This window comes from Aeromonas sp. A35_P, from assembly GCF_002259925.1.
GTDB classification, from domain to species: Bacteria; Pseudomonadota; Gammaproteobacteria; order Enterobacterales; family Aeromonadaceae; genus Aeromonas; species Aeromonas dhakensis.
Genome location: NZ_NEVB01000011.1, coordinates 1 through 56,875 on the forward strand (window position 1 = coordinate 1; position 56,875 = coordinate 56,875).

The window sequence follows — 56,875 nt, forward strand, 5'->3', positions numbered from 1 at the left end:
AAAGCCTTTGCCCACCAGATCCTCCACTACAAGGAGATGACCCTGACCGGCATCCTCTGCATCGTGGACGGTGAATCCCAACAACGTCTGCAAGTCACCCTCGAACCCTACTTAGGAGGCCATGGTGGCAAAAAAGAAAAAGGCTGAGGCGCCGGAGAACCACGAACGCTGGCTGGTCTCCTATGCCGACTTCATGACCCTGCTGTTCGCCCTGTTCGTGGTGCTTTACTCCTTCGCGATGGCCAAGCAGTCTGAAACCCGGGTACTGATCCAGGGCTTCATCGAGTCGCTGGGTAAAATAGGCCTGATCTCTCCGCCTGCGGGCTCACCGGTCATGCAAGGGGGCACCGGCATTCTTGAGCCGGAATCCAAGACCACCCCGAGCAGCCCCGAGAAGGAGACGGTGCTGGAGAAGGATGCCCCCACGGCAGCTTCGGATCCCTTCAACGAGACCATAGGCGCCTCTGAGAAGCCGAGCGCAACGGAGTCCTGGCCCCACAAGACCCAGGAGCAGGAGTGGGTGCAGGTGACCAAGAAGAAACTGGAGCAGCAGCTCAAGGCACAGATCGAATCCAAGGATCTGGAGGTAGAGCAGCTCGGCAGCCAGCTGGTGATCCGCATCGGTGAAAAGGCACTGTTCCCGGCCGATTCCGCCTTCCTCCAGCCCCAGTTCATTCCGCTGGTCAACAAGATCTCCGGCATTCTGGCGGATATCCCGGGCAAGGTGGTGGTGACCGGCCACACCGACAACACCCAGGCGCCGGTGGAACTCTATCGCAGCAACTGGGAGCTGTCGGTGCTGCGCTCGGCCTCCATCGTGCACACCCTGCTCACCAACCCCAAGCTCGATGCCTCTCGGGTCATCGCACAGGGGGTGGCAGATGCCCAGCCCCGCTATCCCAACGACACCCCGGAACACCGGCAAGCCAATCGCCGGGTCGAGATCACCCTCTCCCAGGGCAAGGCCGCCGAAGAGTCCCTCCCCGTCCTCAAACCCTGATCCAGCAGACCCCGCCCAGCGGGGTCTCGTTTTTCTCGATTAGTTTATTTTTCGAACTGCCCCACGATTTTCCCCCTATCACAAAAGCGAGTGAAAATGATTCTCAAATAGGAACATTGACCCCGCTTGCAAAATACGATTTTCCTCCCGCTGATTAATAATTAATCCCCTGAAATGACATGTAAATCAGTATCAAGGTGGCATAATACGTAACATCCTTGTTAAGTCTCGTGATTAATTTGGTTAGAGAAAACTCCTATGTTTGCTGATATTGCTGTCCAGCATTGGGCTTTTGCTGTCTATGTAGTTGGCGCCATCTGTATCTGCCTGATCATGATCGGCCTGGCTGCCCTGCTGGGAGGCCGCGCCTACGGCCGAGCCAAGAACAAACCCTTCGAGTCAGGCGTGGACTCCGTGGGCAATGCCCGTCTGCGCTTCTCCGCCAAGTTCTATCTGGTTGCCATGTTCTTCGTCATCTTCGACGTGGAGGCGCTCTATCTCTTTGCCTGGTCCGTCTCCGTTCGGGAGAGCGGCTGGGTCGGCTTCATCGAGGCCGCCATCTTCATCTCCTTGCTGCTGGTAGGACTCATCTACCTGTGGCGCATCGGCGCCCTCGACTGGGCACCGAAAAAACGCGTCCTGACCGACAAGAAGCCAGACTGAATTACTGATTATCCCTTTGAGGTTGCACCATGAAGTACACCCTGACCCGGATTGACCCCGATGCGCCGGTTGAGCGCTACCCCCAGGAACAGCGCCAGACCGTCGAGGATCCCCTGGCTCAAGAGGCCTCACGCGGCATCATGATCGGGCGCCTAGAAGAGGTGCTGCAGGACACGGTCAACTGGGGCCGCAAGAACTCCCTCTGGCCCTACAATTTCGGCATCTCCTGCTGCTACGTGGAGATGTGTACCGCCTTCACCTCCCCTCATGACGTGGCCCGCTTCGGTGCCGAAGTCATCCGGGCCTCACCGCGCCAGGCCGATTTCATGGTCATCGCCGGCACCCCCTTCATCAAGATGGCCCCGGTCATCCAGCGTCTGTACGAACAGCTGCTCGAACCCAAATGGGTTATCTCCATGGGGGCCTGCGCCAACTCGGGTGGCATGTATGACATCTACTCGGTCGTTCAGGGCGTCGACAAGTTCCTGCCGGTCGACGTCTACATTCCGGGCTGCCCGCCCCGTCCCGAGGCCTTCCTGCAGGCGCTGATGTTGCTGCAGGACTCCATCGGCAAGGAGCGCCGTCCGCTCTCCTGGGTGGTGGGCGATCAGGGCATCTATCGCCCCCAGATGCCTGCCAAGAAGGACCGCAAGCGTGGCGAGCGGATCAACGTCACCAACCTGCGCACGCCGGATGAGATCTGACCATGAAACTGACTCGAGAATTTCCCAGCAACTACGCCATGGCCCAGTGGCAACCGAGTGATCACAAAGACGCTCAGGTAGTCGGCGAGCTGTTTGCCCATTTCGGTGCCGAACGCTTCACCATCCAGAATACCCGCACCGGCGTGCCGGTGGTCTGGCTCTCCCGCGAGCTGCTGCTGGATGTGATGGGGTTCCTTAAAAAGCTCCCCTCCCCGTTCGTGATGCTGTTTGACTTGAGCGCCACCGACGAGCGGATGCGCAGCCATCGTCACGACCTGCCCGACAGCGACTTCACCGTCTTCTATCACCTCATCTCCATCGATCGCAACGCCGACCTGATGTTGAAGGTACCGCTCAAGGAGGGGGATCTGACGCTGCCCACCGTCAGCCGCCACTTCCCCAACGCCAACTGGTATGAACGGGAAGTGTGGGATCTGATGGGGATCACCTTCGACGGTCACCCGCACCTGACCCGCATCATGATGCCCAAGAGCTGGCAGGGTCACCCGTTGCGCAAGGATTATCCGGCGCGCGCCACCGAATTTGATCCCTTCATGCTCGATGCCGCCAAGCAGGACATGGAGCAGGGCAACCTGATGTTCAAACCGGAAGAGTGGGGCATGAGCCGCGGCAACGAGAACGAGGACTACATGTTCTTGAACCTGGGCCCCAACCACCCCTCCGCCCACGGTGCCTTCCGCCTGGTGTTGCAGCTCGATGGCGAGGAGATCCGCGACTGCGTGCCCGATATCGGCTATCACCACCGCGGTGCCGAGAAAATGGGCGAGCGCCAGTCCTGGCACAGCTACATCCCCTACACCGATCGGGTCGAGTACCTGGGCGGGGTGATGAACAACCTGCCCTACGTGCTGGCGGTCGAGAAGCTGGCCGGCATCAAGGTGCCACAGCGGGTCGACATGATCCGGGTGATGCTGGCTGAGCTGTTCCGCATCCAGAGTCACCTGCTGTTCATCGGTACCTATATCCAGGACGTGGGTGCCATGACCCCGGTCTTCTTCACCTTCACCGACCGGCAGCGGATTTACACCATCATCGAAGCCATCACCGGCGCCCGCATGCATCCGGCCTGGTTCCGCATCGGCGGCGTGGCCCACGATCTGCCCGTCGGCTGGCAGCGACTGGTGCAGGACAACCTGCTGAGCTGGCTTCCCAAGCGGCTGATGGACTATGAGAAGGCCGCCATGCGCAACAGCATACTGCGTGGCCGCACCATAGGCGTCGCCGCCTACAACACAGAACAGGCGCTGGCCTGGGGCACCACGGGTGGCGGTCTGCGCGCCACCGGCCTCAACTTCGACGTGCGCAAGTGGCGCCCCTACTCCGGCTACGATCAGTTCGAATTCGAGGTACCGGTCGGTGCCAACGGCGATGCCTACGATCGCGCCCTGGTGCGCATCGAGGAGATGCGCCAGAGCATGCGCATCATAGAGCAGTGCATGAAGAATATGCCGGAGGGGCCGTTCAAGGCGGATCACCCGCTCACCACGCCGCCGCCCAAAGAGCGCACCCTGCAGGACATCGAAACCCTGATCACCCACTTCCTGCAAGTGTCGTGGGGCCCGGTCATGCCGGCCGCCGAGTCCTTCCAGATGATCGAGGCGACCAAGGGGATCAACAGTTATTACCTGACCAGCGATGGCTCCACCATGAGCTACCGAACCCGGATCCGCACCCCGAGCTTTGCTCACCTGCAACAGATCCCCTCGGTGATCCGTGGCCAGATGGTGTCGGACCTCATCGTCTATCTGGGCAGTATCGATTTCGTTATGTCGGATGTGGACCGTTGAGTAACCGCTGTTACCAAGCGCCGTTACACGACAACAAGAACAAGCCACAAAAGGTTATGCCATGAGCCAGCAATGTCAGTGCCAACACAATCCGTCCCCGCAGGGACAGAGTTCATGCCAGGGCAAGGGGAACGATTTCGTCCTGAGCCAGGCAGAACGCGATGCCATCGAGCATGAGAAACACCACTACGAAGATCCCCGTGCCGCCAGTATCGAAGCGCTCAAGATAGTGCAGCAGGCCCGCGGCTGGGTACCTGACGGTGCCATCCACGCCATCGCCGCCGAGCTCGGCATCCCCGCCAGCGACGTGGAGGGGGTCGCCACCTTCTACAGCCAGATCTTCCGCCAGCCGGTCGGTCGCCACATCATCCGCGTCTGCGACAGCATGGTCTGCTACATCAACGGCCATGAGCAACTGCTGGCCGGCCTGAAAGAGGTGATGGACCTGGCCCCCGGCCAGACCTCCGCCGACGGCCGCTTCACCCTGCTGCCGGTCTGCTGCCTCGGCAACTGCGACAAGGGGCCGGCGCTGATGATCGACGATGACACCTACGGTGGGCTCGACGCCGTCAGCCTGCTCAAGACCCTGGAGGCTTACCCATGAGTCTGGCATCCCTTGGTACCGCCAACCGCATCGCCCGCGCCGCCGAGACCCATCCCCTCACCTGGCGACTGCGCGACGACGGCCAGCCGGTCTGGCTGGATGAATACCAGAGCAAGCAGGGTTACGATGCGGCCCGCAAGGCATTGGGCCAGATGAGCCCTGATGAAATCGTCGGCACCGTCAAGGATGCCGGCCTCAAGGGGCGCGGCGGCGCCGGCTTCTCCACCGGCGTGAAGTGGGGCCTGATGCCCAAAGACGAGAGCATGAACATCCGTTACCTGCTCTGCAACGCCGACGAGATGGAGCCGAACACCTACAAGGATCGGCTGTTGATGGAGCAACTGCCCCACCTGCTGATCGAGGGGATGATCATCTCGGCCAAGGCCCTCAAGGCCTACCGTGGTTACATCTTCCTGCGCGGCGAGTACGTCGATGCCGCCACCAACCTGCGCCGGGCGGTAGAAGAGGCCAAGGCCGCCGGTCTGCTCGGCAAGAACATCCTGGGCTCGGGCTTTGACTTCGAGCTGTTCGTCCACACCGGCGCCGGCCGTTACATCTGCGGCGAAGAGACGGCGCTCATCAACTCCCTGGAAGGGCGCCGCGCCAACCCGCGCGCCAAGCCCCCCTTCCCCGCCGTTTCCGGCGTCTGGGGCAAGCCCACCTGCGTCAACAACGTCGAGACCCTGTGCAACGTGCCCGCCATCATCGGCAACGGTGTGGCCTGGTATCAGGGGCTGGCGCTGCCAGGTTCGGAAGATCACGGCACCAAGCTGATGGGCTTCTCCGGCAAGGTCAACAACCCCGGCCTGTGGGAGCTGCCGTTTGGCATCACCGCCCGCGAGCTGTTCGAGCACTACGCCGGCGGCATGAAGCCCGGCTATCGCCTGAAAGCCTGGCAACCGGGCGGCGCCGGTACTGGCTTCCTGCTGCCCGAGCACCTGGATGCCCAGATGTACGCCGGCGGCATCGGCAAGGTCGGCACCCGGATGGGCACGGGCCTTGCCATGGCGGTAGATGACAGCATCAACATGGTCTCCCTGCTGCGCAACATGGAAGAGTTCTTCGCCCGCGAGTCCTGTGGCTGGTGCACCCCCTGCCGTGACGGCCTGCCCTGGAGCGTCAAGCTGCTGCGCGCGCTGGAGCGGGGCGAGGGTCAGCCAGGGGATCTCGCCACCCTGGAGCAGCTGGTCAGCTTCCTCGGCCCGGGCAAGACCTTCTGTGCCCATGCCCCTGGCGCCATCGAGCCGCTGGGCAGTGCGATGAAGTATTTCCGGTCCGAATTCGAGGCCGGCGTCAAGGCGCCGCAGGATAGTCACAAGCAGCTCAAGGGTATCCAGCCCAACCTGCTGGGCGAGCGCTGGTAAGACGCCCAGTGCGCCCGCAGAACCGGCGCGAGCCACAGAATTTATCTCATTGAAGTCAGGGAAGTTGTATGGCCACCATTCATGTAGACGGTAAAGAGTTTGAGGTAGACGGGGCAGATAACCTGCTGCAAGCCTGTCTCTCCCTTGGGCTGGACGTCCCCTATTTTTGCTGGCACCCGGCGCTCGGTAGCGTCGGCGCCTGCCGCCAGTGTGCGGTGAAGCAGTATCAGAATGCCGACGACAAGCGCGGCCGCCTGGTCATGTCCTGCATGACTCCCTCCACCGATGGCACCTATATCTCCATCGAGGACGAAGAGGCGAAGGAGTTCCGCAAGACGGTGGTGGAGTGGCAGATGACCAACCACCCCCACGACTGCCCGGTGTGCGAAGAGGGTGGCGCCTGCCACCTGCAGGACATGACGGTGATGACCGGCCACAACAGCCGCCGCTACCGTTTCACCAAGCGCACCCACCAGAATCAGGATCTGGGTCCCTTCATCAACCACGAGATGAACCGCTGCATCGCCTGCTATCGCTGCGTCCGTTACTACAAGGACTACGCTGGCGGCGAGGATCTCGGGGTCTACGGCGCCCACGACAACGTCTACTTCGGCCGGGTCGAGGATGGCACCCTGGAGAGCGAATTCTCCGGCAACCTGGTGGAGGTCTGCCCCACCGGCGTGTTCACCGACAAGACCCACTCCGAGCGCTACAACCGCAAGTGGGACATGCAGTTCGCCCCCAGTATCTGCCAGGGGTGTTCGGTCGGCTGCAACATCAGCCCGGGTGAGCGTTACGGCGAGCTGCGCCGCATCGAGAACCGCTTCCACGGTGCCCTGAACCACTACTTCCTGTGCGACCGCGGCCGCTTCGGCTACGGCCACGTCAATCTGACCGACCGCCCGCGCCAACCCCTGTTGCAGGATGGCAGTGACAAGCTGGCCATCACGGTGGACGGAGCCCTGAACCGGGCTGCCGACGCCCTGCGCACCGCCAGTAACATCATCGGCATCGGTTCGCCGCGGGCGTCGCTTGAGAGCAACTTCGCCCTGCGCGAACTGGTGGGTGCCGCCAACTTCTACAGCGGCGTCGAGCAAAGCGAATGGGAGTGCCTGCAGAAGATGCTGCAGATCCTGCAGCACGGTGGCGTGCGTACCCCCAGCCTGCGCGACATGGAAGAGGCCGACGCCGTGCTGGTGCTCGGCGAGGATGTCACCCAGACCGCCGCCCGCATTGCCCTGGCCCTGCGTCAGGCAGTCAAGGGCAAGGGCCGCGAGATCGCCCGCAAGCTGAAGGTGGATTTGTGGCAGGTCGCCGCGGTGCAGACCCTGGCCCAGAACGAGCGCTACCCGCTGCTCATCACCAGTCTCGACACCACCCGACTGGACGACGTGGCGAGCGGCACCCTGCACGCCCCCCACGCGGATCAGGCGCGCCTGGGCTTCGCCATCGCCCATCTGCTCGATGGCAGCGCCCCAGCCCTGACCGATCTCGCCCCCGAGCTGCAGTCCCTGGCCGCCAACTGGGCCGCGCTGCTCGGCAACGCCAAGAAGCCGCTCATCATCGCCGGCACCGGTGCCCGCAGCCAGGCGCTGCTCGAGGCAGCCAGCAACATCGCCCACGCCCTCAAGGGCCGTGGCCAGGCTGTGGAGCTCGCCCTGGTCGCTCAGGAGACCAACAGCCTGGGGCTGGCCATGCTGGCCGGCAATGCCGCCCCGCTGGAGGCCGCCCTCAAGCGCATCGAAACAGAAGAGAAGCTCGCGCTGGTGATGCTCGAGAACGATCTCTACCGCCGCGCACCGCGCAGCCGCGTCGATGCCGTCATCGACCGCCTGCAGCACCTGCTGGTGGTCGACCATCAGGACACCGGCACCGCCCAGAAAGCGAACCTAGTGCTGCCTGCCGCCAGCTTCGCCGAAGCCGACGGTACCCTCATCAACATGGAAGGCCGCGCCCAGCGTTTCTTCCAGGTTTATGCCCCCGCCTTCTACGACGCCGACATCCAGGTGCGCGAGAGCTGGCGCTGGCTGGCCGCCCTGCAAGGGGCACTGGATCGCAAACCGCTACGCTGGAACACCTTCGACGAGGTGAGCAGTGCCTGCGCCGCCAGCGCTCCGCTGCTGACCAGCATGCGTGAGGCCGCACCCAACGCCGGTCTGCGCATCCGCGGCATGAAGCTCGCCCGCGAGCCGCACCGCTACAGTGGCCGCACCTCCATGCTGGCGGATCAGAACGTGAGCGAGCCCAGAGTCGCCCAGGACCCCGACTCACCCTTCAACTTCTCCATGGAAGGCTACGCCGGTGCCCGCCAGCCGCTGCAACAGGTGCCATTCGCCTGGGCGCCGGGCTGGAACTCCCCCTCTGCCTGGAACAAGTTCCAGGATGAAGTGGGTGGCAACCTGCGCGCCGGGGATCCCGGTCGCCGTCTGCTGGAAGCGGGTGAGGACAGCCTCGGCTGGTTCGACACCATTCCCGCCCCGTTCAGTGCCAAAGAGGCGCTGCAGGTGGTGAGCTATGACCAGCTGTTTGGCGGCGAAGAGCTCTCTGCCAGAAGCCCGGTCATCCAGGCCCGCATGAGCGAACCCGTGCTGGTGCTGAACCCGGCCGACGCCAACCGTCTCTCCCTCAGTGCCGGCAGCCAGGTCGCCTTCTCCTGGGGTGGCCACCACTGGCGGCTGACCCTGCGACTGAGCGAGCATCTGAGCGCCGGTCTGGTGGGTCTGCCGCTCGGTGTCAACGGTCTGCCGACCGCCCTGCACCAGCAATATCTCGCCAACCTGCAGGAGGCCATCGCATGAGCGACTCTCTGATCGATCTGTTGCTGGAGATCGGCAAGGCATTGATCGTGCTGGTGGGGATCGTGGGGGCCGGTGCCTTCATGAGCTTCATCGAGCGCCGTCTGCTGGCGCTGTGGCAGGATCGTTACGGCCCCAACCGGGTAGGCCCCTTCGGCCTGCTGCAGCTGGCGGCCGACATGATCAAGATGTTCTTCAAGGAGGACTGGATCCCGCCGTTCGCCGATCGGCGGATCTTCGTGCTGGCCCCCATCATCGCCTTTACTGCCTTCATTCTGGCGTTTGCGGTGGTGCCGATCACCCCCACCTGGGGCGTGGCGGATCTCAACGTGGGATTGCTCTACATCCTGGCCATCGCGGGGCTGGCGGTCTATGCCGTGCTGTTCGCCGGCTGGTCGAGCAACAACAAGTACTCCTTGCTCGGCAGCCTGCGCGCCTCGGCCCAGACCCTCTCCTACGAGGTGTTCCTTGGCCTCTCCTTGATGGGCATCGTCATCCAGACCGGCAGCTTCAACCTGCGGGATATCGTGGAAGCCCAGGCAGGACTGTGGAACATCATCCCCCAGTTCCTGGGCTTCATCACCTTCCTGTTTGCTGGCGTCGCCGTCACCCACCGCCATCCGTTTGACCAGCCGGAAGCCGAGCAGGAGCTCGCCGACGGTTATCACATCGAGTATGCGGGCATGAAGTGGGGTCTGTTCTTCGTGGGTGAGTACATCGGCATCGTGCTGATCTCTTCGCTCATCGTGACCCTGTTCTTCGGTGGCTGGCACGGCCCCTGGCTGCCGCCCTTCATCTGGTTTGCCCTGAAGACCGCCTGCTTCATGGTGTTCTTCATTCTGCTGCGGGCCTCTCTGCCCCGCCCGCGCTTTGACCAGGTGATGTCGTTTGGCTGGAAAGTCTGCCTGCCGCTGACCCTGCTCAACATGCTGGTCACCGGCGCCGTGGTGCTGATGAATGCGCAGTGAGGCCGCAATGGACAGAAAATTTGTGATGCCGTTTGGCTGGAACGTCTGCTTGCCCGCCGCCCTGCATCCCGCTCGGGATGCAGCCGCTACGGGCTGTGGTGCTGATGAATGTGCAGTGAGGCACGACTATGAAAATTATTAACATCATCAAGGGTGTCGGCACCCAGTTACGCAGCCTGGGTATGGTGTTCTCCCAGGCCTGGCGCCCCCGCGAGACCCTCAACTACCCGGAGCAGGCCGTCTATGCGGCGCCTCGCTATCGCGGCCGCATCGTGCTGACTCGCGATCCGGATGGCGACGAACGCTGCGTGGCCTGCAACCTGTGTGCGGTGGCCTGCCCGGTCGGCTGCATCTCGCTGCAAAAATCCGAGCGGGAAGATGGTCGCTGGTACCCTGAGTTCTTTCGCATCAACTTCTCCCGCTGCATCTTCTGCGGCCTGTGCGAAGAGGCCTGCCCCACCACCGCCATCCAGCTGACGCCGGATTTCGAGATGGGCGAGTACCGCCGCCAGGATCTGGTGTACGAGAAGGAAGATCTGCTGATCAGCGGCCCCGGCAAGTACCCGGACTACAACTTCTATCGCATGAGCGGGATGGCCATCGACGGCAAGCCGAAAGGGGATGCCGAAAACGAAGCCAAGCCCATCGATGTCAAGAGCCTGCTGCCCTGAGGAGTCAATCATGGAACTGGCATTCTATGCCGCGGCCCTGGTCGCCATTTACAGCACGCTGCGGGTGATCAGCACCAGCAATCCGATGCACGCGCTGCTCAATCTCATCATCTCCCTCATCGCCGTGGCCATGATCTTCTTCTGTCTGGGCGCCGCCTTCGCAGGCGCCCTGCAGGTGATCGTCTACGCGGGCGCCATCATGGTGCTGTTCGTGTTCGTGGTGATGATGCTGAACCTGGGCTCGGCCCAGGATCAGGAGAAGCACTGGCTCACTCCCACCACCTGGGTGGGCCCGGGCCTGCTTTCGCTCATTCTGCTGGGTTTTCTGGCCTACGGCATTCTCGGGGTCACCGGCGGTGAACTCGGTCTGACCGACGTCAGTGCCAAAGCGGTCGGCATCGCCCTGTTCGGTCCTTACGTGCTGGCGGTGGAGCTCGCCTCCATCCTGCTGCTGGCCGGTCTGGTGACCGCCTATCACCTTGGCCGTGAAGACAAGAGCGGCGAGGTACTCTCGGTGCCCCGCACCCAGGCCCGTCCATCACAAGAAGGAGGTCAGCAATGAATGGCATCCCCATGGAGCACGGACTGCTGCTGGCTGCCGTGCTGTTCTGCATCGGCCTGTGCGGCCTGCTGATCCGCCGCAACTTGCTGTTTATCCTCATGAGTATCGAGATCATGATGAACGCCTCGGCACTGGCATTCGTGGTGGCTGGCAGCCGCTGGGCCCAGGCCGATGGCCAGATCATGTACATACTGGTGATTTCTCTGGCGGCAGCGGAGGCCAGTATCGGCCTCGCCCTGTTACTGCTGCTCTATCGTCGTTACCACACCCTCAACGTGGACACTGTGAGCGAGATGCGCGGATGAGCCTCCTATACCTGACTTTTCTGTTTCCGCTGCTGGGATGGCTGGTGCTGGCCTTCTCCCTCGGTCGTTTCGGCGAGCGCACCTCGGCGCTCATCGGCGTCGGCAGCATAGGGTTGTCGGCCCTCACTACCCTGTGGGTCGGCATCGATTTTCTCAACACCATGCCGGCGGGCGGCGTCTATACCCAGACCCTGTGGCAGTGGATCTCGGTGGGCAGCTTCAGCCCCAGCTTCCGCCTGGCACTAGACGGCCTGTCGCTGACCATGCTCGGCGTGGTCACCGGGGTGGGCTTCTTCATCCACCTGTTCGCCTCCTGGTACATGCGTGGGGAAGAGGGTTATTCGCGCTTCTTCACCTACACCAACCTCTTCATCGCCAGCATGCTGTTCCTGGTGCTGGCCGATGACCTGCTGTTCGTGTATCTGGGCTGGGAAGGGGTGGGTCTGTGCAGCTACCTGCTGATCGGCTTCTACTACAAGGATCGCAACAACGGCGCCGCCGCCCTCAAGGCGTTCGTGGTGACCCGGGTCGGCGACGTCTTCCTCGCCATCGGCCTGTTCATCCTCTATCGCGAGCTCGGCACCCTCAACATCCACGAGCTGCTGGTGCGTGCCCCCACCCTGTTTGCCGAAGGCTCCCCCGCCCTGTCGCTGGCCTGCCTGATGCTGCTCGGCGGCGCCGTCGGCAAATCGGCCCAGCTGCCGCTGCAGACCTGGCTGGCGGATGCCATGGCGGGCCCGACCCCGGTCTCGGCGCTGATCCACGCGGCCACCATGGTGACCGCCGGTGTCTATCTCATCGCCCGTACCCACGGTCTGTTCCTGCTGGCCCCCGAGATCCTGCATCTGGTGGCGCTGGTCGGGGCCATTACCCTGGTGCTGGCGGGCTTTGCGGCCCTGGTGCAAACCGACATCAAGCGGATCCTGGCCTACTCCACCATGAGCCAGATCGGCTACATGTTCCTGGCCCTCGGCGTTGGTGCCTGGGAAGGGGCCATCTTCCACCTGATGACCCACGCCTTCTTCAAGGCGCTGTTGTTCCTCTCCGCCGGTGCCGTGATCGTCGCCACCCACCACGAGCAGAACATCTTCAAGATGGGGGGCTTGCGCAAGAGCCTGCCGCTGGTCTATGCCTGCTTCCTGGTAGGGGGCTCAGCCCTGGCCGCGCTGCCGCTGGTGACCGCCGGTTTCTACAGTAAAGACGCCATCCTGTGGCAAGTGCAGGCCAGCGGCCAGAGCGCCCTGCTGTGGGCCGGTCTGGGCGGTGCCTTCCTCACCTCCCTCTACACCTTCCGCCTCATCTTCATCGCCTTCCACGGCAAGGAGCAGACCCAGGCTCACGCCGGTCACGGCTTGGCCCATCAGCTGCCGCTGCTGGTGCTGATGGTGCTCTCCACCGGCATTGGCGCCCTGATCGTGCCGCCGCTGGCGGGGGTACTGCCGGCAGGTCCGGGGGATCACATCGAAGAGGGGCGCCATGGGTTGGAGATCACCTCCGCCGTCATCGCCATCGCCGGCATCGCCCTGGCTGCCTTCCTGTTCCTGGGTGAGCGCCGTCTGGCCAGCAGCGTGGCCAACAGTGCGCCGGGCAAGTTGCTCAGCACTCTCTGGTTCAATGCCTGGGGCTTTGACTGGCTTTACGATCAGCTGTGGGTCAAGCCGTATCTGCTGGCGACCCGGTTGCTCGGCAAGGATCCGCTGGACTGGATGATGAACCTGCCAGCCTGGCTGGCCCAGAGCGGCCACCAGCTGTTGGCCTGGACCGTTTCCGGCAAGTTGCGCTGGTATGCAGCCTCCATGGGAATGGGCGCCGCCCTGATCCTGGCCCTGCTGCTGCTCGGCTGATCCCGTGATGCAGCCCCTGAACTCGCAGCAAGCCCACGGGCCTGCACAGTGACTAGAACATAGACGAGAGCTGATATCGTGACCTTACTCTGGATCTTGTTAATACCCTTCATCGGCGGTCTGCTCTGTTGGCAGACCGAGCGATTCGGCGAGTACTTCGTACGCTGGGTCGCCCTGCTGTCGATGAGCGCCTGCCTGCTGCTCGCCTGCGCCATCTGGTGGAGCGGTGACTTCACCCTGTCAGCCCAGGGCGGCGTACCCGCCTGGGCCGCCGAACTGCAACTGCCCTGGATCCCCCGCTTCGGCATCTCGCTGCACCTGGCGGTGGATGGCTTGTCGCTGCTGATGGTGATCCTCACCTGCTTCATCGGCGTGCTGGCCATCCTCTGTTCTTGGAAGGAAATCGTGCAGCGCATCGGCTTCTTCCACCTCAACCTGTTGTGGATCCTGGGTGGCGTGCTCGGCGTCTTCATGGCGCTGGACCTGTTCCTCTTCTTCTTCTTCTGGGAGATGATGCTGGTGCCGATGTACTTCCTGATTGCGCTGTGGGGCCACTCGGTCACCGACGGCAAATCCCGGATCAACGCCGCCACCAAGTTCTTCATCTACACCCAGGTCAGCGGCCTCATCATGCTGGTCGCCATCCTGGGTCTGGTGCTGACTCACCACGCCGCCACCGGCGTGTTCACCTTCAACTATCAGGAGTTGCTGAACACCCCCATGAGCGAGGGGGTGCAGTGGCTGCTGATGCTGGGCTTCTTCATCGCCTTCGCGGTCAAGATGCCGCTGGTGCCGCTGCACGGCTGGCTGCCGGATGCCCACAGCCAGGCGCCGACTGCGGGTTCCGTGGACTTGGCGGGGATCCTGCTCAAAACCGCCGCCTACGGTCTGCTGCGCTTCGCCTTGCCGCTCTTCCCCGAGGCGTCCGCCGAATTTGCCCCCTACGCCATGGTGCTGGGCCTCATCGGCATCGTCTACGGCGCCATCGTGGCGTTCGCCCAGACCGACATCAAGCGGCTGGTGGCCTACACCAGCATCTCCCACATGGGCTTCGTGATGATCGCCATCTATTCGGGCAGCGAGCTGGCCCTGCAGGGCGCCGTGGTACAGATGATCGCCCACGGTCTCTCCGCCGCCGGCCTCTTCATCCTGTGCGGTCAGCTCTACGAGCGTCTGCACACCCGGGACCTGCGCCTGATGGGCGGTCTGTGGGGCCGTCTGCGCTACCTGCCAGGCGTAATGCTGTTCTTCTCGGTCGCCTCGCTGGGGATGCCGGGCACCGGCAACTTCGTCGGCGAGTTCCTGATCCTCATCGGCAGCTTCCAGGTTGCCCCCGTGCTCACCATCATCGCCACCTTCGGGCTGGTGCTGGCCTCGGTCTACTCCCTCATCATGCTGCAGCGCGCCTGCTTCGGTACTCCCAAGGACGAGAGCGTGCTCAAGGGGCTCGACAGCCGCGAGCTGGTGATGATGATGACCATCGCCGGTCTTTTGGTGCTGCTCGGTGTCTATCCCCAACCTGTGCTCGACACCGCGGGCAACAGCCTGCTGAGCGTGCTGCACTGGTACGCCCTGCCCTTCGCAGGAGCATTGCAATGAGAGTGACCGCTGTTAAACCGCTGGCCCTGTTGCCTTCCTTGTCCCTTACAGGAGCACTGCAATGACCTTCACCGCTTCGCAACTGCTGGCCCTGCTACCCCTGTTGCTGACAACCGGGGCCATGGTGGCCCTGATGCTGGCCATCGCCTGGAAACGCTGCGATGACACCGCCTTCGTGGTCACCATCGCCGGTCTCAACCTGGCGCTCTTCTCCCTGCCCATCGTGATGGCACAAGGCGATCAGGGGGTCACACCGCTGCTGCAGATCGATGGCTACGCCGTCTTCTACATGGGCTTGGTGCTCATCGGCGCCCTGGCCACCTGTACCTTCGGCCGCTCCTGGCTCAAGGGCTATCCGGACAACCGGGAAGAGTTCTACCTGCTGCTGCTGATCGCCACCGCCGGTGGCCTGGTGCTGGCCGGCTCCCGTCACCTCGCCTCCCTGTTTATCGGGATCGAGATGCTGACCCTGCCGATGTTCGGTCTGGTGGGCTACGCCTATCGCGAGCGCCACTCGCTGGAGGCCAGCATCAAGTACATGGTGCTCTCCGCCGCCGCCACTGCCTTCCTGCTGTTCGGCATGGCGCTGCTCTATGCCCAGGCCGGCAGCCTGAGCTTCAGCGATCTTGGGCTGACCCTGGCCACCACCCCGGCCCACCACCCGCTGCTGATGGGCGGTCTGGGTCTGATGCTGGTCGGTTTTGCCTTCAAGCTCTCCCTGGCGCCGTTCCACCTCTGGACCCCGGACGTGTACGAAGGGGCGCCGGCGCCGGTGGCCACCTTCCTCGCCACCGTCAGCAAGATCGCCGTGTTCTGCGTGCTGCTGCGCTTCTACCTGGCGGTGCCCGCCGCCGCGGATCCCATGATCCACTGGCTGCTGGCCGCCATGGCGGTGGTCTCCATCGTCATCGGCAACCTGCTGGCTCTGTTGCAGACCAACATCAAGCGGATGATGGGTTACTCCTCCATCTCCCACTTCGGCTACCTGCTGGCGGTGATCGTGGCGAGCCGTCTCGGCCAGATGCCGGTGGAAGCGGCCGGCGTCTATCTGCTGATGTATCTGTTCACCAGCCTGGGGGCCTTCGGCGTCATCAGCATGATGTCCAGCCCCTATCGCGGCAAGGATGCAGACTCCCTGCACAGCTACCGCGGCCTGTTCTGGCGTCGTCCCTACCTGACTGCCGTGCTGACCGTGATGATGCTCTCGCTGGCCGGTATCCCCATGACGCTGGGTTTCATCGGCAAGTTCTACCTGATCGGGGTGACCGTCGATGCCAAGCTGTGGTGGCTCTCCGGCGCCATCGTGCTCGGCAGTGCGCTGGGTCTCTATTACTACCTGCGGGTCATGGTCACCCTCTACCTGCGCGAGCCCGGCATGCAGCTGCGCGACGCCAAGGGAGACTGGGCCATCACCTCCGGTGGTCTGGTGGTGCTGCTCTCCGCCGCGCTGGTGGTGGCACTGGGTCTCTATCCCCAGCCGGTCATCAGCCTGGTGCAGGGCTTCCAGAACGTGGTGCTGCGCTGATTTCACTCCCCCCAAAAAACCGGCCCAAGTGGCCGGTTTTTTTATCTGCCCAGCGCAGGATGCCTGCTTAGCCATCTCAATTTTATGTGGCTTTATAACGGCTTATGCTCGCTTGCCGAGCACGACCGGGTATCCACCGCGCCCCCCTTGCTGATATATTGATGATTGGCAGGAAAGGAGTTCCGAGCGATGATGCAGCCCGCGTTTCATTCATTCGATGCGCAACCACTGGCCGATGCACTGCAGCCCTATCGCGGCCAGCGGCTCGATGTCTTGCTGGCCGAGCAGGATTCAGGGCACGTGGCCGAGCTGCAGCAGCAGTGCCGGCGGCTCGACATTCGGCTCAGCGGCGCACTCTTTCCCTGCATCATCAGCCGCCACGGCTTTCATGAGCACGGTGCCTGGCTGCTGCCGCGCCCGGCCTCCCACGCCCCGCAGCTCATCCCGCTCGATCCCGCCGCCAGCACAGACCTGCAAGTCAGCACCCTTTGCGATACGCTGCTCCCCCAGCTTGCGCACTGGCCAGAGGCCGCGGGCATACCGACCCTCTTTCTGACCTTTGATGCCATGATCCCCAACATCGCCTCCCTCCTCGAGGGGATCTATCTGCATCTCGCGGACAGGGTCAATTATGCCGGCGTCAATGCCGGCAGCGGCCAGTTCTGCCCCATGCCCTGCCTGTTCGACAACCACAGATTGCTGGCGCAGGCGGTCTGCTGCACCCTGCTGCCCCATCACAGCTACCCGCTACTCGAGCACGGTTATCAGCTCACCGCCCAGCCCATGCTGGCCACCAGCAGCGAGGGCAACAAGATTGCCTTCATCGACTGGGAGCCGGCCTTCCGTCGCTACCAGTCCCTGGTCCAGCAACAGTTCCAGCAGCGTCTGACGCCGGATCAGTTCTTCCAGTACGGCGTTCACCTGCCGCTTGGGCTGCTGCGGGCCAACGGCGACGTCATCGTGCGCATCCCGGTCGCCGTCACCGACGAGGGGGCCCTGCTCTGCGTCGGGGAGGTGCCGGATCACAGCATCCTCACCCTGCTCAAGGCGCCACAGAGCCCGACCGCCCATGCCATCGAGCTGGCCGAAAAGCTGAGCCGGCACGGGGCCCCTGAGCGCCTCGAGATCTACTACTGCGCCGGCCGTCAGCAGCACTTTGGCGAGCAGAGCACGCTGGAGCTGAAGACCCTCTTCAGCCACAGCGGCGCCCACCAGCTGGTGGGCGCCCTCTCCCTTGGCGAAATTGGCAGCCTGCGACCGGGGGACTATCCGCTGTTTCACAACGGCGCCATTCTCTGCAACGGGGAGGGACGGCGATGAACAACGACCACGCCATGGCCATCGTCTGCGATCTTGCCCTCTGCATCGGCCGCGAGGTCACTCTGGACGCCCTGCTGACCAAGGTGCTGCAGCGTTTTCTGTTTCACTGTGCCTGCCCGGTCGGACTGGTGCTGCAGCAGTTGCCACAGGGGGAGTACAAGATCATCAAGGCGATCGGGGATGAACAGCTGCTCAGTCATCAGGGGGAGCCGCTCCCACTGCCCCACTGGGTTTGCGAGGGCGAGCAGTGCATCCTGCGCACCCCGCTGCCGCTGCCCGCTGCACGCCCCTACCCGTTTGCCTACCGGCTGCGGATCGAGGGGGGCTACCTGATACTGTTGCTCTCCCCCAACCCGGAGCAGCAGGGGGAACAGCTCTGTCACCTGTTCAGCCCCATCCTCGGCAACCTGGCCCGCGCCATCCAGCTGTGCCGTGACAGCGAGCAGCTGGCCCTGCGCCAGCAGGCGGAGCTGGTCGACATGCAGCGCTTCAACGAATCCCTGCTCAAAGCAATTCCCATCCCGGTGTTCTACAAGGATGTCGAGGGGCGTTTCATCAGTTGCAACCCGACCTTCACCCAGATCACCGGCATCAGCAAGGCAGAGCTGCAGGGCAAGCGGGTGGACGAGCTCCTCCCCCCCGAGATGGCCGACGAATACATCCAGCGCGATCTGGAGGTACTGCGCAGCAGGCAGCCGCAATATTTCGAGCACACCCTGTTCGATCGCAGCGGCCACCGCTATCAGGTGCTCAACTTCAAGGATCTCTTCTACGACCATCAGGGGGAGGTGGCCGGCATCATAGGTGCCCTGGTCGACATCACCCATATCAAGGAGAGCGAGCAGCAACAACGCACCCTGCTGTTCCAGACCATAGCCGCGCTCTCCTCCGCCATCGCCCACAAGGATCCCGGCACCGCGGGTCACGAGCGGCGTGTGCAGGATCTGGCGCTGGCCATCGGCCGCCATCTGCAACTCGCGCAGGATCGGCTGGATGGACTGGGCCTCGCCGCCATGGTGCACAACATAGGTCTGCTGCAGATCCCGGCGGAGATCCTCACCCGCCCCCGCGAATTGCGGGAGGTGGAGTTCGAGCTCATCAAGCTGCCCCCGCAGGCGGGCTGTGAAATTTTGCAGCAGATAGACTTCCCCTGGCCCATCGCCACCATAGTGCAGCAGCACCATGAGAACATGGACGGGAGCGGCTATCCGCAGGGGTTGCAGGGGGATGCCATCTGTCTGGAGGCGCGCATCATCCGGGTGGCCGACTCCCTGGCCGCCATGACGGCCCACCGGCCGTTCCGGCGGGCCATGTCCCTCACCGATGCCTTCGCCGAGCTGACCCGCTATGCCGGCGTCCACTACGACGAGCAGGTAATCAGCGCCTGCTTCGCCGTCTGGCAGGCGGGCTACCGCTTCTCCTCCCCTTTGACCGAGGCAGGATCAAGATGACTTCACGCGCAGTTCCCCCCTTTACCCCGCTGCCCACGGCCGCCCTGCTTGGCCAGGTGATGGACCAGCTGCCTTACCGGGTGCTGCTCAAGGATACCCACTCCCTCTTCATCGCCTGCAACCGGCTGCTGGCAGACGATCTCGCCCTCAGCCCGGCCGAGCTGGTCGGCAAGTGCGATGCCGACTTCTTTCCGGCCGAGCTGGCCCAGCGCTATCGGGACGACGATCTCAGGGTCATGGCCGGCGGCACCACCCAGCGCCACGAAGAGCCCTATCTCAAGGGAGGTGAGGCCCGCTGGCTCAGCACCACTAAGTTTCCCCTGCACGACGAGCTGGGCCAGGTGGTCGGTGTCGGCGTCTTCTTCGATGACATCACCGAGAAGAAGCAACAGCAGGAGCGGCTGCAACAGTACACCTGGACCCTGGAGGCCATCGGCCGCGCCCATCACGCCATGCTCAGGCCGGACGACGAGCAGACGCTGCTGCAGGAGATCTGCGACGCCATCACCTTCGACGGCCGTTTCCCTCTCGTCACCGTGCTGCAGGAAAAGAGTGACCAGCACACCCTGCAGGTGCTGGCGCAGGCGGGCAACGCTGTCTGGTTTGCCAGTGACGAGTGGCTCACCCTGGATCCCGCCCTGCACCAGGCCATCAGCACAGAAACGCCGTGCAACGAGGCGCTCCCCTGCGAGCTGGTACACCACTCGGCCACCCTGCGCGCCCGCCTGCTGCTGCCGTTGCAGTGGCACACCGGCGGGCGTGGCGGCCTGCTCATTCACAGCGAGCAGGCCCGCCCCTTCACCGACGAGGAGGTGCACCTCTTCAGCCAACTGGCAGACTACCTTGCCTATGGCCTGCAGGCGCGCAGCACCCAGCAGGCCTACCTCACCGCCCAGCGCGACAAGGTGCTGCATGCCCGCCAGCTGGAGCTGGCACTGGAAGATGCCCTCGGCGCCATTGCCGCCGTGCTGGAGCAGCGCGATCCCTACACCGCCGGCCACCAGAAGCACGTCGCCACCCTGGCGCTGGCCATCGGTCGCGAGCTGAAGCTCGATGAGAAGCGGTTGCGGGGACTCTATCTGGGGGCCATGGTGCACGACATCGGCAAGATCCAGGTGCCGGTCGACATCCTCACCAAGCCGGGGCGGCTCACGCCCCAGGAGTTCAACCTGGTCAAGGAGCACCCGGGCGCCGGCTATCAGGTGCTCAAGGATATCGCCCTGCCCTGGCCCATCGCCCAGATGATCCACCAGCACCACGAATACATCGACGGCTCCGGCTACCCGGCGGGGCTCAAGGGCGAACAGATCCTGCTGGAGGCCCGCATCCTCACGGTGGCCGACATCGTGGAGTCCATGTCCTCCGATCGCCCCTACCGCGCCGCCCTCGGCATTCCCCAAGCCAGGGCCCATATCATCCAGCTGCGCGGCACCCGGCTGGATGAAGCCGTCGTGGACGCCTGCCTGCGCATTCTCGATCGCGGTGACTTCATCCCCCACGAACTGGGTCACGGCCACCCCTAACGGGAACGTCGCCATAAAAAAACCGGCCACAAGGGCCGGTTTTTTATTTTCGATGTGAGCTTAGCCCAGACGAACCCGGGCGTTGCGGAACATCCGCATCCAGGCACCATCCTCGCCCCAGTTGTCCGGGTGCCAGGAGTTGGCGACGGTGCGGAACACCCGCTCCGGGTGCGGCATCATGATGGTGGCGCGACCGTCAGTAGTAGTCACTGCGGTGATGCCGTTCGGCGAGCCGTTCGGGTTGGCCGGGTACTGCTCGGTCACCTGACCGCGGTTGTCGACGAAACGCAGCCCCACCAGGCCGCTGGCTTGCAACGACGCTAGGTGGGCGGCATCGCGCACCTCCACTCGCCCTTCCCCGTGGGAGACGGCGATCGGCATCATGGAGCCTGCCATGCCGGCGAAGAAGGCGGACGGGGAGTCCTGTACTTCCACCAGGCTGAAGCGGGCCTCGAAGCGCTCGGAGCGGTTGCGCACGAAGCGTGGCCACAGATCGGCGCCCGGGATGAGCTCGCGCAGGTTGGACATCATCTGGCAACCGTTGCACACACCCAGGGAGAGGGTGTCGCCGCGCTCGAAGAAGCGCTGGAACTGCTCGCGGGCCCCCTCGTTGAACAGGATGGACTTGGCCCAGCCCTCGCCCGCCCCCAGCACGTCGCCGTAGGAGAAGCCGCCACAGGCCACCAGGGTCTGGAACTGCTCCAGCTTGATACGGCCCTCGAGGATGTCGCTCATATGGACGTCGACGGCGGTGAAGCCGGCGCGGTCAAACGCCGCCGCCATCTCCACGTGGGAGTTGACCCCCTGCTCGCGCAGCACCGCCAGACGGGGGGAGATACCTTTAGCGATATAGGGCGCCGCCACATCGTCGGCCGGGTTGTAGCTGAGCCTGGCCTGCAGGCCCGGATCGGTGGCGTCCTGACGGGCCGCATGCTCCTGATCCGCGCACTCGGGGTTGTCGCGCAGGCGCTGCATCTGCCAGCTGGTCTCGCCCCAGATGGTGCGAAGGGCGGTGCGGCTGGCGCGATAGACTTCCTGACCGGCCCGCTGCAGGGTGATGAGATCCCCCTCGCGCACCGTGCCGAGCACGTGGGAGCAGGCCGCCAGGCCGTGGCCGGCCAGCAGGGTCATCACCGCTTCCTTGTCCTCACGGCGTACCTGGATGACGGCACCCAGCTCCTCGTTGAACAGGGCCGGCAGCAGCTCGCCACCGATGCGATCCAGTTGCAGGTCGAGGCCGCAGTGACCGGCGAAGGCCATCTCCACCAGGGTGACGAACAGGCCGCCGTCGGAGCGGTCGTGGTAGGCGATCAGCTTGCGATCGGCCACCAGCGCCTGGATGGCGTTGAAGAAGCCCTTGAGCTGGACCGGGTTGTCCAGATCCGGCGCCTTGTCACCCAGCTGGCGATAAACCTGGGCCAGGGCGGAGGCGCCGAGGCGCTGCTTGCCGTTGCCAAGGTCGATGAGGATAAGGTCGGTTTCACCAAGATCGCTGCGCAGTTGCGGGGTGACGGTGTTGCGCACGTCCTCGACCCGGGCAAAGGCGGAGATGAGCAGGGAGAGCGGCGAGGTGACGCTTTGCTCCTTGCCATCCTGCTGCCAGCGGGTCTTCATGGACATGGAGTCCTTGCCCACCGGGATAGTGATGCCAAGGGCCGGGCAGAGCTCCTCGCCCACCGCCTTGACCGCCTCGTAGAGACCGGCATCTTCGCCCGGGTGACCGGCTGCGGCCATCCAGTTGGCGGAGAGTTTGACCCGCTTGAGCGAGCCGATGTGGGCCGGCGCCAGGTTGGTCAGGGACTCGGCCACCGCCATACGGGCGGACGCGGCGTGGGAGAGCAGCGCCACCGGGGTGCGCTCGCCCATGGACATGGCTTCACCGTGGTAGCTGTCGTAGGTGGCGGCGGTGACGGCGCAGTCAGCCACCGGGATCTGCCAGGGGCCGACCATCTGGTCGCGGTTGACCAGACCGGTCACGCTGCGATCGCCGATGGTGATGAGGAAGGATTTCTCCGCCACGGTGGGCAGACGCAATACCCGCTCGGCGGCGTCGCCGAGGGTGATGCCATCCAGTTGCAGTGCCTTGCCCTGGGCCAGCAGGCTCGCTACGTCGCGGTGCATCTTGGGTGTCTTGCCCAGCAGCACGTCCAGCGGTAGGTCGATGGGGTGGTTGTCAAAGTGCTGGTCGGAGAGGGTCAGGTGTTTCTCTTCGGTGGCGCTGCCGATGACGGCATAAGGTGCACGCTCACGCTCGCACAGCGCCTTGAACAGCGGCAGCTTCTCTTTGGCCACCGCTAGTACGTAGCGCTCCTGGGATTCGTTGCACCAGATCTCCAGCGGGCTCATGCCCGGCTCGTCGTTCGGAATGGCGCGCAGGTCGAAACAACCACCGCGATCGCCGTCGCTCACCAGCTCCGGCATGGCGTTGGAGAGGCCACCGGCACCCACATCGTGAATGAAGACGATGGGGTTGTCGTCCCCCAGCTGCCAGCAGCGGTCGATCACCTCCTGACAGCGGCGCTCCATCTCGGGGTTGTCGCGCTGCACCGAGGCAAAGTCGAGATCTTCTGCAGACTGACCGGAAGCCATGGAGGATGCGGCGCCGCCGCCCAGACCGATGTTCATGGCCGGGCCACCCAGCACGATGAGGGCGGCCCCCACCGGGATCTCCCCTTTCTGGACGTGCTCGCTGCGGATGTTGCCGATGCCGCCCGCCAGCATGATGGGTTTGTGGTAGCCACGCACCTCGACGCCGTTGTGGCTCGGCACCTCCTCTTCGAAGGTACGGAAGTAACCGAGAATGGCCGGACGGCCGAACTCGTTGTTAAACGCCGCCCCGCCAAGCGGCCCCTCCTGCATGATGTCGAAGGCGCTGACGATGCGGCTCGGCTTGCCGAAATCCTGCTCCCAGGGCTGCTCGAAACCGGGGATGCGCAGGTTGGAGACGGAGAAACCGACCAGACCCGCCTTGGGCTTGGCGCCGCGCCCGGTGGCACCCTCGTCGCGGATTTCGCCACCGGAACCGGTAGCCGCGCCCGGGAACGGAGAGATGGCGGTCGGGTGGTTGTGGGTCTCCACCTTCATCAGGATGTCGACCTGCTCCTGGTGATACTGGTACTCGCCGTTGGCGGGGCTCGGGAAGAAGCGGCCACCCTGGCTCCCCTCCATCACGGCGGCGTTGTCTTTATAGGCAGACAGGACATGATCCGGCGTCTGCTCGAAGGTGTTCTTGATCATCTTGAACAGCGACTTGGGCTGCTGCTCACCGTCGATGGTCCAGTCGGCGTTGAAGATCTTGTGGCGGCAGTGCTCGGAGTTTGCCTGGGCAAACATGTAGAGCTCGATGTCGTTGGGATTGCGACCCAGCCGGGTGAAGTTCTCCACCAGGTAGTCGATCTCGTCGTCGGCCAGCGCCAGACCGAGGGCCACGTTGGCCTCGGCCAGGGCGGCGCGGCCACCGGCCAGCACGTCCACCTGGGTGAAGGGGCGCGGCTCCTGATGGGCAAACAGGGCGGCGGCCTCGTTCATCTCGCCAAACACCGTCTCCATCATGCGATCGTGCAGCACGGCGGCCACGTCGGCACGCTGGGCGGCGCTCAGCTCACCCTTGGCCTGCACGTAATAGGCGATGCCGCGCTCGAGCCGCTTGACCTGGGTCAGGCCGCAGTTGTGGGCGATGTCGGTTGCTTTGGAAGACCAGGGGGAGATAGTGCCGGGGCGGGGGGTAACGAGAAACAGCTGACCGCTGGGGGTGTGTTCGGGGATGGTCGGGCCGTAGCGCAGGAGCTGGCCCAAGGTCGCTCGCTCCGGGGGCGACAGCGGGCTCGAGAGCTCGGCGAAGTGCACGTATTCGGCATAGACATCCTCTATCTCTACTCCTCTCTCCTGTTTCATCTGCGCGAAGCGTTGCAGCAGTTTTTGGACACGAAACTCAGACAGTGCGGGGGCACCACGCAAGATATCCATATGACCTTTCTCACCAAGTGTTGAAGTGGGGGGGAATTGAGACGCGCGTATTATAGGGATCAGGCCGACGACGGACAAACGTTTTTCTTGATTTGCCAAGTGTGACTCGGTCCACACTCTCTGGTATAAAGGTGCCTCTTTTTTGACAAATGCCGATTTTTTCAACAAGGGTACTCACCTACTTGCGCTGCATTTTTCGACTGTTTATCGGGCTGATGTTGCTGCTGACCCTGGTCGGTTGCAACTTCTACACCCCCTCCAGCCAGCTGGAGCAAATCCGCCAGCGGGGCGAGATCCGGGTTGGCACCATCTACGGCCCCACCTCTTATTACCAGCGTGATGACACCGCCCAGGGGTTCGATTACGAGCTGGCGAAAAGCTATGCCGACTGGCTGGGGGTCAAGCTGACCATAGTGCCTGTCTACTCCACCGCCGAGCTGGTGGACCTGCTCAAGAAGGGCAAGCTCGATCTGGCCGCGGCCGCCATCGTCATCACCCCGGAGCGGCGCCAGCTGTTTCGCTTCGGCCCAGGCTTCTACCAGGTCTCGCCCAAGCTGGTCTATCGCAACGGCTCCCCCAAGCCCAGGGACATCGGCGATCTCAAGGGCAACATAGTCGTGCCTGCCGGTTCCACCGGGGAAGATCTGCTCAAGGAGCTGGCCAAGCAGCACCCCAACCTCAAGTGGAGCACCAGCCGGGACGCCGACGTAGAGGAGCTGCTCAAGCAGGTGGCCGACGGCAAGATTGACTACACGGTGGTGCAGGATACCGTGCTGGCCCGTACCCAGCGCTACTACCCCGAGCTCACCGAGGGGATGACGCTCGCCAAGAACCAGACCGTGGCCTGGGCCATGACCAAGCTGCCGGACGACAGCCTCTACGCCAGCATCATCGACTTCTTCGGCCAGCGCTTCATGGATGGCGCCATCGCCAAGCTCGACGAGAAGTACTTCGGCCACGTGCAGAATTTCGACTTCGTCGACACCCGCACCTTCCTGCAGCGGGCCAAGAGCCTGCTGCCCAAGTACCAGGATCTGTTCAAGACCCACGCCAAGCTGGTGGACTGGCGCCTGCTGGCCGCCATCAGCTATCAGGAGTCCCACTGGGATCCGGAGGCCCGCTCCTACACAGGGGTGCGCGGCATGATGATGCTGACCGAGCCCACCGCAAAGGCGATGGGGGTCAACAACCGGCTGCACCCGGAGGAGAGCATCAAGGGGGGCGCCCGTTATCTCGAGCAGATGATGGCGAAGGTGCCCGCCTCGGTGCCCGATGACGAGAAGGTGTGGTTTGCCCTCACCGCCTACAACATCGGCTACGGCCACATGATGGATGCCCGCCGCCTGACCAAGGAGCTTGGCAAGAATCCGGATGCCTGGAGCGACGTGAAAGAGGTGCTGCCGCTGCTGCAGCAGTCGCGCTGGCACCGCAAGGTGCGCTATGGCTATGCCCGCGGCGGCGAGGCGCGCAACTACGTCAACAACGTGCGCCAGTACTACCAGAGCCTGCTCTGGCTCGACAACGAGCAGCAGAAGGCCCATCGCCGCGAAGAGCTGGATGAGGATGACAGCAGCGAGCCGGCCAGTGCCGAACGTCCCACCGTCATTGCCGAAGTGGTCAAGCAGATCACCCTGCGCTGATCCCTGTTGACAGGTTTGTTTTTCGGGTGGTTTCTCTGTTACCATCCGACCACACCGGAGCCTATCCGAACCTGTTTTTATCGCGCTATTTCATCCACTTGCACTCGGATGACAGCACTTTCAGATAGGCTCCCATCATCACCCAAGGCCGGGATGGCCACCCCATGGGAGGAGACCAAGATGCGAGCTCGCAGAAGAACGACACTGGTCAAGAAGACAAGGTGCGGCTGGAGCCCCAGACGCAAGCTCAAGCTCAACGAGATCAAACGCAAGATATGGCGCCGAAACCGCTCCTTCACCTTGCTGATAGCAGAGCACACAGCATAAACCCGGCATTCGCCGGGTTTTTTATTGCCTCAATTTTCCGTCAGCGGGCTCACTTCGAAGAGCACTGCCCGCTTCGATACCAGGCTGTTGCAGTGGTTGCAGAAGTAATCCACCGCGCCGCAGGCCTTGAGCCGCTCCAGCTCCTGCCGGCAGGTCGGGCAGAGCGCCCGGATCTGGTAACGGGCCTGGCACTGACCACAGGTGGTCTCACGGCTGCGGCTGTCCAGCTCGCCCTGGCAGGCAGGGCAGACAAGTTGACTCATGGTTGACTCCTTGCAAAGTGAATGTGCACTGGGCGGCCCCACTGCACATTCCCCTCCCCTTCAATAGACCACTAGAAAAGCGGCTGCCGGTGAGGGCAGCCGCTGGGCCTTATTTCTTGGCTTTGGCCTTGAGCAGGCGCTTGCGCTGGCGCTCCTGGCTCAGGGTCAGGGTGTTCTTCTTGCCCTCGAACGGGTTGACCGACTCCTGGAACTCGACTCGAACCGGCGTCCCCATGATCTTCAACGACTTGCGGAAGTAGTTGATGAGGTAGCGCTTGTAGGAGTCCGGCAGGTCGTTGAGCTGGTTGCCGTGGATCACGATGCGCGGCGGGTTGTAGCCACCGGCGTGGGCGTACTTCAGCTTGACCCGGCGACCGTTCACCATGGGCGGCTGGTGGTCTTCCTGCGCCATCTGCATGATACGGGTCAGCATGGCGGTGCTGGTACGGCGGGTGGCGGACTGGTAGGCCTCCTGGATGGATTCGAACAGGTGGCCGACGCCGCTGCCGTGCAGGGCGGAGATGAAGTGCACGCGGGCGAAGTCGATGAAGCCCAGACGACGATCGAGCTCGTTCTTGACGTCCTCTTTCACCTTCTGATCCAGACCGTCCCACTTGTTCACTACCAGTACCACGGAGCGGCCGGTGTTGAGCACGAAACCGAGGATGCTGAGATCCTGATCGGTGATGGTCTCCTGGGCGTCGATCACCAGCAGGCAGACGTTGGCATCTTCAATCGCCTTGAGGGTCTTGATGACGGAGAACTTCTCCACCGTCTCGTGCACCTTGCCGCGACGACGCACGCCGGCGGTGTCGATGATGACGTACTTCTGCTCGTCGCGCTCCATCGGGATGTAGACGGAGTCGCGGGTGGTGCCCGGCATGTCATAGACGATGACGCGATCTTCACCCAGCATGCGGTTGGTCAGGGTCGACTTGCCGACGTTGGGACGACCGACGATGGCGAACTTGATGGGCAGGTCGGCGAACGGCGTCTCCTTGGTGTCTTCCTTGGTGTCGAGTTCACCGGCCGCCACCATGCGCAGCAGGGCCTCTTCGTCGAAGTCTTCCTCTTCTTCATCCAGCTCGGCTTCTTCGCCGGCGGCTTCGACCAGAGTCTCCAGATGGGGGGCCAGCGCCAGCTCAAGCAGGCTCAATACGCCGCGACCGTGGGCAGCCGCCATCTGGTAGACCTCGCCCAGGGCCAGACCGTAGAACTCGGAGACGGCGGAGTCACCGTCGATGCCGTCGGTCTTGTTGGCCACCAGAAACACCTTCTTGTGGGTCTTGCGCAGGTGCTCGGCGATGGCCTGATCCGCCGCGGTCAGACCGGCGCGGGCATCCACCATGAACAGCACCACATCGGCCTCTTCGATGGCCAGCAGGGACTGCTCGGCCATCTTCAGCTCGATCCCCTCTTCGGTGCCGTCGATACCACCGGTATCCACCACGATAAATTCCAGCTCGCCCAGCTTCGCCTGGCCATATTTGCGGTCCCGGGTCAGACCGGGGAAGTCGGCCACCAGGGCGTCCCGGGTACGGGTCAGGCGGTTAAACAGGGTGGATTTCCCCACGTTGGGGCGGCCCACCAGGGCTACTACAGGAGTCATAAAAGCCTCATTCTCAAGACGACAAAGGCTCCGGGTCCGAAGACCAGGAGCCGGATATTCACATTATCGGGCGATCAGGGACGCTTGACAGCGTACAGCTTGCCGCCACGGCTCTGCACATACAGGGTGTCACCGTCCACCAGGGGGGCGGCGTACAAACCACTGCTGTCGAGCTGCTGCATGGCCTTGATGGACCCGTCGGTCCGATCCAGCCAATACAGGTAACCTTCCACATCGCCGACCACCACATAGTCACCCATGATGACGGGGGCGGTCACGGTGCGGTTTTCCAGCTGGGTGTTGGACCACAGCTCGAGACCGTTGCGACGGTCGACCGCAAACAGATGGCTGCGGCTGTCGGTCAGCACGATGGCATTGCCGGTCACCGCCATGTCGCGGTAGCCGGAATACTTGCGCTTCCACACTTCGTCGCCACTCATCAGCTTGCGCGCCATCAACTGGCCATTATACGCGATGGCATAGAGCTCATCGCCGGCGATGAGCGGAGTGGCATCCACGTCCACCATGCGGTCGAGCTCGGTGGCGCCGCGCGGGTCGGCCACCTTGGACTGGCGCACCGGCTGGCCGTTGCTCAGCAGGGCGATGCCCACCTTGCCATCGGCGCGGCCGTACAGCACGGCACCGTTGGTGATGATGGGGGCACCGGCACTGCGCAGGGTCAGCGGCGGCTGCTCTTCCGCCAGGGTCCACTGCAGCTTGCCCTCGTCGGTATCAAGCGCCACCAAGCGACCCGAGGTGGTCAGTACCACCACCCGGCCATCCTCGACGGCGGGGCTTGCCACCACTTCACCCGGTACCGTGGTCTGCCAAAGCACTTCCCCGTTCTCTTCGTTCAGGGCGTAGACCACCCCGTTCTCGGAGCCCAGGAACAGCTTGCCGTAGCGGGAGACCAAGCCGCCGGAGAGACGGGCGCTGCGCTTGTCGGCGTTGATTGGCAGATCCGCCAGATCGACGCTCCACAGCTCCTTGCCGCTTTCGCGGTCAAAGGCGGTGACGTCACCGTCACGGGCCGCCGCATAGATGCGCTCCTCTTCCACCACCGGCTTGAGCTGGGAGTAGAAGTCACCGATACCGTCACCCACCGAGGAGGACCAAGCGGTATCGGCCGTGAACGCGGACTCGACCTTGGGCAGCGGGGCCATGGGGTTGGGATCCTCTTCCGAACTGAACAGGGAGCAACCCTGCAGGGCGAAGGAGACCGCAGCCCCCAACGCCACCATCTTGAACAGATTACGCATCCGGAGCCTCACCCGTGGTCACCGCTGGCAACGCCAGATCGTCCATCTTCAGCTTGAGCTCGGCGCTGCTCTGCAGACCGCCGGCATCGGCCGCCGCCTGATAGGCATCGCGAGCCTCTTCGCTCTTGCCCTGCTTTTGCAGGATGTCGCCGCGCACTTCGGCCACCTGGGCCTTGAAGGCGTCGTTGTTGATCTTGCCAAGTTGGGCCAGCGCTTCGTCGGCCTTGCCCTGATCGTTCAGCACCCGGGCCAGACGCAGAGCAGCGATGGGACGAATGCTCTCGTCACCGCTGGTAGCCACCTGGGTCAGCTGCTCGGCCGCCAGATCCAGCTTGTCCGCCTTGACCGCGGCCGCAGCCAGTTGCAGCGCCGCCAGCTCGGCGTAGGAGTCGCCCTTGTGGGCGCTGATGAAGCTTTGTGCCTGCTCGAAGCCGGCCGTGTCACCCTTGGCCAGCTGGGCGCTCATCTCGTTGTAAGCCTGGGAGGCGGCTTCCTGGGTGGTCTGCTGATGCTCGTTGTAGTAGCGCCAGCCAAAGAGTCCAACCAGACCGATGACAGTTCCTGCGATCACCGAGGTTCCGTTCTCTTTCCACCAGTTCTTGATGACCTCAACCTGTTGTTCTTCGGTGGTATAAACTTCCACAGCTTACTCTCCTTTCGCTGCCAGCAGGGCAATGGCGGCGTCGACCGTGACGGTCTGTTGCTCGGCCTGGCCACGCAGATATTTGATGGTGATCTCCCCGTTTTGCACCTCGGTCTCGCCAAGGATCAGGGCAATGGCCGCGCCGCTCTTGTCGGCACGCTTGAGTTGTTTCTTGAAGTTGCCGCCGCCGCAGTGGCTCATCAGGCGCAAATCAGGCAGGGCATCACGCAGCCGCTCGGCCAGCTGGAAACCGGCCTGTTCGGTGCCCTCACCCACCATGCAGAGATAGACATCCACCGCCGGGCGGATGTCGGCATTGAGTTCGAGGGTTTCGAGCATCAGCACTAGACGCTCCATGCCCATGGCAAAGCCCACCGCCGGGGTCGGCTGACCGCCCAGCTGCTCTACCAGGCCGTCGTAGCGGCCACCGGCACAGACGGTGCCCTGTGCACCCAGGCTGTTGGTGACCCACTCGAACACGGTGAGGTTGTAGTAGTCGAGGCCGCGCACCAGACGCTCGTTCACCTCGTACTTGATGCCGGCAGACTCGAGCAGGCGCTTGAGCCCCTCAAAGTGGGCCAGGCTCTCTTCGCCCAGGTGATCGAACAGACGCGGCGCGCCCACCAGGATGGCTTGTACCTTCTCGTCCTTGGAGTCGAGCACTCGCAGCGGGTTGCTGTACATGCGGCGCTGGCTCTCTTCGTCCAGCTCGCTCTTGTACTGCTCCAGGTAGGCGACCAGCGCATCGCGATAGGCGGCACGCTCGGCGCTCTGACCGAGGGTGTTGAGCTGCAGGGTCACGTGTTCGCTGATGCCGAACAGACGCCACAGGCGGTGAGTCAGCATGATGAGCTCGGCATCGATGTCCGGCCCATTGATGCCAAACAGCTCGACCCCGAACTGGTGGAACTGGCGATAACGGCCCTTCTGGGGACGCTCGTGACGGAACATGGGGCCCATGTACCACATCCGGCGTTCCTGGTTGTAAAGCAGACCGTGCTCGATACCGGCACGGACGCAGCTGGCGGTCCCTTCCGGACGCAGGCTCAGGCTGTCGCCGTTGCGGTCTTCAAAGGTGTACATCTCTTTTTCGACCACGTCGGTCACTTCACCGATGGCGCGCTTGAACAGATGGGTCTGCTCGACAATCGGCATGCGCACTTCGCTGTAGCCATAGCTGGCCACGACCTGGCGCAGGATCTGTTCTACTTTCTGCCATACCGGGCTCTGCTCCGGCAGGCAATCATTCATACCGCGAATAGCTTGGATCTGTTTTGCCACGTTGATACTCGAGAAAAAGAGGTAAAATTTGGCCGCATTATAGGGATTTTCGACCCCGAGGTAAAATCAGGGTACTCCAATGCGGAATGTAAAATCAGCAACCTAAAGACAGGGCCACCCTGAGTGGCCCTTGATTGCTCAACCCTCGTCCACCTGGATCTGGTTGGCCGGATCCAGCATGGCAGCCCGGGCGCGAATGCGGCGCTCCAGGGTCGGAATGAGATCCTTGTTGTCGAGCCGGTCGACCCGCTGGCCCCCTTCATAGAAGGCGCTCTTGTTGGCCGCCCCGGCAAGGCCCAGATCGGAGACCAGCGCCTCCCCCGGACCATTCACCACGCAGCCGATGATGGAGACATCCATCGGGGTGATGATGTCTTCGAGCCGCTCTTCCAGCGCATTGACGGTGCCGATGACGTCGAACTCCTGGCGGGAGCAGGAGGGACAGGCGATGAAGTTGATGCCGCGGGAACGGATGCGCAGGGACTTGAGGATGTCGAAGCCCACCTTGATCTCTTCCACCGGATCGGCCGCCAGCGAGATGCGCAGGGTGTCGCCGATGCCTTCGCTCAGCAGCATGCCCAGACCGATGGCGGACTTCACCGCGCCGGCGCGAAAACCGCCCGCTTCTGTGATGCCCAGATGCAGCGGCTGCTCGATCTGCTTGGCCAGCAGGCGATAGGCGCCGACCGCCAGGAAGACGTCGGAAGCCTTGACGCTCACCTTGAAGTTGTCGAAGTTCAGGCGATCCAGATAGTCCACGTGGCGCATGGCTGACTCGAGCAACGCCTCGGGGGTGGGTTCGCCATATTTTTCCTGGATGTCCCGCTCCAGCGAGCCGCCGTTGACGCCGATGCGGATCGGGATGTTGTAGTGGCGGGCGCAGTCCACCACGGCGCGCACCCGCTCCTCGTTGCCGATGTTGCCCGGGTTGATGCGCAGGCAATCGGCGCCGTATTCGGCCACTTTGAGGGCGATGCGGTAGTCGAAGTGGATGTCGGCCACGATGGGGATGCGGGTCTGCTGCTTGATGAGCTTGAACGCTTCCGCCGCCTCCATGGTGGGGACGGAGACCCGGACGATGTCGGCACCGACCCGCTCGATCCGCTGAATCTGCTCGACGGTGGCGGCCACGTCCGTGGTCTTGGTGTTGGTCATGGTCTGTACCGTGATGGGGGCATCGCCCCCGACCGGTACGTTGCCGACCATGATCTGCCTGGATTTACGACGAATGATGGGAGATTCGTGAGCGGACATGGCGGACAGATTACTCCTGCGGCAGTGAGAGGCGAGCAGTCCGGCCGTTGTTGTAACGGCTCATGTCGATGGACTTGCCCTTGTATTCGATATTGATGGCCATGGGCGCACCAATGATGAATTTGAGCGGCTCGGGTCCTTCCAGTACCAGTTCGTCATTGGCCTTCTTGAGGCCGCTGAACAGGGTCTTGCCATTGGCATCCTTGACATCCAGCCAGCAGTCGGCGGTGAAGCCCATCTTGAGCTGGGGCACCTTGGCAGGCTCGCTCGAGGCGGTGTCGTCAGCCGGTTGCGTGGCGGCAGCGACAGACGTCTCGGCAGTGGTGGTCGCCACGGCGCTGCTGGCATCCGCCGGCAGAGTGGTCGCAGCGGCATCGCTCACCACGGGGGTTACGGCAGCGTCTGCGGCGGCGGAAGCGGCAGGAGCCAGTACCGGCTCGGCGACATCGACGGCCGGAGTGGCGCTCGGCGTATTGGTATTGCGGGCTGCGCCCATTTCGGTCGCGGCCAGGGCCTCGTCACCGGCGGAGCGACGCGCCGTGCTCTGCCACCACCAGACGACGGAGAGGGCGATCAGCACCAGGATCACCAGCCAGGTCACCACCTTGAGGCGACTGTCATTGGCCTGCTGACGGGAGCGGCGGGAGAAGCTCTGCATGTCGATGTTGTCGGGCGGCGTCAGGCCCAGCTTGTCATAAGCGGCGAGGATGGTCTCTTCCGGAATACCGACCAGCTTGGCATAGGTACGCAGATAGCCGCGGATGAAGGTATGGGAGGTATGTTTGTCATACGTATCCGATTCAATCGCGGCAATCAGGGTCAGACGAAGGTGAATGCGGGACGCAACCTGTTCTCGCGTCCAGCCGAGCTGTTCACGGGCGTTGCGCAGCAGCTGGCCTGGGCCAACTGCCTGGGAGTCGTCTTGGAAATCGTGTGGCTGTTCAGTAGTCATTGGCTAAGTAACGCTTGGCTTGTTGCGAAGTGGGATATTGCCTTACCAGCTCAGTCCCGAATTGGTGAAGTAGTGCCGGTTTGTCCATGGCCTGCGCCAGCCGCAATCTCAACCAGAGACTGTTCTCGTTCTCGTCCGATACATCGGCAAAACGGGCAAGATAGGCCTGCACATCAGGCAGCTTGCCATCTTTCATGGAAAGCTCCGCCATGTCCAGCAATAACCTTGGATTGCGGGGATTATACCCCAAGGCCAAGCGATAGTACTCGCTTGCTTTATCATTTCTGCGATTTTGCGCGGCACAAAGTGCCGCGTTTTCATAGGTATCGGCGATCTTGATGTAGTTCGGCTGGCTGACGGCCTGCAGGAAGGCTTTCTCCGCCTCGTCGAAACGACCGCGATTGCAAAGGAAGGCGCCGTAGTTGTTCATCGCGTCAGCATTGGACGGATCCACGGCGAGGGCTTTCTGATAACTGGCTTCGGCCGCCTTGTAATCCTGCACCGGCTGGTAGAAGTAGGCAAAACCGATGTAAACCTGAGGATTGGCGGCGTCGTACTGGAGGGCGCGATCAAGGTTGAACTTGGCCTGCTCGGCGTTGCCCTGCTGCAGATACTGGATGCCCAAATCCAGACGGGTCTGGGCTGCCGCCTTGAGGTCGGGACCGACCTCACGCTGGGTGGAATTCTGGCCAGCGTAAGTGGTCTCGGTAACACAGCCTGGCAGCGCACAGAGCGCTGCCACTACGATCAATGTACGTGTATCCATTCCCTGACTATACAATGGCTTAGCAAGTTAAACCATTTTGACGGAAATCCCATCCTGTTGCATCCGATTTTTCATGGTGCGCTTGGTGCGATCGATCACCTCCCCCACCAGCTGGCCGCAGGCGGCATCGATGTCATCACCACGGGTCTTGCGGACGATGACGGTGAAGCCATATTCCATCAGCACCTTGGAGAAACGGTCGATGCGGCTGTTGCTCGGCTTGCCGTAGGGGTTGCCCGGGAAGGGGTTGAACGGGATCAGGTTGATCTTGCTCGGGGTGTCCTTGAGCACCTTGGCCAGCTCATGGGCATGCTGCATGTCGTCATTGATGTGATCGAGCAGCACATACTCCACCGTGACCCGGCCGCCGTTGGCATTGGACTTGCCGAGGTAGCGACGCACACCTGCCAGGAAGGCTTCGATGTTGTACTTGTCGTTGATCGGCATGATCTCCGAGCGCAGCTTGTCGTTGGGAGCGTGCAGGGAGATGGCCAGCGCCACGTCGATCTGGTCGCCCAGCATGTCCAGCGCCGGCACCACGCCGGAGGTGGAGATGGTGACCCGGCGCTTGGAGATGCCGTAGCCGTAGTCATCCATCATCAGGCGCATGGCCGGCACCACGTTGGCGAGGTTGAGCAGCGGCTCGCCCATGCCCATCATCACCACGTTGGTGATGGGACGCTTGCCGCCGACGATCTTGGCGGCGCGCCACACCTGGCCGATGATCTCGGAGACTTTCAGGTTGCGGTTGAAGCCCTGCTGGGCGGTGGAGCAGAACTTGCACTCCAGGGCGCAGCCTACCTGGGAAGAGACACACAGGGTCGCCCGATCGTCCTCGGGGATGTAAACGGTCTCCACCTCCTGGCCGCCGACCTGCAGCGCCCACTTGATGGTGCCGTCGGAGGAGCGCTGTTCGCGGCTCACTTCCGGCGCCCGGATCTCGGCGATCTCCTTGAGACGTTCGCGCAGCACCTTGTTGACGTTGTTCATCTGATCGAAATCATCACAACCAAAGTGATAAATCCACTTCATTACCTGATCTGCCCGGAACGGCTTCTCGCCCAGTTCGACGAAGAAGGCACGCATGGCATCCCGATCGAGATCCAGCAGGTTGGTTTTTGTTTCGCTCATCAAGGGCCTCAGCTCACACACTTCATAAATTATCGGCTGACCTACGTCAGGGGGCGGCATTGTACAAATTATGGGTCCGGCTTTCCACCTGGAGAATAAGGGGATATTGACCGAATGACCAAAAAACAAAAGGGAGCCGAGGCTCCCTTGAGATTCTGCTGACGAAAATCAACCGCGCGGGCAGATCTCGGCGTCAGAGAAGAAGTAGGCGATTTCACGAGCGGCAGAAGCCGGCGCATCGGAACCGTGCACGGCGTTGCGATCGATGCTCTCGGCGTAGCAGGCGCGCAGGGTGCCGGCCAGGGCCTCTTTCGGGTTGGTGGCGCCCATGATTTCACGGTGACGACGGATGGCTTCTTCGCCTTCCAGCACCTGGATCATGACGGGGCCGGAGGTCATGAAGCTGACCAGACCGTCATAGAAAGGCTTGCCCTGGTGCTCGGCGTAGAAACCGGCGGCTTGTTCGCTGCTCATGTGCAGCATCTTGGCGGCGATGACTTTCAGGCCAGCGCTCTCGAAACGGTTGTAGATGGCACCGATCAGGTTCTTGCTGACGGCGTCCGGCTTGATGATGGAGAAGGTACGTTCGATGGCCATTGAGATCTTTCCTTAACTACAGAGATTTATTGTTAGAATCCATGTTCGGCGGCGATTATACGTAAACAAAAACCGAAATAACACACAGAAAAGCAACTTTTTATTAAACAATTCCATCCCTAAAACAACATCACCACTCATCTTGGCCCAGGCCGGCAGGAAAAAATGTGCGCTTGCGCACGATCACCATGCTAACCCCCTGAAACATTGGCTATTGCCCATCTTCTGCAATATGGGAAAGGGCACCCGCAGGTGCCCTTGATGTGGTCCTCTCAGCGGGTCTCCGCCAGCAGGGTGTGGGCGATGGTGCGCATTCCCAGGGTATTGGCCCCCGGTGCCCACAGATTGTCGCCGTTGTCGCTGAAGCAGGCAGCGAGATCCACGTGCAACCAGCCTCGCCCTTCGTTGCCCACGAAGCGGGAGAGGAATCCGGCCGCATTGGAGGCACCGCCCGGGCCACCGCCCGGCACGGGGCGGCTGTTGGCAGTGTCGGCATAGTGGGACGGACACTGCTGACTGTGCCAGGGCTCCAGTGGCAGCGGCCAGGCAGGCTCCTGCTCTGCATCCGAATAGGCCATGGCGCGGCTCACCAGCCCCTTGTCTAGGCCAAACAGCGCATTGTAGCGTCCACCCAGCGCCATCACCGCCGCCCCGGTCAGGGTGGCGGCGTCGATGATGAGCGGCGCGCCGGATTCACCGGCCAGCTGCAGACCGTCGGCCAGCACCAGGCGCCCCTCGGCGTCGGTGTTGACTATCTCCACCGTGGTACCGTTCTTGTAGGTGAGGATGTCCCCCAGCTTGTAGGCGTGACCCGAGACTAGGTTTTCGGCGCAGCAGAGGATAAGCTTCACCCGCTTGTCGAGGCCGCGCAGGATGGCCAGCGCCAGCGCGCCGGTGACGATGGCGGCGCCCCCCATGTCATGCTTCATGGTGAGCATGCCCTGGGAGGTCTTCATGGAGTAGCCGCCGGAGTCGAAGGTGATCCCCTTGCCCACCAGGGCCGCGGCCACCGGGGCCTTGGGATCCCGACCTAGATTGAAGTCCAGCTCCAGCATCACGGGCTCGCGCTCGCTGCCACGACCGACCTGGTAGAGACCGACCCAGCCCGCCTGTTGCAGCGCCTCCCCCTTGAGGATGCGATGGCTGATCTTGTCGGGGGCCAGCTCGGTGAGGAAGGCGGCGGCTTCGACCGCCAACTCCAGCGGCCCCAGCTGCTCAGGGGTGGCATTGGTCATCTCCCGCACCCAGCGCCCGCACAGCCAGCGTGCCTCCAACTCCTCCCGGTCCTCCTCGGACGAGGTAGCCCACTGCAGCGCCACTTCCGCCTTGGGGGTCTGCAGCCCCTGGGCAAAGGCCCACTGCTGCTCGCGCTCCCAGTGACCCGCCAGCACCACCTGCTGGATCCCCTGGCTGCACAGGCGCCGCGCCGCCTGCTGGATGTCCAGCAAAGGGGTGGCGGTCACCAGATGGATCACCATGCCATCGGCGCGGTGAGAGAGCAGCGCCCCCTCCCCCCACTCGGCCGGCGCAAATTCTCGGCTCAACCAGACATTCATGCGCCCACCTCCTGCAACCAGCGAGCAATCGTGCGCAGACCGTGGCCCTTGGCACCGGTCGCCCACAGATCGTTGCCCGATTTTTGATAGGAGGCGGCCAAGTCCAGATGTACCCAGCCCTTGCCTTCGTCACGCACGAAGCGCGACAGGAAGGCGGCTGCCGTGGTGGCACCGGCGGTCCCTTCGGCGGATGCCATGTTGCCCAGCTCGGCAAAGGCAGAGGTGAGCTGGCCCGCGTGCCAGGGCTCCAGCGGCAGCGCCCAGGCCTGCTCGTTTTCGGCTTTGGCGGCCGCCAGCGCGCGCGCCTGCTCGGCCTCATCGAGGGCAAACACGGCGTTGTAGTCGCGACCCAGCGCAGTCTTGGCGGCGCCGGTCAGGGTAGCGGCGTCGAGGATGTAGGCAGCGCCGCTTTCGCTCGCAGCCAGCAGGCCATCGGCCAGCACCAGACGGCCTTCCGCATCGGTGTTCTGGATCTCGACCGAGATGCCGTTGCGATAGGTGAGGATGTCGCCGAGCTTGAAGGCGTGGCCGGAGACCAGGTTCTCGGCGCAGCAGAGGATCAGCTTGACCCGTTTGTCGAGGCCGCGGCTGATGGCCAGCGCCAGCGCACCGGTCACCATGGCGGCGCCCCCCATGTCGGATTTCATCGGCAGCATGTTGTCAGGGGACTTCATGGAGTAGCCGCCGGAGTCGAAGGTGATCCCCTTGCCCACCAGCGCCGCCAGCACGGGGGCATTGGCATCCCCAGTCGGGTTGTAGTCGAGCTCCAGCAGCACCGGCTCGCGCTCGCTGCCGCGGCCCACCGACCAGATCCCGATGTGCCCGGCCTCCTGCAGTGCCTCCCCGGCGGTAATGCGGGCAGTCACCTTGTCACCGGCGAGGCTGCGAATGAGCAACAGGGCGGACTCTGCTAGGCTCATGGGATAGATCTCCTGCGGGCAGCCGTTGGTCACCTCGCGCACCCAGCGGGCCGCCTTGAGCAGGGCTTCCAGCTCACGGGCCTCCTGCGCTGACTGCTCACCAAAGTCGAGCTCGCGCACGCCCTTGGCGGCGTAAAAGCCCTGGGCGAAGGCGTAACGGCGCTCCTGATCCCAGCCCTCCCCCACCAGCTTGACGCGCTTGATACCGCTCGACTCGAGGCGTCTGGCCCCGCGCTGGACGGCGCGCAGCGCCTCCTTCTCCTGGCCGCTACCCAGATGGAGATGGGCTTCGTCGCCGTTGAAACTGAGCAGGGCACCCTCGCCCCAGTGGGCGGCGGCAGCCTGGGAAGACAACCGTACGTTCATCATGTCAGCCATGTTCTCTTGCTTCCTTTTTATTGGCACTTTCATCAACGAATAGGGAGATCGCGGGCACAAAAAAGGCCGCGCCCTCAAGGGTCACGGCCTTCACCATATCATTACTGCACCACGAGATGCTGCACGCGCAATTCACTCATGTGTAATTAAGGGGTCATCAGTGGCGCTCAGACGCCAGATTCAGGGTGTACTTGGGCAGTTCCACCACCAGATCCTCGTCCGCCAGTCTGGCCTGGCAGCTGAGACGGGATTCCGGCTCCAGTCCCCACGCCTTGTCCAGCATGTCATCTTCCAGCTCGTCGCTCGGCTCGAGGGAGTCGAACCCTTCCCGCACCACACAGTGGCAGGTGGTGCAAGCGCAGGACTTCTCGCAGGCGTGCTCGATCTCGATGCCGTTGCGCAGCGCGATGTCCAGAATGGTTTCACCGGTCGCGCCTTCGAGGGCCGCGCCGTCCGGACAGAGCTCGGGATGGGGCAGAATAATCAGTTTTGGCATATTACACCTTGTTGACGTTTTGTCCGGTCAGCACCTTGCGGATGGAGGCATCCATCCGGCGGGCTGCAAATTCGCCACTGGCAGCGTCCGCCGCCTCGATGGCCTCTTTGATCTGGTTGGTGGTACCCGTGCTGCGCATGGTCAGCAGATGGGCGATGGCAGCATCCAGCTCGGCCCGCTCGGCGGCGCTCAACAGCGCTTCGCCATCGGTGGCCAGCGCGGCGTTGAGGCTCTCGACCACCCGGTCGGCCTCGACCTGCTGCTCCGCCAGCATGCGGGCGTCCATGTCCTGCTGGGCATTGGCGATGGAGGCGCTCAGCATGCTGAGGATGTCGTCTTCCCCCAGCCCGTAGGAGGGCTTGACCTGGATCTCGGCCTGCACGCCGGAGGATTTCTCCATAGCGCTGACCGACAGCAGACCGTCCGCATCCACCTGGAAGGTAACGCGAATGTGGGCCGCCCCCGCCGCCATGGGCGGAATGCCAGTCAGGGTGAAGCGGGCCAGCGAGCGGCAATCGGCCACCAGCTCACGCTCGCCCTGCACCACGTGGATCGCCATCGCGGTCTGGCCATCCTTGAAGGTGGTGAACTCCTGGGCGCGGGCCACCGGAATGGTGGTGTTGCGCGGGATCACCTTCTCGGCGAGGCCGCCCATGGTCTCAAGGCCCAGAGAGAGCGGAATGACGTCCAGCAGCAGCATCTCGGCATCGGGCTTGTTGCCCACCAGGATGTCGGCCTGGATGGCGGCACCGATGGCCACCACCTTGTCCGGGTCGATGCTGGTCAGTGGCGTGCGCTGGAAGAACTCCCCCACCAGCTCGCGCACCAGCGGCACCCGGGTCGAACCGCCGACCATCACCACTTCCAGCACCTCTTCCTGTTCGAGACCCGCATCGCGCAGGGCGCGGCGACAGGCCAGCAGGGTGCGCTTGACCAGCGGCTGGATCAGCTCGTCAAACTGGCTGCGGGTGACGGAGCCCTGCCAGCCGGCAAAGGCGCAGGCAACGGCATCGGCATCGGTCAGGCCGTGCTTGACGGCGGCGGCGGCGTCCAGCAGCTCGCGCTGGGTACGGGCATCGAGCTGACCGGACAACCCGGCTTGCTCTTTCAGCCAGTCCGCCAGCAGGTGGTCGAAATCATCGCCACCGAGGGCCGAGTCGCCGCCAGTTGCCATCACCTCAAACACCCCGCGATGCAGACGCAGAATGGAGATATCGAAGGTACCGCCACCCAGGTCGTAGACGGCGATCACCCCTTCCTGACCGGAGTCGAGACCATAGGCGATGGCGGCGGCGGTCGGTTCATTGAGCAGGCGCAGCACGTGCAGACCGGCCAGGCGGGCCGCATCCTTGGTGCCCTGGCGCTGGGCGTCGTCGAAATAGGCGGGCACTGTGATCACCACGCCGTCAAGATCGCCACCCAGGGCGGCGGCGCCCCGCTCGGCCAGTTTTTTCAGGATCTCGGCCGAAACTTGCACCGGGTTGACCAACCCCTGACGGGTCTGCAGCTGCGGCATGCCGTTGTCGGCCGCCACGAATTCGTAGGGCTGCTGGCGGGTATCTATGTCGGCCAGCGCCTTGCCCATCATCCGCTTGGCGGAGACGATGGTGTTGTGCGGGTCGAGGGCGGCCTCGCGCTTGGCATCGAAGCCGACCCGGATGGTGTCGGCCTGGTAATGCACGACGGAGGGCAGCAGATCACGCCCCTGCTCGTCGCAGAGGGTGTCGGCCTGACCGCTGCGCACGGCGGCGACCAGCGAGTTGGTAGTGCCAAGGTCGATGCCGACGGCACGCTTGTGCTGATGAGGTGCGGCGCTCTGGCCGGGTTCGGCGATTTGCAGTAATGCCATGGGTAATCAAACTTCCAGCGTTAAAGGGTCAAGACTCGAACAGGGAGTCTTCGAATCGTTCCAGCTCCTCGAGGAGCTTGTCGACAAACTTGAGCTTGCGAACGCAGTCAGCGGCCTTCTGATCATCGCCGGTGGCGAGGCTCAGGGTCAGCTGCTGCATCAACTGCTGGTGATCATGCCTGATCTCTTGGCGAAAATCCTTGATGGCCCGCTCAGGGTCGGCTTCGCCTTTCAGATCGGCCAGCCGCTCGCGCCACTCCAGCTGCTGCATCAGAAAGGCGGGATCTTGCAGCGTCTGCTGTTCGCCGCGGATATCGGTACCACGCAGGGAGAGTAGGTACTCGGCTCGGCGCAGGGGCGCCTTGAGGGTAGTGAAGGCATCGTTGATCTGGGCGGCACGTTGCACCGCGGCCAGCTGTTCCCGCTCGGGAGCCGTGGCAAAACGATCGGGATGGAACTGGGTTTGCAACTGACGGTAGGTATCCGCCAACTGACGGGTATCGAGCTCGAAGCCTTCCACCAGCCCAAACAGCTCGAAATGATTCATGCAGACCTCTTAGACCCTGATGCAACCGCCGTCCTGCTCGCCCTCGGCAAACGGGACGGCGTGGTTGAACTGGCCGTGGCCGGCCGGTTCAACACATGCGCAATCAGGTGTAGCAAACATCTCAGACACTGAAGCTTTCGCCGCAACCACACTCGCCCTTGGCGTTGGGGTTGTTGAACTGGAAGCCCTCGTTGAGGCCCTCCTTGACGAAGTCCAGCTGGGTACCATCCAGGTGGATCAGGCTCTTGGCATCGACGATGATCTTGACGCCGTCCTGCTCGAATACCTGATCTTCATCCGCCAGCTCATCGACAAATTCGAGCACGTAGGCAAGACCGGAACAGCCGGTGGTCTTGACGCCGAGGCGCAGGCCGATGCCCTTGCCCCGGTTGGCCAGAAAAGAGGAAACCCGTGCCGCTGCGGCATCTGTCATGGTAATGGCCATACTGCGCTCCTGACCTTAGAGACCTTTCTTCTGCTTGTAATCGGCGATGGCGGCCTTGATGGCATCCTCGGCCAGAATGGAGCAGTGGATCTTCACCGGCGGCAGCGCCAGCTCTTCGGCGATGTCGGTGTTCTTGATGCCGGCTGCTTCGTCCAGGGTCTTGCCCTTGACCCACTCGGTCACCAGGGAGCTGGAGGCGATGGCGGAGCCACAACCATAAGTCTTGAACTTGGCATCTTCGATGATGCCGTCGTCGCTGATCTTCAGCTGCAGCTTCATCACGTCACCGCAGGCCGGTGCACCGACCATGCCGGTAGCGATGCTGGGATCGTTCTTGTCGAAGCCGCCTACGTTACGGGGGTTCTCGTAGTGGTCGATTACTTTTTCACTGTAAGCCATATCTAACTCCTGCTAATTCCGTTGTTCACCAAACACTTGCTCTCTTGGCAAGGATCAGTGATGAGCCCATTCGACCGTGTTCAGATCGACGCCGTCCTTGTACATCTCCCACAGGGGAGACATCTCGCGCAGACGGCCGATGGAGTCACGGATAAGCTTGATTGCGTAATCAATCTCTTCTTCGGTGGTGAAGCGACCCATGCTGAAACGGATGGAGCTGTGCGCCAGCTCGTCGTTCAGGCCCAGGGCGCGCAGCACGTAGGAGGGCTCCAGGCTGGCCGAGGTACAGGCAGAACCGGAAGAGACCGCCAGATCCTTGAGCGCCATGATCAGGGATTCCCCTTCCACATAGGCGAAGCTGACGTTGAGGTTGCCCGGCACACGCTGTTCCAGGTCACCGTTGATGTAGACCTCTTCGATATCCTTGATGCCGTCCCACAGACGCTGACGCAGAGCCATGATGCGCTCACCTTCGCTCGCCATCTCTTCCTTGGCGATGCGGAAGGCTTCGCCCATGCCGACGATCTGGTGGGTCGGCAGGGTGCCGGAACGCATGCCGCGCTCGTGGCCACCACCGTGCATCTGGGCTTCCAGACGAACACGGGGCTTGCGGCGTACGTAGAGGGCACCAATGCCTTTCGGACCATATACCTTGTGAGCAGACATGGAGAGCAGGTCAACCTTGAGCGCTTCCACGTCTACCGGAATTTTACCCACGCTCTGTACTGCATCCACGTGCAGCAGGATCTTGCGGGAGCGGCACAGCTCGCCAATGGCGGCAATGTTCTGCACCACGCCGATCTCGTTGTTGACGTGCATGATGCTGACCAGAATGGTGTCATCGCGCAGGGCGCCTTCGATCTGCTCCAGAGTGAACAGGCCGTTGGGCATCGGCTCGAGGTAGGTCACCTCATAGCCTTCGCGCTCCAGCTGGCGGCAGGTATCCAGTACCGCCTTGTGCTCGGTCTTGGAGGTAACGATGTGCTTGCCCTTGCCGGCGTAGAAGTGGGCAACGCCCTTGATGGCCAGGTTGTTGGACTCGGTGGCGCCGGAGGTGAAGACGATCTCGCGCGGGTCGGCACCGATCAGCTCTGCCACTTGATTACGGGCCAGGTCAACCGCCTCTTCGGCTTGCCAGCCGAAACGGTGGGAACGGGAAGCTGGATTGCCGAACAGGCCATCCATGGTGAGACACTGCATCATTTTTTCTGCGACACGCGGGTCCACCGGACAGGTTGCCGAATAATCAAGGTAAATAGGCAGTTTCATGTTTTTCTCCGTTACAGCCTGGGTCATACATCGACCGGCTGTGGAAAGCACGTTTGTTTATAGTTGGACTTTCAAGCTCACATCGCCGCGTTCTGCCCGGTCAACCAGGGACAACACGGTTTTCATCTGTTCGTCTTGCTTGCCGGCAATGCGGCGCACATCCGCCTGATCAACCAGCTCGGCCAGGGTGATATCCCCCAGGAAGCTGGAGATCCGCTCGCTCAGGTCACGCCACAAGGAGTGAGTAAGACACTGGGTGCCGCCGTGGCAGCCGCCCTTGCCGAGGCACTTGGTGGCATCCACCGATTCATCCACCGCGGTGATCACCTGACCGACCGAGATGGCATTCGGGGCCAGACCGAGGCGATAGCCGCCACCGGGGCCACGCACGCTGCTTACCAGGCCATGCTTGCGCAGGCGGGCAAACAGTTGCTCCAGATAGGACAAGGAGATGCCCTGGCGCTCTGAAATATCAGCCAGGGGCACGGGCCCCTGCTCTGCATGCAACGCCACGTCGAGCATGGCTGTCACAGCGTAACGTCCTTTTGAGGTCAGTCTCATATGCCTTACCGTCTTGCGAACCAATCAATATGGGCATATGGTCACATACCCGACTAAATCAGTCAAGTATATGGTTGAGTAATTCAGTCGGGTTTAGTCCTGCGGCCTGGGTTTTTGCACCGAGGTCAGAATGCCGCGCAGAATGTTGAGTTCCACCGCCTCCGGACGTGCCCGGTTGAACAGGCGACGCAACTTGTTCATCACCTGCCCCGGGTGGTCATCGGTGATGAAGCCGGTCTTGAGCAGCGTCTGCTCCAGATGCTGATAAAAACCTTCCAGCTGCTCGGCACTGGGATACTCCACAGCCATCCCGCTGTCGCCGGCTTGCTCTTGCTGCTGCAGCCAGTGCATGCGCACCTCATAGCAGAGGGTCTGCACCGCCATGGCCAGATTGAGCGAGCTGTATTCGGGATTGGCCGGGATGGCCACATGGTAGTGGCACTTTTGCAGCTCGTCGTTGGTGAGGCCGGTACGTTCACGGCCAAACACCAGCGCCACCGGATGCTGCATGCCCTCGGCCACCAGCTTCTCGCCTGCTTCGCGGGGATCCAGCATGGGCCAGCTCAGGGTGCGGGAACGGGCACTGGTACCGATCACCAGGCCGCAGTCGGCGATGGCTTCATCCAGCGTCGCCACGACACGGGCATTGGCCAGGATGTCGCTGGCACCGGCAGCCAATGCATTGGCATTGCCATCAGGCAGGGCTTGCGGATCAACTAGCACCATCTGACTCAAGCCCATGGTCTTCATGGCGCGTGCCGCAGACCCCATGTTGCCGGTGTGAGAGGTGTTTACCAACACGATACGAATCTGATCCAACATGCCCAGTCAATCTTCAGTCAAAAATGGCGCGCAATTGTAACATAGCCAATCGCTATTTTGGCACCGTAAATGGCGCTCCATTTCACAACTATCGCGCCGGTTTGTAGAACAAAGCGGCATGAGGCGGGCACAAGGGCGGGCTAAACTTGGAGGATGGGAAGGTGAAAGAGGGGAGACAACATGTGTCCGCGCTGGCTTTATGAGAAGCTGCCGGCCTGCTATTTGCTGGCAGCCATCGGCATCATCGCGCTCAGCCACTCCCCGCTGCTCTGGCTGGCGGGAGGCCTGCTGTTTGTTGCCGGGGCCGCCAGCTGGATGATGCGCTCCAGCTATCGGCGCACCGATCTGGTCATCTTCCCAAACAAGGTCTGGCTGCAACCGGAGTGGCTCTACGAGGCCCAACCTTTCCTCTGGCTGGTGCTGGGGCTGCTGTTGTCACGCCAGCAAGGCGCCGGTGCCCTGCTGGCGCTGCTGCCTTGCCTCTGGGCCCTGCGCTGTCTGTGGGCCCGCAACCACTATCGTCATCATGCCGAGGGGCTCGCCTCACAGCTGAGACGCCACCCCACCCGCCGGCGCAGAATGCGCCTCTTGCGTTGAGCTGGCCCTGGCCTGCTCGATAAAGGTAGCGAGATCCATCAACGGATAGCGCACCAGGCTCGGCAACCCGTCCAGATCCAGGCTGTCCATCAGGTTTTTCACCTCCAGTCCCAGCTCGGTATTGCCTTCAATCTTCAGCTTGCGCTGAAAGAAGAGGGAATCGGGGTCTTCCTTGCGACCGGCAATCAGGATGAGATCGTTGCTGCTGCCGCTGAAGCAGACATCGGCCTGTTCACAGTGACGGGCCACCACCAGCTTGCCCCCCTGCTCGCTGATGAACCAGCAGAGCTCGAGATCCGATACCTCGACCTTGAGCCACTTGCCCGCCAGAAATGCAAAGTCGCCATCGGCGATGGCCTCCTTGAAGACGCTGGCCAGCAGGCGCTCCATCAGATGCTGTTGCAGGGCAAAGGGCACCAGCTTGAGGGGGTGACGCAAGAGACGGGGGGCCTGTTCGACCAGGCGATGCTGCAGTTGTTTGAACACGATGAACTCCCAGTTTTTTGCGCATTCAAACACAGGGTCGGCGCCATGATCCTGTTGGAAATCAAACTTGTGCCCACTTACCTCAAGAAGGGTAAAGCCACACAAAGCTGCCTCAGGTCAAAAAGTGGAAGGACGCCGGTGAATACAATCGGGCCACTTTTTGCATTTTTGCCCTCTCGGAGCGTACCGATGGAATTACTCTGTCCGGCAGGCAGTCTGCCGGCACTGAAAACAGCCGTGGATAACGGGGCCGATGCCGTCTATATCGGCTTCAAGGATGACACCAACGCCCGCCATTTCGCCGGGCTCAACTTTACCGACAGCAAACTGGAGAAAGCGGTCGACTACGTGCATCAACATGGCCGCAAGCTGCACATCGCCATCAACACCTTCGCCCACCCGGGCTCCGATGCCCGCTGGCAGCAGGCGGTGGACAAGGGTGCCGCACTGGGTGCCGATGCCCTGATCATCGCCGATCTCGCCGTGCTCGACTATGCCAGCCGCCGCTACCCGGATCTGGAGCTGCACGTCTCGGTGCAGGCCAGCGCTACCAACGCCGCCGCCATTCGCTTCTACCAGCAGCACTTCAATGTCGGCCGGGTGGTATTGCCTCGCGTGCTCTCCATGCACCAGGTGAAACAGCTGGCCCGCGAGACCGATGTCGGCCTCGAAGTCTTCGCCTTCGGCAGCCTCTGCATCATGGCTGAGGGGCGCTGCTACCTCTCCTCCTACATGACCGGCGAGAGTCCCAACACCGTCGGCGCCTGTTCACCAGCCAAGTTCGTGCGCTGGGAAGAGACCCCAAGCGGCCTCGAGTCTCGCCTCAACGAGGTGCTGATCGACCGTTACGGCCCGGGGGAGAATGCCGGCTACCCAACCCTGTGCAAGGGACGCTTCGAGGTGGACGGTCAGACCTACCACGCGCTGGAGGAGCCCACCAGCCTCAACACCCTGGGCCTGTTGCCCGAGCTGTTCCAGACCGGCATCCAGTCGGTCAAGATCGAGGGGCGCCAGCGCAGCCCCGCCTACGTGGAGCAGGTGACCCGGGTCTGGCGCGCCGCCATCGACGCCTATCAGGCCAATCCGGAAGCCTATCGGGTCAAGGCCGAGTGGGATGCCCAGCTCGCCCGCGTCTCCGAGGGGAGCCAGACCACCCTCGGTGCCTATCATCGCCAGTGGCAATAAGGAGCCCTGTTCATGAAATTCTCTCTCGGCCCCCTGCTCTTCTACTGGCCCAAGGCCGACACCCAGGGCTTCTATCAGGCGGCCGCCACCAGCCAAGCCGACATCGTCTATCTGGGGGAAACCGTCTGCAGCAAGCGCCGCGAACTGAAAGTGGATGACTGGATTGCCCTCGCCCGTCAGGTGGCCGGCTCCGGCAAGCAGGCGGTGCTCTCCACGCTAGCGCTCATCTCCGCCCCCTCCGAGCTCAAGGAGGTGAAGCGGCTGGTCGACAACGGCGAGCTGATGATAGAGGCCAACGATCTGGGCGCGGTCCAGCTCGCCAGTGAGGCCGGATTGCCGTTCGTCTGCGGCCCCGCCATCAACGCCTACAACGCCGACGTGCTGCGCATGCTGCTCAAACAGGGGATGCAGCGCTGGGTGATGCCGGTGGAGCTGTCACGCGACTGGCTGGTGCAGCTCAATCAGGATCTCGGCAACGCCCGTCAGCAGTTCGAGGTGGAGGTGTTCGCCTACGGCCACCTGCCGCTCGCCTACTCGGCGCGCTGCTTCACCGCCCGCTCACTCGATCGGCCCAAGGACAACTGTGAACTGGCCTGCATCGACTACCCCACCGGCCGACTCGCCAGCAGCCGTGAGGGGCAGAAGGTGTTCAACCTCAACGGCATCCAGACCCAGTCCGGTTACTGCTACAACCTGGGCAACGATCTGGCCGGCATGGAGGGGCTGGTGGATGTGGTACGGCTCTCCCCCGAGGGGTTGGATACCCTGACGATGCTGGACCGCTTCAAGGCCAATCAGCAGGGCCAGGCTCCCCTGCCCCTGCAGCAGGAGCGGGACTGCAACGGCTACTGGCGCCAGATCCCCGGCATGATGCTGGCGCAGTAATTGCGCCCTTACTGACGGGCAGAACCGACAAGCCGATACAGTGGCACCGTAAAGCCTGACACCCAAACAGCAAAAAGGCCTCGCTATGAGGCCTTTTCCATATCGTTCAACGCGGCGATAGCCAGCAAGATCAGGATGCCTGTTTGCTGCTCTTGCCCTGGGCACTCTGGGCGCCGGGCGGCAGAGGTTTGCGCGCCATCAGCTCCAGCTCGAGCAGGGCATATCTGTGCTCGATGAAGTCATACACGTTGTTGGCCAGCGCCAGCTTGAAGTAGCTGATGGCCTCCTTGCGGTTGCCCCTGGCCAGTTCGAACTTGCCAAGGTAGAAGTAGGTTTCGCACAGGCGCTCGGCGAGCTCCCGGTTGTCCTTCACCCCTTTCACCACGTTGCCCATCAACTGGGTGGCGTTGAGTTCGCCGGTATAGAGGCGCACCAGATCCCAGTTCCAGGCGTCGTCGTCATACTTGTTGAGCCGCTCGCGCATCCGGCTCATGGCGGCCGGGGCATTGAGCTTCTGCTCGGCCAGATAGAGCCAGATAACCCGGTAGGGATCTTCCGGCTGCGCCTCGTAGAAGCGCTTCATATCGGCTGCGGCCAGCTCTGGGCGATTGCCGTAATAGAGCGCAATACCGCGGTTCAGATAGGCATAGTCATAATCGGGAGCCAGCTCGAGGGCGGAATCAAATGCCTCGTAGGCTTCGTCATAATTCTGCTGCTGCACCAGATAGACGCCGATGAAGTTGTAGGCTTCGGCGAAATCCGGCTTCTCCCGCAGGGCGCGGTTGAAATCCAGCCGCGCCAGAGAGCGCAAGCCTACCCGGTCAAACACGACAGCACGCTCATAAAACAGTTCGGCCCGTTGCTCGGTGGTCAATTCCATCTCACTGAGGATCTGCCCGAGTCGCGCCAACGCCAACTCGCTCTGGTAAGAGACCTGCAGGGGGGTCGCCAATACCAGTGAAGCGGGTTGCGGCTTGGGAACTTGAGGCGTTTGAACCTGACTGCTACTGCTGCAACCCCACATGGGGAGCAGCAACAGGATACCAAGGAGGTATCCAATCCCTTTCCTGACGTTCAATGAACACTCCGACGCTTACGCTTGACCCGGCATATGGTAAAGGTCAGCCGACACTTTGTCATGTAAAGGTCAGCCGACACTTTGTCATGTGGCTGAGCCTCTCTCCCTCAAATAAATCAGGATTCGACAGGGTATCCGGCATCACACCAGCCCCGAAAGCCACCATCCACGCTGACCACCCGGCCGTAGCCCATCTTCTGCAGGTTCTCCGCCACCAGAATGGAGCGAAAACCGCCACCACAATAGAGGTAGAGCTCGGTGTCGGGATCCGGGTAACGGGTCTCGATATCCCGCTCGATCACGCCGCGCCCGAGGTAGGTCGCGCCCGGCAGATGGCCCCTGGCCCACTCGCTCTCTTCCCGCACATCGACCAGGTGAAAGGTACGCTCCTCCTCCTGCCAGCGCTTGATCTGGTGTACGTCGGTCTCCTGCACATGGGGGCGAATGGCCTCTACCAGCGCCAGAAAACGGGGATTGTGTTGCATGGCTTGCTCCTTGCCTCTTGGCCAATGGCCGTGGGTGAAACCGTCATAATGGCTCACCCGGATGATAAGAGAAAGGGCGCCTTGTGGCGCCCTTGTCATTTACGGCAGGATCTCTTGCTGATCCGCCCCCTCTTTTTCCACCTGGGTCGGCAGCATGTGCTCCCGCTTGACCCCGAAGAACATGGCGAACGAGCTCGCCACATAGATGGAGGAGTAAGTACCAAACGCCACACCGATCACCATGGCCACCGAGAAACCGTGGATCAGCGGACCGCCCTTGAGCAGCAGCGCCAGCACCACCACGAAGGTCAGGCCGGAGGTGATGATGGTCCGGCTCAGGGTCTCGGTCATGGAGAGATCCAGGATGTACTCGGTATCCCCCTTGCGCACCTTGCGAAAGTTCTCCCGCAAGCGGTCGAACACCACTATGGTGTCGTTCAAGGAGTAACCCACCAGCGTCATCAAGGCCGCCAGCACGGTCAGGTCGAACTCGTACTGGAAGTAGGCGAAGACGCCCAGGGTGATCACCACATCGTGCACCAGGGAGAGGATGCCGCCCATGGCCAGACGCCATTCGAAGCGTACCGCCACGTAGATCATGATGCAGATGATGGAGGCCAACATGGCCAGCGCACCATCCGTCGCCAGCTCGTCACCCACGGAGGGGCCGACGAACTCCACGCGCTTGAGCACGGCGCCCTGATCGATCACCTTGGCGGCCGCCAGCACCTCGTTGCCCTGCTGCTCCACCTTGACCCCCTCTTTCGGGGTCAGACGCACCAGCACGTCACGACTGGAGCCGAAGTGTTGCAGGGTCGCCCCTTCAATCTTCTGCTCGTCCAGCACCTCGTGCATCTTCTCCAGGCTCACCGACTGCTGGAAGCCCACCTCGATGGTGGTGCCGCCGGTAAAGTCCAGACCCCAGTTCAGACCCCGATCAAACAGGAAGAACAGGGAGATCACCATCAGCAGGGTAGAGAAGACCACACCCGGCTTGGCAAAGCGCATGAAGGGGATGGGCTTTTCAAAATGTAGAATCTGAAACATGTCTCTTCCTTAGATCGGCAGCTTGTCGAGGCGCCGACCACCCCAGGCCAGGTTGATGATGGCGCGGGATACCGTGATGGCGGTAAACATGGACGCACTCAGACCAATCCCCAGCGTCAGGGCGAAGCCCTTGATGGCGCCGGTACCGATACCGAACAGGATCACACAGGTGATGAGCGAGGTGATGTTGGAGTCGGCGATGGTCGAGAATGCCCGATCAAAGCCCAGGTGGATCGCCTGCTGCACGCCGCGACCGTTGCGGATCTCTTCACGAATGCGCTCGTAGATCAGCACGTTGGCGTCCACCGCCATGCCCAGCGTCAAGACGATACCGGCGATGCCCGGCAGGGTCATGGTGGCCCCCGGGATCATCGACATGATACCGACGATCAGCACCAGGTTCATGGAGAGGGCAATGTTGGCCACCCAACCGAAGGCACGGTAGTAGATCCCCATGAACAGCACGATCACCAGCATGGCCCAGCCGATGGCTTCCATACCGCTGTCGATGTTCTGCTGACCCAGGCTCGGGCCAATGGTGCGCTCTTCCACGATCTGGATCGGGGCGATCAGCGCACCGGCACGCAGCAGCAGCGCCAGGTTGTGGGCTTCGTTGGCGTTGTCGATGCCGGTGATGCGGAACTGGCTGCCAAGGCGCGACTGGATGGTGGCGACGTTGATCACCTCCTCCTGCTTGCGGAACTTGCGCTTGCCGTCCGGACCCGGCTGACCGACCGGCTTGTATTCGATGAATACGGTGGCCATGCCCTTACCGACGTTGTCCTTGGTAAAGCTGGCCATCTTGTTGCCACCCTGGCCATCGAGCTTGATGTTGACCTGGGGACGGCTGTATTCGTCGAAACCGGACTGGGCACCCACGATGTGGTCACCGGTCAGGATGATGCGCTTTTGCAGCACCACCGGACGACCGTTGCGATCGTTGTAGACTTTGGAGCTCGGCGGTACGCGACCGTCGGCCGCAGCCTGGATGTCGGCGGTCTCATCGACCATGTGGAATTCCAGGGTTGCGGTGGCGCCCAGGATCTCCTTGGCACGGGCGGTGTCCTGGATACCGGGCAGTTCCACCACGATGCGCTCGGCACCCTGCTGTTGTACCAGCGGCTCGGCTACGCCCAGTTCGTTCACCCGGTTGCGGATGATGGTGATGTTCTGCTCGAGGGCGTACTTCTTCACCTCCTTGACCTTGGCTTCACTCAAGGAGGCCAGCAGGACGAACTCGTCCCCCTTCTGCTCGGTGGTGAAGGTGAGATCCGGGTTCTGACGACGCAGGAAGGAGACCGCCTTGCTCTGGTCGGCTTCGTCGCGGAAGACCACCTGCACCTGATCACCGACCCGGCGCACGCCGGAGTAACGGATCTTCTGGGTACGCAGCTCGGAGCGGAAATCCTGCACCATCTGCTCCTGCTGCTTGGCCAGCGCTTCGCCCATGTCCACTTCCATCAGGAAGTGCACGCCGCCGCGCAGGTCCAGGCCCAGCTTGAGCGGGTTGGCACCGATGGCTTCGAGCCAGGCAGGAGTGGAAGGCGCCAGGTTGAGCGCGGTGATGAAGTTGTCACCCAGCTTGTTGGCGACCAGATCGCGCGCCTTGAGCTGCTCTTCGGTGTTCTTGAAACGAACCAGAATGAAGCCGTGTTCGAACGCCGCATGCTTGACCGGGATCTTCGCCTCGTCGAGGGTCGCTTTCACCAGGTCAAGGGTATCAAGCTTGACTTCGGCACCCCGGCTGGCAGAGATCTGCAAGGCCGGGTCTTCGCCGTAAAGATTGGGGGCTGCATATAGAAAACCGATGGCGATCACCACGATCACCATCAGGTATTTCCACAGCGGATAGCGATTTAACACGCTGTGCTCCTCGGGAGATTAGAGGGACTGGATAGAACCCTTGGGCAGAACGGCAGAGACGAAATCACGCTTGATGGTGACCTGGGTCTGATCGTTCAGGGACAGCACAATGTATTCGCTGTCGGCGGAAACCTTGGCGATCTTGCCGACCAGGCCGCCGGAAGTGAGCACTTCGTCACCCTTGGAGAGGGAACTCATCAGGTTGCGGTGATCCTTGGCACGTTTGGCCTGGGGACGATAGATCATGAAGTAGAAGATGAGACCGAACACGGCCAGCATGATGATCATTTCCATGCCACCACCCTGTGCCGCCGGAGCCGCGCCTTCTGCATATGCCTTGGAGATAATGCTCATTTAACAACCTCTTATTGATGTAAATTTGATAACTAGCTTATAAATCGTTGTTATTTCACGTCATTTTCAGCTAACGGAGGCACGGGCTTCCCTTGCCGACGGTAAAACTCAGTTACAAAGTCGTCTAATTTACCCTGCTCGATCGCGTCCCGCAAACCCTGCATCACACGCTGGTAATAACGCAGGTTGTGAATGGTGTTCAGACGGGCACCGAGGATCTCGTTGCACTTGTCCAGATGGTACAGATAACTGCGGGTGTAGTTCTTGCAGGTGTAGCAGTCGCAATCGGCATCCAGGGTGCTGGTGTCCTCGCGATACTTGGCGTTGCGGATCTTGACCACCCCGTCGGTGGTGAACAGGTGGCCGTTGCGGGCGTTGCGGGTCGGCATCACGCAGTCGAACATGTCGATACCGCGGCGCACCCCTTCCACCAGATCTTCCGGCTTGCCCACCCCCATCAGGTAGCGTGGCTTGTCGGCCGGGATTTTCGGGCAGACGTGCTCGAGGATGCGATGCATGTCTTCCTTGGGCTCACCCACCGCCAGACCACCGACCGCATAACCGTCAAAGCCGATCTCCAAGAGACCTTCCAGCGACACATCCCGCAGATCTTCGTACACGGAGCCCTGGATGATGCCGAACAGGGCGTTCTTGTTGCCGAGCGCATCGAACTTGTCGCGGGAGCGCTTGCCCCAGCGCAGGGACATCTCCATCGACTTGCGCGCCTCTTCGTAAGTGGCCGGGTACGGCGTGCACTCGTCGAAGATCATCACGATGTCGGAGCCCAGATCGTACTGGATCTCCATGGACTTCTCGGGGTCGAGGAAGATCTTCTCGCCGTTGATGGGGTGACGGAAGTGCACCCCCGCCTCGGTGATCTTGCGGATATGCCCTAGGCTGAACACCTGGAAACCGCCGGAGTCGGTCAGGATCGGGCCCTGCCAGTTCATGAAATCATGCAGATCGCCGTGGGCGCGCATCACTTCCTGCCCCGGGCGCAACCAGAGGTGGAAGGTGTTGCCAAGCAGGATCTGGGCACCAGTTTCACGTACCTCTTCCGGGGTCATCCCCTTGACGGTGCCGTAGGTGCCGACCGGCATGAAGGCCGGGGTCTGCACGGTGCCGCGCTCGAATACCAGCTGACCGCGACGGGCACGGCCGTCGGTGGTTTTCAGTTCAAATTTCATTGCTACCTCGGTTTCAGTCAGAGAAACAGTCTGACAAATAGTAGGGCCGCACCGGCCCGGTACAAGAAGCCGGCCGGGATCCTGACGATCAGGTCCTGAACGGCTTCTGAAGGGCAGCCGCTTAAGCTGCTGCCCGGCGACGGGTGACGAACATGGCATCCCCGTAGCTGAAGAAACGATACTGCTCGGCCACGGCGGCCTGATAGGCGGCCATCACGTTGTCGTAGCCGGCAAAGGCGCTGACCAGCATGATCAGGGTCGACTCGGGCAGATGGAAGTTGGTGACCATGGCATCGACCACCTGGAACTGGTAACCCGGGAAGATGAAAATGTCGGTGTCGCTGAAAAACGGCGCCAGCGGCTTGCCCTGGGCCAGGGTCACCTTGGCCGCGCTCTCGAGCGAACGCACCGAGGTGGTCCCCACCGCAATCACCCGGCCGCCGCGGGCACGGGTCGCCGCGATGGCGTCCACCACCTCCTGCGGCACTTCGGCGTATTCCGAGTGCATGTGGTGATCTTCAATCTTGTCCACCCGCACCGGCTGAAAGGTGCCCGCCCCTACATGCAGGGTGACGAAGGCCGTTTCCACGCCCTTGGCACGAATTTTTTCGAGCAGCGGCTCATCGAAGTGCAGGCCGGCGGTCGGCGCCGCCACGGCGCCCGGCTTCTGGTTGTAGACGGTCTGGTAGCGCTCCTTGTCGGCATCCTCGTCGGGACGATCGATATAAGGGGGCAGCGGCATGTGGCCGATGGCTTCCAGGATCTCCAGCACCGGGCGCGGGTCCAGGAAATGGATCTCGAACAGGGCGTCGTGACGGGCGCGCATCTCGGCCTCGACGGGCACGCCGTCGGCACCGGCATCCAGAATAAGGCGGGTGCCTGGCTTGGGGGACTTGGATGAACGCACGTGCGCCAGCACGCTGTGCTCGTCCAGGATGCGCTCCACCAGCACCTCCAGCTTGCCGCCGCTGGCCTTCTGGCCAAACATGCGCGCGGGGATGACCCGGGTGTTGTTGAACACCAGCAGATCACCGGGGTTGAGCTGGTCCAGCACATCGACAAATTGACCGTGGCGCAGGGCGCCGGTTTGACCGTCGAGCTGCAGCAGACGACTGGCGGTACGCTCCGCCATCGGATAGCGGGCAATCAGCTCGTCTGGCAGATCAAAATGAAAATCGGATACTTGCATCTTTCACCTCGGGGGAATCGGCGGCTAGTCTAGTTATCCCCCTCTTGCAAGGCAACCCAAAAGACCAAAAACCCAAGAGAGACAAGGGATAGCGAGCAATTATGTGAAGCAGGGCCAGTTAAGAAACCTTTAAGGTTTTGTATTGACCCTGATCATGTTTTGCCGAAGGGGGCTGGGCTAGGGTGAAAGCAGATACACAAGGAGGTCCACCATGATGACCCTATCCGAGATCATGACTGAACACCCCTTCACCCTGGGTCCGGAAAACAGCGTCAAACAGGCGATGGATCTAATGCAGCAGGAGCGGATCCGCCATATTCCCATCGTTGACGACCACCATCATCTGCTGGGCCTGGTCACCCTCTCCGATATCCTGGCCACCCGCGAGTCAAAACTGCTGCTGATCAATCCGGAGCGGGAGGCGGAGTTCACCGACAGCGTGCAGCTCGACGAGATCATGACCCGCCAGGTGGCGAGCGTGGATCCCCATGCCGGCATCAAGGAGGCGGCCCTCTATCTGCAGCGCCACAAATATGGCTGCCTGCCGGTACTCAAAGGGCACAAGCTGGTAGGCATAGTCACCGAGTCGGACTTCATTGCCGTGGCCATCAATCTGCTGGAGCTGATGGAAGAGCAGGAGCCATCCGATGACTTTTGATCCGCACACAATGTAATTAAATTACAATAAAAGCGTTTTCAGCCTGAATTATCGGCATAAATGGTGAAACACTTTCATTTTGATTGAAAAATTACACCACGAACTTGCTTTGTGATCTACATCACACTATCATGACAGCCATGCAATAGTTGCCGAGGGGGAGACGAGGGATTGTGCACCCATCCTCTTCCTCTCATTTGTCTGCAAGTTTGCACACCCCGTAGT

52 protein-coding genes and 1 pseudogene are annotated in these 56,875 nt (G+C 62.4%); 23 read left to right on the plus strand and 30 right to left on the minus strand.

What is annotated here, in order from left to right:
- The 18 genes and pseudogenes from CAK78_RS23020 to CAK78_RS00965 form a co-directional block, all read left to right on the plus strand.
- Positions 1-147, plus strand: a pseudogene (locus tag CAK78_RS23020) (flagellar motor protein); the annotation flags it as partial.
- Entirely contained in the window at positions 122-1,000 is an 879-nt protein-coding gene (locus CAK78_RS00885; protein ID WP_017765891.1) for a flagellar motor protein MotB, read from the plus strand. The pseudogene CAK78_RS23020 and the gene CAK78_RS00885, both read left to right, overlap by 26 nt.
- A 258-nt stretch (positions 1,001-1,258) precedes the next feature.
- On the plus strand, positions 1,259-1,663 hold the full coding sequence (locus tag CAK78_RS00890) for an NADH-quinone oxidoreductase subunit A (RefSeq protein ID WP_010634271.1): 405 nt from the start codon (positions 1,259-1,261) through the stop codon (positions 1,661-1,663).
- A 29-nt stretch (positions 1,664-1,692) separates the two neighbouring features.
- Positions 1,693-2,367, plus strand: coding sequence for a NuoB/complex I 20 kDa subunit family protein (locus CAK78_RS00895; protein ID WP_094696073.1), 675 nt, complete (start codon positions 1,693-1,695; stop codon positions 2,365-2,367).
- A gap of 2 nt (positions 2,368-2,369) precedes the next feature.
- Positions 2,370-4,175 (plus strand): NADH-quinone oxidoreductase subunit C/D, encoded by a 1,806-nt coding sequence (nuoC, locus tag CAK78_RS00900; protein WP_094696074.1) that lies wholly within the window; start codon positions 2,370-2,372, stop codon positions 4,173-4,175.
- Positions 4,176-4,236: 61 nt separating this feature from the next.
- Positions 4,237-4,779: an NADH-quinone oxidoreductase subunit NuoE gene (gene nuoE, locus CAK78_RS00905; protein WP_010634273.1), complete on the plus strand. Its 543-nt coding sequence runs from the start codon at positions 4,237-4,239 to the stop codon at positions 4,777-4,779.
- Entirely contained in the window at positions 4,776-6,143 is a 1,368-nt protein-coding gene (gene nuoF, locus CAK78_RS00910) for an NADH-quinone oxidoreductase subunit NuoF (protein WP_094696075.1), read from the plus strand. Before nuoE ends, nuoF begins: the two co-directional genes overlap by 4 nt.
- Before the next feature lie 68 nt (positions 6,144-6,211).
- Positions 6,212-8,941, plus strand: coding sequence for an NADH-quinone oxidoreductase subunit NuoG (nuoG, locus tag CAK78_RS00915; RefSeq protein WP_094696076.1), 2,730 nt, complete (start codon positions 6,212-6,214; stop codon positions 8,939-8,941).
- Positions 8,938-9,906: an NADH-quinone oxidoreductase subunit NuoH gene (nuoH, locus tag CAK78_RS00920; protein WP_005299829.1), complete on the plus strand. Its 969-nt coding sequence runs from the start codon at positions 8,938-8,940 to the stop codon at positions 9,904-9,906. The genes nuoG and nuoH overlap by 4 nt, the downstream gene beginning before the upstream one ends.
- Before the next feature lie 128 nt (positions 9,907-10,034).
- On the plus strand, positions 10,035-10,577 hold the full coding sequence (nuoI, locus tag CAK78_RS00925; RefSeq protein ID WP_094696077.1) for an NADH-quinone oxidoreductase subunit NuoI: 543 nt from the start codon (positions 10,035-10,037) through the stop codon (positions 10,575-10,577).
- A 10-nt stretch (positions 10,578-10,587) separates the two neighbouring features.
- On the plus strand, positions 10,588-11,139 hold the full coding sequence (gene nuoJ, locus CAK78_RS00930) for an NADH-quinone oxidoreductase subunit J (protein WP_094696078.1): 552 nt from the start codon (positions 10,588-10,590) through the stop codon (positions 11,137-11,139).
- The gene (gene nuoK, locus CAK78_RS00935) at positions 11,136-11,444 is read left to right on the plus strand and encodes an NADH-quinone oxidoreductase subunit NuoK (RefSeq protein WP_005299823.1); all 309 of its coding nucleotides are present in this window, start codon (positions 11,136-11,138) and stop codon (positions 11,442-11,444) included. The genes nuoJ and nuoK overlap by 4 nt, the downstream gene beginning before the upstream one ends.
- The gene (gene nuoL, locus CAK78_RS00940) at positions 11,441-13,288 is read left to right on the plus strand and encodes an NADH-quinone oxidoreductase subunit L (RefSeq protein ID WP_094696079.1); all 1,848 of its coding nucleotides are present in this window, start codon (positions 11,441-11,443) and stop codon (positions 13,286-13,288) included. Before nuoK ends, nuoL begins: the two co-directional genes overlap by 4 nt.
- 78 nt (positions 13,289-13,366) lie before the next feature.
- Positions 13,367-14,887 (plus strand): NADH-quinone oxidoreductase subunit M, encoded by a 1,521-nt coding sequence (nuoM, locus tag CAK78_RS00945; RefSeq protein WP_094696080.1) that lies wholly within the window; start codon positions 13,367-13,369, stop codon positions 14,885-14,887.
- A 61-nt stretch (positions 14,888-14,948) separates the two neighbouring features.
- The gene (gene nuoN, locus CAK78_RS00950) at positions 14,949-16,412 is read left to right on the plus strand and encodes an NADH-quinone oxidoreductase subunit NuoN (RefSeq protein WP_010634280.1); all 1,464 of its coding nucleotides are present in this window, start codon (positions 14,949-14,951) and stop codon (positions 16,410-16,412) included.
- A 189-nt stretch (positions 16,413-16,601) separates the two neighbouring features.
- Positions 16,602-17,732, plus strand: a complete 1,131-nt coding sequence (locus CAK78_RS00955) for an FIST signal transduction protein (protein WP_094696081.1) — start codon at positions 16,602-16,604, stop codon at positions 17,730-17,732.
- Complete coding sequence (locus CAK78_RS00960; RefSeq protein WP_094696082.1) at positions 17,729-19,183, plus strand: HD domain-containing phosphohydrolase; 1,455 nt, start codon at positions 17,729-17,731, stop codon at positions 19,181-19,183. Before CAK78_RS00955 ends, CAK78_RS00960 begins: the two co-directional genes overlap by 4 nt.
- Positions 19,180-20,706: an HD domain-containing phosphohydrolase gene (locus CAK78_RS00965; protein WP_094696083.1), complete on the plus strand. Its 1,527-nt coding sequence runs from the start codon at positions 19,180-19,182 to the stop codon at positions 20,704-20,706. The genes CAK78_RS00960 and CAK78_RS00965 overlap by 4 nt, the downstream gene beginning before the upstream one ends.
- Before the next feature lie 60 nt (positions 20,707-20,766).
- Here the strand turns inward: CAK78_RS00965 and purL are convergent, their stop codons facing one another.
- Complete coding sequence (gene purL / locus CAK78_RS00970; protein ID WP_176452625.1) at positions 20,767-24,672, minus strand: phosphoribosylformylglycinamidine synthase; 3,906 nt, start codon at positions 24,670-24,672, stop codon at positions 20,767-20,769.
- A gap of 149 nt (positions 24,673-24,821) precedes the next feature.
- Between purL and mltF the strand changes: the two genes are divergently transcribed.
- Positions 24,822-26,312, plus strand: coding sequence for a membrane-bound lytic murein transglycosylase MltF (gene mltF, locus CAK78_RS00975; protein ID WP_094696085.1), 1,491 nt, complete (start codon positions 24,822-24,824; stop codon positions 26,310-26,312).
- 77 nt (positions 26,313-26,389) lie between these two features.
- Here mltF and CAK78_RS23310 read toward each other — a convergent pair whose 3' ends face one another.
- The 21 genes from CAK78_RS23310 to trmJ form a co-directional block, all read right to left on the minus strand.
- Complete coding sequence (locus tag CAK78_RS23310; protein ID WP_017780036.1) at positions 26,390-26,578, minus strand: hypothetical protein; 189 nt, start codon at positions 26,576-26,578, stop codon at positions 26,390-26,392.
- 90 nt (positions 26,579-26,668) lie between these two features.
- Positions 26,669-26,902 (minus strand): zinc ribbon domain-containing protein, encoded by a 234-nt coding sequence (locus tag CAK78_RS00985; RefSeq protein ID WP_010634287.1) that lies wholly within the window; start codon positions 26,900-26,902, stop codon positions 26,669-26,671.
- A 109-nt stretch (positions 26,903-27,011) separates the two neighbouring features.
- Entirely contained in the window at positions 27,012-28,511 is a 1,500-nt protein-coding gene (gene der / locus CAK78_RS00990) for a ribosome biogenesis GTPase Der (RefSeq protein WP_005299803.1), read from the minus strand.
- A gap of 74 nt (positions 28,512-28,585) precedes the next feature.
- The gene (bamB, locus tag CAK78_RS00995; protein WP_094696086.1) at positions 28,586-29,770 is read right to left on the minus strand and encodes an outer membrane protein assembly factor BamB; all 1,185 of its coding nucleotides are present in this window, start codon (positions 29,768-29,770) and stop codon (positions 28,586-28,588) included.
- Complete coding sequence (locus CAK78_RS01000) at positions 29,763-30,413, minus strand: YfgM family protein (RefSeq protein WP_094696087.1); 651 nt, start codon at positions 30,411-30,413, stop codon at positions 29,763-29,765. The genes bamB and CAK78_RS01000 overlap by 8 nt, the downstream gene beginning before the upstream one ends.
- Positions 30,414-30,416: 3 nt before the next feature.
- Complete coding sequence (gene hisS / locus CAK78_RS01005) at positions 30,417-31,694, minus strand: histidine--tRNA ligase (protein ID WP_017765907.1); 1,278 nt, start codon at positions 31,692-31,694, stop codon at positions 30,417-30,419.
- 138 nt (positions 31,695-31,832) lie between these two features.
- Positions 31,833-32,948 carry a flavodoxin-dependent (E)-4-hydroxy-3-methylbut-2-enyl-diphosphate synthase gene (gene ispG, locus CAK78_RS01010; protein ID WP_010634291.1) on the minus strand — a complete coding sequence of 372 codons (1,116 nt, stop codon included), beginning with the start codon at positions 32,946-32,948 and terminating at the stop codon, positions 31,833-31,835.
- Between the two features lie 10 nt (positions 32,949-32,958).
- Positions 32,959-33,900 carry a cytoskeleton protein RodZ gene (rodZ, locus tag CAK78_RS01015; RefSeq protein ID WP_094696088.1) on the minus strand — a complete coding sequence of 314 codons (942 nt, stop codon included), beginning with the start codon at positions 33,898-33,900 and terminating at the stop codon, positions 32,959-32,961.
- Positions 33,890-34,681 (minus strand): PilW family type IVa pilus biogenesis/stability lipoprotein TapF, encoded by a 792-nt coding sequence (gene tapF / locus CAK78_RS01020; RefSeq protein WP_094696089.1) that lies wholly within the window; start codon positions 34,679-34,681, stop codon positions 33,890-33,892. Before tapF ends, rodZ begins: the two co-directional genes overlap by 11 nt.
- Before the next feature lie 12 nt (positions 34,682-34,693).
- Positions 34,694-35,797 (minus strand): bifunctional tRNA (adenosine(37)-C2)-methyltransferase TrmG/ribosomal RNA large subunit methyltransferase RlmN, encoded by a 1,104-nt coding sequence (locus tag CAK78_RS01025; RefSeq protein WP_005299790.1) that lies wholly within the window; start codon positions 35,795-35,797, stop codon positions 34,694-34,696.
- A gap of 168 nt (positions 35,798-35,965) precedes the next feature.
- Complete coding sequence (gene ndk / locus CAK78_RS01030) at positions 35,966-36,394, minus strand: nucleoside-diphosphate kinase (protein WP_005299787.1); 429 nt, start codon at positions 36,392-36,394, stop codon at positions 35,966-35,968.
- Positions 36,395-36,666: 272 nt separating this feature from the next.
- Entirely contained in the window at positions 36,667-37,950 is a 1,284-nt protein-coding gene (gene pepB / locus CAK78_RS01035; protein ID WP_094696090.1) for an aminopeptidase PepB, read from the minus strand.
- Entirely contained in the window at positions 37,947-39,248 is a 1,302-nt protein-coding gene (pepB, locus tag CAK78_RS01040; protein WP_094696091.1) for an aminopeptidase PepB, read from the minus strand. Before pepB (CAK78_RS01040) ends, pepB (CAK78_RS01035) begins: the two co-directional genes overlap by 4 nt.
- 157 nt (positions 39,249-39,405) lie before the next feature.
- Complete coding sequence (gene fdx, locus CAK78_RS01045; protein WP_005299781.1) at positions 39,406-39,744, minus strand: ISC system 2Fe-2S type ferredoxin; 339 nt, start codon at positions 39,742-39,744, stop codon at positions 39,406-39,408.
- A gap of 1 nt (position 39,745) precedes the next feature.
- Positions 39,746-41,593 carry a Fe-S protein assembly chaperone HscA gene (hscA, locus tag CAK78_RS01050; RefSeq protein WP_094696092.1) on the minus strand — a complete coding sequence of 616 codons (1,848 nt, stop codon included), beginning with the start codon at positions 41,591-41,593 and terminating at the stop codon, positions 39,746-39,748.
- 28 nt (positions 41,594-41,621) lie between these two features.
- The gene (gene hscB / locus CAK78_RS01055; RefSeq protein ID WP_017780043.1) at positions 41,622-42,140 is read right to left on the minus strand and encodes a co-chaperone HscB; all 519 of its coding nucleotides are present in this window, start codon (positions 42,138-42,140) and stop codon (positions 41,622-41,624) included.
- A gap of 121 nt (positions 42,141-42,261) precedes the next feature.
- A complete protein-coding gene (gene iscA, locus CAK78_RS01060; RefSeq protein WP_005299772.1) occupies positions 42,262-42,585 on the minus strand; it encodes an iron-sulfur cluster assembly protein IscA in 324 nt (107 codons plus the stop codon).
- A 15-nt stretch (positions 42,586-42,600) separates the two neighbouring features.
- Positions 42,601-42,984, minus strand: a complete 384-nt coding sequence (iscU, locus tag CAK78_RS01065; protein WP_005299770.1) for a Fe-S cluster assembly scaffold IscU — start codon at positions 42,982-42,984, stop codon at positions 42,601-42,603.
- A 54-nt stretch (positions 42,985-43,038) separates the two neighbouring features.
- Positions 43,039-44,253 (minus strand): IscS subfamily cysteine desulfurase, encoded by a 1,215-nt coding sequence (locus CAK78_RS01070; protein ID WP_017781684.1) that lies wholly within the window; start codon positions 44,251-44,253, stop codon positions 43,039-43,041.
- A 57-nt stretch (positions 44,254-44,310) separates the two neighbouring features.
- Positions 44,311-44,814 carry a Fe-S cluster assembly transcriptional regulator IscR gene (iscR, locus tag CAK78_RS01075; protein WP_011705634.1) on the minus strand — a complete coding sequence of 168 codons (504 nt, stop codon included), beginning with the start codon at positions 44,812-44,814 and terminating at the stop codon, positions 44,311-44,313.
- Between the two features lie 93 nt (positions 44,815-44,907).
- Complete coding sequence (gene trmJ, locus CAK78_RS01080; RefSeq protein ID WP_010634299.1) at positions 44,908-45,636, minus strand: tRNA (cytosine(32)/uridine(32)-2'-O)-methyltransferase TrmJ; 729 nt, start codon at positions 45,634-45,636, stop codon at positions 44,908-44,910.
- A gap of 180 nt (positions 45,637-45,816) precedes the next feature.
- On the opposite strand from trmJ, the gene CAK78_RS01085 reads away from it, so the two are divergent.
- A complete protein-coding gene (locus tag CAK78_RS01085; RefSeq protein WP_010634300.1) occupies positions 45,817-46,233 on the plus strand; it encodes a hypothetical protein in 417 nt (138 codons plus the stop codon).
- Here CAK78_RS01085 and ubiT read toward each other — a convergent pair.
- Entirely contained in the window at positions 46,180-46,719 is a 540-nt protein-coding gene (gene ubiT / locus CAK78_RS01090; protein WP_094696097.1) for a ubiquinone anaerobic biosynthesis accessory factor UbiT, read from the minus strand. The genes CAK78_RS01085 and ubiT overlap by 54 nt on opposite strands.
- Positions 46,720-46,908: 189 nt before the next feature.
- Between ubiT and ubiU the strand changes: the two genes are divergently transcribed.
- Both ubiU and CAK78_RS01100 read left to right on the plus strand, forming a co-directional pair.
- A complete protein-coding gene (ubiU, locus tag CAK78_RS01095) occupies positions 46,909-47,904 on the plus strand; it encodes a ubiquinone anaerobic biosynthesis protein UbiU (RefSeq protein ID WP_005299752.1) in 996 nt (331 codons plus the stop codon).
- 12 nt (positions 47,905-47,916) lie between these two features.
- Positions 47,917-48,789, plus strand: a complete 873-nt coding sequence (locus CAK78_RS01100) for a U32 family peptidase (protein ID WP_094696093.1) — start codon at positions 47,917-47,919, stop codon at positions 48,787-48,789.
- A gap of 130 nt (positions 48,790-48,919) precedes the next feature.
- Here the strand turns inward: CAK78_RS01100 and nlpI are convergent, their stop codons facing one another.
- The 7 genes from nlpI to queA form a co-directional block, all read right to left on the minus strand.
- A complete protein-coding gene (gene nlpI, locus CAK78_RS01105; protein ID WP_369597504.1) occupies positions 48,920-49,867 on the minus strand; it encodes a lipoprotein NlpI in 948 nt (315 codons plus the stop codon).
- A gap of 116 nt (positions 49,868-49,983) precedes the next feature.
- Complete coding sequence (locus CAK78_RS01110; protein ID WP_094696095.1) at positions 49,984-50,352, minus strand: rhodanese-like domain-containing protein; 369 nt, start codon at positions 50,350-50,352, stop codon at positions 49,984-49,986.
- Between the two features lie 99 nt (positions 50,353-50,451).
- Positions 50,452-51,399: a protein translocase subunit SecF gene (gene secF, locus CAK78_RS01115; protein ID WP_005299746.1), complete on the minus strand. Its 948-nt coding sequence runs from the start codon at positions 51,397-51,399 to the stop codon at positions 50,452-50,454.
- Between the two features lie 9 nt (positions 51,400-51,408).
- Positions 51,409-53,262 (minus strand): protein translocase subunit SecD, encoded by a 1,854-nt coding sequence (gene secD / locus CAK78_RS01120; protein ID WP_094696096.1) that lies wholly within the window; start codon positions 53,260-53,262, stop codon positions 51,409-51,411.
- Positions 53,263-53,280: 18 nt separating this feature from the next.
- Positions 53,281-53,616, minus strand: a complete 336-nt coding sequence (gene yajC / locus CAK78_RS01125; protein ID WP_005299732.1) for a preprotein translocase subunit YajC — start codon at positions 53,614-53,616, stop codon at positions 53,281-53,283.
- Between the two features lie 50 nt (positions 53,617-53,666).
- The gene (gene tgt / locus CAK78_RS01130; protein ID WP_016350389.1) at positions 53,667-54,803 is read right to left on the minus strand and encodes a tRNA guanosine(34) transglycosylase Tgt; all 1,137 of its coding nucleotides are present in this window, start codon (positions 54,801-54,803) and stop codon (positions 53,667-53,669) included.
- Positions 54,804-54,924: 121 nt separating this feature from the next.
- A complete protein-coding gene (queA, locus tag CAK78_RS01135; RefSeq protein WP_010634307.1) occupies positions 54,925-55,992 on the minus strand; it encodes a tRNA preQ1(34) S-adenosylmethionine ribosyltransferase-isomerase QueA in 1,068 nt (355 codons plus the stop codon).
- A 211-nt stretch (positions 55,993-56,203) separates the two neighbouring features.
- Between queA and CAK78_RS01140 the strand changes: the two genes are divergently transcribed.
- A complete protein-coding gene (locus CAK78_RS01140; RefSeq protein ID WP_017765922.1) occupies positions 56,204-56,650 on the plus strand; it encodes a CBS domain-containing protein in 447 nt (148 codons plus the stop codon).
- Positions 56,651-56,875: the final 225 nt, after the last annotated feature.

Bases quoted from the DNA above. Each gene is read 5' to 3' on its own strand.
- CAK78_RS01100 (WP_094696093.1), top strand. From the start codon at position 47,917: ATGAAATTCTCTCTCGGCCCCCTGCTCTTCTACTGGCCCAAGGCCGAC.
- fdx (WP_005299781.1), bottom strand. From the start codon at position 39,744: ATGCCAAAACTGATTATTCTGCCCCATCCCGAGCTCTGTCCGGACGGC.
- purL (WP_176452625.1), bottom strand. From the start codon at position 24,672: ATGGATATCTTGCGTGGTGCCCCCGCACTGTCTGAGTTTCGTGTCCAA.
- iscU (WP_005299770.1), bottom strand. From the start codon at position 42,984: ATGGCTTACAGTGAAAAAGTAATCGACCACTACGAGAACCCCCGTAAC.
- queA (WP_010634307.1), bottom strand. From the start codon at position 55,992: ATGCAAGTATCCGATTTTCATTTTGATCTGCCAGACGAGCTGATTGCC.
- rodZ (WP_094696088.1), bottom strand. From the start codon at position 33,900: ATGACTACTGAACAGCCACACGATTTCCAAGACGACTCCCAGGCAGTT.
- mltF (WP_094696085.1), top strand. From the start codon at position 24,822: ATGCCGATTTTTTCAACAAGGGTACTCACCTACTTGCGCTGCATTTTT.
- CAK78_RS01140 (WP_017765922.1), top strand. From the start codon at position 56,204: ATGATGACCCTATCCGAGATCATGACTGAACACCCCTTCACCCTGGGT.
- hscB (WP_017780043.1), bottom strand. From the start codon at position 42,140: ATGAATCATTTCGAGCTGTTTGGGCTGGTGGAAGGCTTCGAGCTCGAT.
- nuoJ (WP_094696078.1), top strand. From the start codon at position 10,588: ATGGAACTGGCATTCTATGCCGCGGCCCTGGTCGCCATTTACAGCACG.
- nuoI (WP_094696077.1), top strand. From the start codon at position 10,035: ATGAAAATTATTAACATCATCAAGGGTGTCGGCACCCAGTTACGCAGC.
- nuoG (WP_094696076.1), top strand. From the start codon at position 6,212: ATGGCCACCATTCATGTAGACGGTAAAGAGTTTGAGGTAGACGGGGCA.
- CAK78_RS00955 (WP_094696081.1), top strand. From the start codon at position 16,602: ATGATGCAGCCCGCGTTTCATTCATTCGATGCGCAACCACTGGCCGAT.
- nuoN (WP_010634280.1), top strand. From the start codon at position 14,949: ATGACCTTCACCGCTTCGCAACTGCTGGCCCTGCTACCCCTGTTGCTG.
- secF (WP_005299746.1), bottom strand. From the start codon at position 51,399: ATGTTTCAGATTCTACATTTTGAAAAGCCCATCCCCTTCATGCGCTTT.
- CAK78_RS00985 (WP_010634287.1), bottom strand. From the start codon at position 26,902: ATGAGTCAACTTGTCTGCCCTGCCTGCCAGGGCGAGCTGGACAGCCGC.
- nuoH (WP_005299829.1), top strand. From the start codon at position 8,938: ATGAGCGACTCTCTGATCGATCTGTTGCTGGAGATCGGCAAGGCATTG.
- hscA (WP_094696092.1), bottom strand. From the start codon at position 41,593: ATGGCATTACTGCAAATCGCCGAACCCGGCCAGAGCGCCGCACCTCAT.
- iscR (WP_011705634.1), bottom strand. From the start codon at position 44,814: ATGAGACTGACCTCAAAAGGACGTTACGCTGTGACAGCCATGCTCGAC.
- ndk (WP_005299787.1), bottom strand. From the start codon at position 36,394: ATGGCCATCGAACGTACCTTCTCCATCATCAAGCCGGACGCCGTCAGC.
- nuoK (WP_005299823.1), top strand. From the start codon at position 11,136: ATGAATGGCATCCCCATGGAGCACGGACTGCTGCTGGCTGCCGTGCTG.
- CAK78_RS01025 (WP_005299790.1), bottom strand. From the start codon at position 35,797: ATGAGCGAAACAAAAACCAACCTGCTGGATCTCGATCGGGATGCCATG.
- CAK78_RS01110 (WP_094696095.1), bottom strand. From the start codon at position 50,352: ATGCAACACAATCCCCGTTTTCTGGCGCTGGTAGAGGCCATTCGCCCC.
- CAK78_RS00965 (WP_094696083.1), top strand. From the start codon at position 19,180: ATGACTTCACGCGCAGTTCCCCCCTTTACCCCGCTGCCCACGGCCGCC.
- der (WP_005299803.1), bottom strand. From the start codon at position 28,511: ATGACTCCTGTAGTAGCCCTGGTGGGCCGCCCCAACGTGGGGAAATCC.
- CAK78_RS00960 (WP_094696082.1), top strand. From the start codon at position 17,729: ATGAACAACGACCACGCCATGGCCATCGTCTGCGATCTTGCCCTCTGC.
- trmJ (WP_010634299.1), bottom strand. From the start codon at position 45,636: ATGTTGGATCAGATTCGTATCGTGTTGGTAAACACCTCTCACACCGGC.
- ubiU (WP_005299752.1), top strand. From the start codon at position 46,909: ATGGAATTACTCTGTCCGGCAGGCAGTCTGCCGGCACTGAAAACAGCC.
- CAK78_RS01070 (WP_017781684.1), bottom strand. From the start codon at position 44,253: ATGAAACTGCCTATTTACCTTGATTATTCGGCAACCTGTCCGGTGGAC.
- ispG (WP_010634291.1), bottom strand. From the start codon at position 32,948: ATGTCCGCTCACGAATCTCCCATCATTCGTCGTAAATCCAGGCAGATC.
- yajC (WP_005299732.1), bottom strand. From the start codon at position 53,616: ATGAGCATTATCTCCAAGGCATATGCAGAAGGCGCGGCTCCGGCGGCA.
- nuoC (WP_094696074.1), top strand. From the start codon at position 2,370: ATGAAACTGACTCGAGAATTTCCCAGCAACTACGCCATGGCCCAGTGG.
- pepB (WP_094696090.1), bottom strand. From the start codon at position 37,950: ATGAATGTCTGGTTGAGCCGAGAATTTGCGCCGGCCGAGTGGGGGGAG.
- nuoE (WP_010634273.1), top strand. From the start codon at position 4,237: ATGAGCCAGCAATGTCAGTGCCAACACAATCCGTCCCCGCAGGGACAG.
- bamB (WP_094696086.1), bottom strand. From the start codon at position 29,770: ATGCGTAATCTGTTCAAGATGGTGGCGTTGGGGGCTGCGGTCTCCTTC.
- CAK78_RS01085 (WP_010634300.1), top strand. From the start codon at position 45,817: ATGTGTCCGCGCTGGCTTTATGAGAAGCTGCCGGCCTGCTATTTGCTG.
- nuoL (WP_094696079.1), top strand. From the start codon at position 11,441: ATGAGCCTCCTATACCTGACTTTTCTGTTTCCGCTGCTGGGATGGCTG.
- CAK78_RS00890 (WP_010634271.1), top strand. From the start codon at position 1,259: ATGTTTGCTGATATTGCTGTCCAGCATTGGGCTTTTGCTGTCTATGTA.
- iscA (WP_005299772.1), bottom strand. From the start codon at position 42,585: ATGGCCATTACCATGACAGATGCCGCAGCGGCACGGGTTTCCTCTTTT.
- pepB (WP_094696091.1), bottom strand. From the start codon at position 39,248: ATGGCTGACATGATGAACGTACGGTTGTCTTCCCAGGCTGCCGCCGCC.
- tgt (WP_016350389.1), bottom strand. From the start codon at position 54,803: ATGAAATTTGAACTGAAAACCACCGACGGCCGTGCCCGTCGCGGTCAG.
- nuoF (WP_094696075.1), top strand. From the start codon at position 4,776: ATGAGTCTGGCATCCCTTGGTACCGCCAACCGCATCGCCCGCGCCGCC.
- CAK78_RS00885 (WP_017765891.1), top strand. From the start codon at position 122: ATGGTGGCAAAAAAGAAAAAGGCTGAGGCGCCGGAGAACCACGAACGC.
- CAK78_RS00895 (WP_094696073.1), top strand. From the start codon at position 1,693: ATGAAGTACACCCTGACCCGGATTGACCCCGATGCGCCGGTTGAGCGC.